The following is a 57,671-nucleotide window of genomic DNA, read 5'->3' as shown; positions in this document are numbered from 1 at the left end:
CCTGTAAATCTTTTTATTATTGTCTTATATTCATGGAATAGTTATATATAGGTTAATATATGTGTTTCCTAAAAAAACTCTACAAATAGCGGATGTTCATAAAATATTCATTTCTAAATGGTGCAGCGCACTGTGTGGTGAGCGGCGAAAAGCATGCTGTTGTATAATGGAGTAGAGGATATATTGTAATTGATTATGTTGTGTTTAAGGGTGGTGATCCGTTGTTAAAGGAATTTACAAAAGATTTTCGGAGCAGGATGATTTGGATGGGGGTGGCGTCCCTTTTTATGGCACTGGCCATCGTAGGGCAGAGCTATCTCGTGGTAACGATTATCCAGCAGCTGTTTTTGGATAATGCGGCATTTTCATCTATTCTTCCTGCTGTTTTTATATTGATTGGCATGCTTTTGGTACGAACGGTTTTTCAATATATGATAAAAGGCTCCGGCATAAAAATGGCTCAGACTGCGAAGGTTTCGATACGGGAAAAATTGCTCCGTCATTTTACCAGCCAGCCTATGATCGATGCAGATAAAGGACAGTCTGGCCGGAAGACAAGCTTATTTATGGATACGATCGATGAAATAGACGGCTATTTCAGTCAGTATCTCCCTCAGGTTATTCAATCTGTCGGCATTGTTCTGATTGTCTGGTTAGTTATTTTTATTCAAAATTGGACAAGCGGACTGATTATTCTTGTTTCCGCTCCCTTTATTCCTGTCTTTATGATGATTATTGGTATAAAAACAAAGGATAAATCAAAGGAACAGCTGTCTGAATTAGCAGCTTTTTCAGGAACGTTCCTGGATACATTACAGGGTCTGCCGACGGTGAAATTATTTGGCCGGTCTCAAGAGCAGAGAAATAAAATTGATCAGGATAGTACAAGCTTCCGGGATGCAACGATGGGTGTGCTGAAGGTTGCCTTTACAAACTCCTTAGCGCTGGAATTTATCGCTATGCTGAGTATCGGTCTGATTGCTTTAGAGATTGCAATCCGGATGATTATTTTTCAAAATCTCAGCTTTTTTACGGGCTTTTTTGTTTTACTTCTTGCGCCGGAGCTGTTCAGTCAATTGAAACAGCTGGGCTCCGCTTTTCATTCCGGACGCGCAAGTATGGGCGCAGCCTCACGGGTGGAGGATGTGCTTGATGAAGAGACGACTCCAGTTTCTTGGGGAACTGCTTCATTAAAAACCGATAAAGCACCCGAATTAAGGCTGGAACAGGCTTCCTTTCATTATGAAGAGGGAAACTTTCAATTAGCGCCGGCTTCGATGCGGATTTTACCGTATGAGCAGGTTGCCATTATTGGTAAAACCGGTGCAGGTAAGTCAACCTTGCTGCATGTATTAGCTGGTTTTCTGCCGGCGAAAGAAGGAAACTTTCTAATTGACGGTATTGCGCAAGAAAAGGTAGAAAAAGCAGATTGGTTCGGCCGGATTGGTTATTTATCGCAGCAGCCCTATGTGTTTTCTGGAACCGTACGGGATAATATATTACTCGGCTCTCAGGAAGAACAGCATGATAAAGTCATACAGGAGGTTGCGGAGCATGCAGGAATCTGGAAGTGGATTACTGCTTTACCAGACGGATTAGATACAATCATCGGAGAGGGAGGCAGAGGCTTATCGGGAGGAGAGAAGCAGCGGATTGCGATTGCCCGCACCCTTCTGAAAAAACCGCAAATTCTATTCTTTGATGAGCCGACAACCGGTCTCGATATCCAGACGGAGCATATTTTGCAAAAATCGTTAGATACCTTAAGAAACCAAACAACGATGATTACCGTTGCGCACCGCCTGCATACAATCCGTAACGCCGATAAAATCTTTCTGCTGGATCAGGGAGAAATAGCAGGAGAGGGGACACATGAACAACTTTACAAAAACAATGAAATGTATCGAAAAATGATCCATACACAGCAAGGAGGGCGGGAAGCATGAAGGATATCAGTCTAGTCTTAAAAATGATGTTGAAAGAAAAAAGGGATATTCTGATTTCTATCTTCTTTGGATTTTTAGCGGGGATTACCGCTGTCTCCTTATTTGCAGCAAGCGGTTATTTGATTTCACAAGCCGCTTTTGCACCGCCGATCTATACCTTGATGATTCTGGTAGCGAGTGTGAAGCTGCTGGGGATTACCTCAGCTGTCAGCAGATACGGGGAACGCTATTTTTCTCATCGCGGTACCTTTACGATTCTGAAAAATATCCGCCTGAAGGTTTATGATCAGATAGAGCCGCTGGCAAGCAGACTTTTGCAAAAATACAGAAGCGGGGATATTCTGGCACGGATCGTCGGTGATGTAGAGAGCTTACAGCATTTCTTTTTACGTGTGTTTTATCCGCCGGTGGTATTGGCAGCTGTTTTTACAGCTACGATTTTCTTTACGATGTATTTATCCATAGGGGTGGCTATGACAATGATTGGCGGTGTGATTATCGTACTGGTTGTTTTCCCATCCATCTTTTATCTGTTTCAGAAAAAGACAGCTGTAACGATGCGGGAAAAAAGAGGTGCATTGTCCTCGGAATTTACAGACTATCTGTACGGGTTCCGGGAATTGACAATCTTTCAACAGGCGGAAAGAAAAAAACAGCAGCTCGATAATAATATGAAGCAATACGAAGAAATAAAGGCGAAAGAAAATCGCCAGCTTGCTATCCGGGAAGCCGTTGTTATCTTCTTTTCTTTTTTCATTGCAGTAATTATTCTCGTGCAGGCAGGGTTTTATGTATCAGAGGGAAACCTTGCCGGAACACTGTTAGCGATGCTGTTTATGATTGCCATTACGGTGTTTGAGGATACGCCATCGATGGCAGTGCTTCCTGCGCATTTAGAAGAAAGCAAAGCTTCCTCTAAACGTCTCACCGAGGTTTGGGAAAAGGAGACGCAAACCGAAGAGGCTGTTCATGAAATTGAAACGGATGTACCGATTCAATTTGATTTTAAGGATGTTTCCATTCAATATCCCACTGAAAAGAAGCCGGCTGTGCGTCTCGCTGCTTTTCAAATCAAGCCGGGAACAAATATCGCCATTGTCGGGCCAAGCGGCTCAGGGAAATCGACGCTGATGCAGGCGATGCTCACTTTTGCTCCCATCCAATCCGGTCAACTTTTAGTAAATGGGGAAGAGCTTGATAAAATTGCTCCAGACAGTCTTTGGAGACAATTGAATGTATCCCTGCAGCATAATCATTTTTTCTACGGAAGTATTTATGAAAACCTGCGATTTGCGAATAAAGAGGCGGGGGAAGAAGCCTGCCAGGAAGCATTAGAAAAGGTTCAATTAAGCCATTTTTCATTAGAGGACCAAGTATTGGAAAAGGGAACGAACCTGTCTGGCGGAGAAAAACAGCGTCTGGCACTTGCCCGTCTGTTTTTACGGGATGCTTCTGTCTGGCTGCTGGATGAGCCAACCTCATCTTTAGATGCGATTACAGAGCAGGAAATAATGGAGGAAATAGAAAAGGCAACAAAATATCAGACGGTGGTAACCATCAGGCATCGTTTAACAGGCTTGGAAAAGATGGATCAGATTATTGTCATGAACCACGGAGAAGTCGTTGAACAAGGCACTTATATGGAGCTGATGCGGAAGAAAGACGGCTACTTTAAAGCGATGAAGGAGCTGGAAAATAGTCAACTGGTGTAACGGCAATAAACAGTCGTATCTAAAACGGATATTTTGTATTTTTCGCTTATATGGGGAACAAAAAAATGCCCTCAGCTAATCCGATTAAAAAATCGGTTAGCTGAGGGCATTTGTGCATTATCTATCCTTAGCTGCAGCGACAAATGCTAAAGCAATTGCTGCAATCAGGACGATGAAAGGAGCGATGAAAATCAGAAATTGGTTCAACATGTTATCACTTCTTTCCTTTAATATAGTTTTTATCAAACAGGAATAGCTTTAACAATAAATACAGAGACGGAACTAAAAGCGCCATACCTAAGATAAAGACAACGATAAGCGAGATGGCCATTGCCGGATTGGTAAACCCTTCATGAATGCTGATATGAGGGTATAAAAGGTATGGATAATGGGCTATCCCGTAACCGAAGAAAGCAAAGGCAAATTGTCCGGTAAGGAGCCAAAATGCTATTCCATAATTTCGGCGCTTCCAAATCAGGATGACGGTCAATATCCATAACACAAAGGAAACAGCAAACATCCACCAGAGACTTAAGAGATTTGCAAAATGAGCTTCGTTATGGAAGTAAAGCTCGACAATTATTCCTGAAGCGGCAATAATCAAAGGAATGGACCAGCCTAATGCGTACTTTCTCATTAAGTTTGTTGCATCCATATCGCCTGTTTCATTTGCATACCAGGTTAAGAACACTGCTGAGATATATAGCACAGCCACAATACTTAAAACAACAATGGACCAGGTTAACGGGCTGAAAAACAGGGCGCTGTAATCTAAGACCGGATTTCCATCCTCCATAAAGACAAAGCCGCCCTCCGAAATGGTCAGAACAATCGACAGGGAAGCCGGAATAAGCAACCCGGACAGCCCGTACATAATGGCATATCCTTTATGCCCCTGTTTTCCGTAGGATTCAAATGCATAATAAGAACCCCGTATCGCCAGTAAAATCAGTGCCAAGCTGCCCGGAATCAGTAAAATGGTTCCGAAATAGTAAGCAGACTGCGGGAAGAAGCCGACGATTCCGACAAAGAAGAAGACAAAGAATACATTGGTAACCTCCCAGACAGGGGACAGGTAACGCTGAATGATTTTCGAAAGAATATGCTGCTTTCCGGTAACGATGCTGTAGGCATTGAAAAAGCCAGCTCCGTAATCAATGGATCCAACAATGATATAACCAAATAAGAATAACCAGAGTACGGAAATACCGATAATTTCTAATATCATGATTCGTCACCACCTTGCATACGTTCTAAATCTTTTTCAACCGGGTTTTTCCGGAACATATACGTTAATACAACAACCGTTCCGACACCCAGAATAAGGTAAAGGATGGCAAATAACACAAACATCCAGCCGACATAATCACTTGTTGTAGCAGCTTCCTCAATGGTCATCAGCCCTCTTAAAATCCATGGCTGGCGCCCGACTTCCGCCATCCACCAGCCGGCTTCAATGGCTAAGAAGGAGAGCGGTCCGCCTGCGACGATCAGCCAGCGGTACCATGTTTTTTCAACGAACGCCCATTTTCTACGCATTCCAAACCAGTAAAGCAGAGATAAGGCAATCATAAACATCCCGATGGTGACCATCGTATCAAAGAAATAATGGATGACGAGCGGAGGCTGTTCTTCCGCCGGAAATTCCTCCAGACCGGTTACTTCTGAACTCGGGAAGCCATGTGCAAGAATACTCAAGGCATAAGGAATATGCAGGGCATAATTGGCTTCATTATTTTCATCTAACACGCCCCACATCACTAATGGCGCTTCCGTGCTTGTCTCAAAATGCCATTCTGCCGCAGCCAGCTTTTCGGGCTGATATTCTGCTAAGTATTTACCGGATAAATCACCGATCAAAGCTGTTGCGATTGCAAAGATTAAACCAATCTTCATAGCCATATGCAGGGACTTTTTATGATACTCCTGATTTTTCTTTTGAAGTAGCCGGAATGCCGCAATCGCAGCGAACATAAAGGCAATCGTCATATAGGCTGTAGACAGCACATGAGCAACCTTAGTCGGCATGGATACAGTAAACATGGCCAGAACCGGATTCGCATTAACCAAATCTCCGCCTATGATGTCAAAGCCTGCCGGGCTGTTCATAAATGAATTCACCACGGTGATAAAATAAGCTGACATACCGCCGCCTACAGCTACCGGAATCAATAAAAGCAAGTGTTTTTTCGGATTGTCAAAACGATCCCATGTATATAAATAAATTCCTAAGAAAATCGCTTCAAAGAAAAAGGCGAACACTTCCATAAATAATGGCATCGCGATAATATTTCCTGCTAATTCCATAAAGCTCGGCCACAGCAGAGATAATTGAAGTCCGATAATCGTACCTGTTACTACTCCGACAGCAACGGTAACAACAAATCCTTTCGCCCAGCGTCTGGCCATCAACAGGTAATGATTATCGTTATTTTTAATCCCGATCCACTGGGCAATCATAATCATTAAAGGAACACCGACACCGATTGTGGCATAAATAATATGAAATGATAATGTCAACAGCGTCAGCATTCGGCTGGCATACGCCGGATCCTCAAATAAGGTCATGGGTCAACCTCCTCTATTATGTGTTTTTTTACTCTATTTTTTTAACATTCCCTGTGTATGCAGTTTTAATCAGATTCTGTCAAAAATTCATATTGCTGAAGAAATTCCTCCTGATCATACGTTTTTTCAATAAAGGTCAGCTTGTTATGGTGATCGATGAGTACAATAGTGGATGCTCGGGTGCCATAATCAGGTGTTTCGATAAAGATGGAAGACAATGCTTTTTCTAAATCTGCACGAATCCCTGTCTGGGGCAGAAGTTCGCTGTCAGCTTGTGTCCTGTTTTGTAAGCTGTGTAATAAATCTTCTGTTTTCATTTCCGGGTGTGACTAATATAATCCGTCAGTTCCTTTTTAGAATGTTCGACTTTTGGCCAGGGGGTATTTAGCGTATCGTTGCTTAATCCATGAACCCCTGCTCTTATCTTAGAACCCTGATTATACACATTATTATAGTGATACAAAGTGTCCTTGTCACCGAAAAGAATGTTATATCCGGCGTAGTTATGACGATTTTTTGAAAGGTGCTCTAAAAACAATTCCCCGTCAAAATTCTGTAACAAAAAATCTACCGGGAGTTCTCCGCGGGAAAATGTCTTAGATGCTGGAAGAGAAGGGTCCCGATAATTGGTCACCGCAGCAAATTTCCCCTGCTTGGAAACGGCCAGCCAGGTTCCCAGCTGGAGCAAATCTCTGCCGGCCAGAATATCCGGCATGTCATCCCAAAAAGCTGCCGGGAGCGTTGGTCTATGAAAAAATTCATCCCGGTTACTGAGTAAAATGAATTTATATTTTGGATGTGCATGATAGGCAAAGGTGATTAAGTACATGGAATAGCTCCTCCTTTTTCTTTTAATATCGAATGAATAGCTTGTCTTCAGTATACTTTTCTGATATTTTAGAATCAATGTTATCGCATTCCCTGAAATAAAATGCATTTCTCTATTGACAACGAGAAAAAATCTGATAATAATTAATATCAATACATCGAACGTTATGGAAGGACTAGTAAGTAAGCCGTCACAATGACAGAGATGGAATCAGAGGATAGAAGCAAATTTTAATTGCATTTGTCCAATGCTGTGAGATTCCTCATTGTTGATTTACTGAACCTGCCTTTATCAGTCTTATGCAAAACATAAGCGTCTTCCGAACGTTATCTCGGAATAAGTGAAATACGGTTGTCCAGGCGGGCGCAGTTAAAGAATCGTATTTAAGTTGTGGTGGTACCGCGGAAGTAAACTCTTTCGTCCCTTCTGTTTATAAGGGATGGAGGAGTTTTTTTATTGCCTGGTTGAAATGTTTTTAGAAAGTGAGAGGTGGGATGACAATGGCAGCAAAACGTATTGTCGTTAAAATAGGAAGCAGCTCGTTAACTAATACGCATGGGGAAATTGACCAACAGCAGCTGGAGGATCATGTGCATGCCCTCGCGCTGCTTCATCAGAATAATATGGAAGTGATTTTGGTTTCCTCGGGAGCAATTGCTGCAGGGTTTAAGCAGCTGGGCTATTCTTCAAGACCTGTTACGCAAAAAGGAAAGCAGGCTGCAGCGGCAGTCGGTCAGGGTCTGCTGATTCAGACCTATATGGAAAAGCTAAAAGAATACAATATTACTGCTGCTCAAATCCTTTTGACCAGAAGTGATTTTTCTGATCAGGGGAGATATCGAAATGCTTATGCGACAATGGAAGAATTGCTGGAGCGGCGGGTCATCCCGATTATCAATGAAAATGATACGATTGCCATTGACGAGCTTACGTTTGGAGATAACGATATGCTTTCTGCATTAGTAGGCGGTTTAATTCATGCGGATCATTTAATTCTTTTAACTGATATCAATGGCATATATGATAAAAATCCCACTAGACATCCGGACGCAACACGCTATGACCATTTAATGAAGCTCAGCACAGAGCTGATTGCACAAACAGACGCGACTGGCTCCAAAGTAGGGACAGGCGGGATGAAGTCGAAGCTGATGGCTGCGAAAATGGCATCTTCCGTGGGCATTCCGGTATTTATTGGACGGGGTTACGGAAAAGAGAAGCTGGCAGCTATTTTAGACGGGAAGGGCGACGGCACCTATATCGACAGTGAAAGAAAAGCGCATTTACCGGCGAATAAACAATGGATTTCCCTGCATTCGGATTTAGATGGCCGGGTAGTTATAGATGAAGGGGCAGAAAAAGCCTTAATGTATCATGGCAGCAGTTTGCTTTCCCCAGGTATTACGGCGGTGGAGGGCTATTTTGTAAAAGGGGACGTTGTCGAGGTTTATGGAAAGTCCGCTTTATTAGGGAGAGGACAGGTGAAATGTTCCTCCGAAGAATTAGATGCCGTTATGAAATTGCGTGAATCAGATTATATTCACGCTGTACCGACAATTGAGGTGATCCACCGTGACAAGTGGGTATCATTTGAGACAATGAAAGGGGAATTATCATGAGTGAAGTAATCGAAAAAGGAAAGCTTGCTAAAAAAGCCAGTTATCAAATTGGAACATGCACGACAAAGGAAAAAAATGAAGCGTTATTAAAAATTGCCAATGGATTAAGAGAAAATGAAGAAGCGATTCTTGCAGCCAATCGTTTGGATATCCAGGCTGGAAAAGAGAAAGGCTTATCTGCGTCACTGCTTGACCGTGTGGAATTAAATCACCAGCGTATTGCTGACATTGCGGATGCGATTCTGCAAATTATTGATTTAACTGATCCAATCGGTGAAATACTTGAAACGATTGAAAAGGATAATGGCTTAAAGATTGTTAATACACGTGTCCCAATCGGCGTCGTCGGCATGATTTACGAAGCAAGACCAAATGTCACTGTTGATGCAGCAACACTTGCTGTTAAAACAGGGAATGCCATTATCTTGCGAGGCAGCTCATCTGCGATTCATTCTAATCTGGCAATCGTCAAGGTCATTCATGAAGCGCTGGAAGACAGTGCCGTGATTCCTGATGCGATTCAATTAATAGAAGATACAAGCAGAGAAACCGCCAATGAACTATTCCGATTAAATGCATATTTAGATGTGCTTATCCCGCGCGGAGGGAAAAATCTGATTGATACGGTTGTCAGAGAGTCGCGCGTTCCAGTAATCGAAACAGGGGCAGGAAACTGTCATGTTTTTGTAGATGAAACTGCAAATCCAGAGATGGCAAAAGAAATTACCTTAAATGCGAAACTGCAGCGCCCGTCTGTGTGTAATGCGATTGAGTCCCTCCTTATTCAATCCGATTGGTTTGATCAGCACGGAAATGAGTTAATTGCTTCTTTGATTGAACAAGGCGTTACAGTTCATGGTGATGCCCGTGTTGTAGAAAAGATACCTTTTGTACAAGAGGCGGCAGAGGGAGACTGGAGAACGGAGTATCTTGGTTTAGAAATCAGTGTGAAAATCGTAGCGGATGTGTATGAAGCAATTGATCATATTAATACGTATGGCACGAAACACTCAGAAGCAATTATTACAGAAACGGCAGCTTACGCTGAAATTTTCAAGCAAAAAGTAGATGCAACAACAGTGTACCATAATGCTTCTACGCGTTTTACGGATGGCTTTGAATTCGGGTTTGGTGCAGAAATCGGCATCAGCACACAAAAACTGCATGCGAGAGGGCCAATGGGCTTAAAAGCATTAACATCGAATAAATTTATTGTTTCCGGTGAAGGGCAAATTCGGGAATAAGAGATGAATGTAGAAGGGAGCGGTTTTCGCTCCCTTTCTTTTGTGAAGAACACTAAATTAAATATGCTAAAATGAACTGCTTTTATTTGAATTTCAATATTATTTTTCACAGACCACGGGAGACCAGAGCCCTTCTTTTTCCAATGTAACACTTTCTTCTTCATGCAAGTTCTCCATACACTTTTCAATAATCAACTCGTTCGCTTTATGATTGTTATTAATTTGTATAGCCAAAATACTCCCAATGGTAATAATCGTAGTGCAAACGATGATTGCAAAGATAATATTCAATGTATCTTTTTTCAATTTTATCTGCTCCTTTCACCTTATTTAGACTACCAGTAATTGGTTATTCTTTAAAGGCTGGACATCAAGTCATTGCCAATAGTCAGTATCTTTCAGTTTGCAAAAGCAGGAAATCGCGATAAAATAACAATATAAAGGATGCAGAAAAGAGAGGTTCGACATGCTGGAGCAAATAACAGATGACATTTACCGTCTTGTTGTCCGATTTAAAGGGGCTATGGGAGAGGTAAACAGTTATCTTATCAAAGGCGACAACGGTTATACCGTGATTGATACAGGGATTCATGCACCAGAAACAAAAGCTTTATGGGAGCGTGTTCTCGGTAAGTATAAAATTGAAAAGCTTGTGCTGACGCATACGCATGAGGATCATATCGGCTTAGCTCGCTGGTTTCAAGAAATATATGAAATTCCTGTGTATGTATCCAGGCGCGGTTATGAAGAAATGCATAAGGGAAGAGCTGCGAAAGCACGTAAAAATCGAATAAAACGTTTAATCAAAAAACATGGAGCTCCGCCGATTCCCTTAAAAATAAGAGATGAATCCCATATTTATAAATTTGAGCCGGATGGATTTTTTGAAGATAATGATGAAATAATACTTGGAAACCAGTCATACCAGACGATATGGACGCCTGGTCACGCACCTGATCATTACTGCTTCTATCAGCCGGAAACAGAAATCATGATTATCGGTGATCATGTATTAAACCATCTTTCCCCGGTAATCGGGTTGTGGATGGGGGAGGAGCACAATCCGCTGGAAGCTTATTTTGAAGCACTGGAGCTATTGAAGGGCTATCAGGTACGCCGGGCATTGCCGGGGCATGGGGATATCATTGAAGACTTAAATGAACGGATAACAGATATATTCCATCGTCATGAAAAACGGCTGCAGCAATTATTAGAGCTGATGGAAGAGGAAGAAATGACTGCTTTTAAATTAACAACAAAAGCGTATGGTCCGATGAAAAGTCTTGCCTTTGCCAGTCAATTTATGGCGACCTTGACACGATTGATTTATTTAGAGGAACAGTCGAAAATAAACGTACAGACCAAAAAAGGGAAGAACTATTACGAACTCCCGGCCAAAGATTTACAAGCTATTAGGAGCTGATAACAGATGAAGTTTGCAGCAATTGATTTTGAAACAGCCAATGAAAAAAGAAACAGTGCTTGTTCGATAGGAGTCGTCCGATTTGATGAGCAGGAGATTTTGGATGAATATTATTCCTTGATAAACCCGCTTAGCGATTTTCGCAGTATGAATATCCGGATTCACGGCATTAGAGAGGATGATGTGCAGGACGCACCGACTTTCGAAGACCTGTGGCCTGCTCTGTATGAAAAGCTGGAAGGGCATATCATTGTAGCACATAATGCCAGTTTTGACATGAGTGTGCTGCGTCAATCTCTATTAAAATATGATTTAAGACATCCTGATTTTGCTTCTTTATGCACTGTGAAAATCTCGCAGCGTGTATGGCCGCATTTAGAAAATCACCGCTTGCATACAGTAGCAGATTATCACGATATTCCATTAATCCATCACCATGCCCTAGAAGATGCAAAGGCTTCCGCATTCATTTTGATGAAGGCGTTGAAAGCTCAGCAGGATGGGGATGCGGAACACTTTTTAGAAAGATGGCTGGCGTCAAAAGCAAGTAAACGCCGAAGCTATCCCAAAGCAGGCTCTAAAAATAAGACAGGGCGGGGATCAACGAAGCTGTTTTTATAAAAAATAGAGTTTAATTTCACAGCAATTGATATCAGGTAATCAAAAAACGATGGTTACTTTTTAACTGTTTAAAAAGAAAAAATTAGGCTATCCTTATCATTGCTTTTTTTAGAAAAAAGGCGTATGATAAATTCTACAAGCTACATTGTTCGTATCAATAAAAGTTTTAACCTCTAATGTTGGAATAGGGAGTTTTACATCGAAATTGAAATGTCGAGCCGTCATAAAGGAATGGAAGACAGGAAGGTTTCTGCGGACACCCACTTTGCGAAGTGGTGGTTTAAAACTTTTTATTGCATGGTACGGCAAATGTGGCCTGTATACATAATTTATTATCCTATCCCGGAAGCGGCCTCGCTCCCGGGATTTTTTATAATTTTAAATAAGCTCTCTTTCATTAAGGTGAAAGAGAAAATTTGCATTGTCATTAGCGTCAGTTTGGAAAAATGGTTATCTTTTTCCGACTTGGAAACAATACAATTTAATGAATTGAACTGAAGTACAGAAAGGATGTATTGGAAATGACAAGTCGATTTGATGGTAAGGTAGCGATTGTAACAGGCGCAGCAAGCGGGATTGGAGAAGCAACTGCGGTAAAATTTGCTGAACAGGGTGCCAAGGTAGTACTCTCTGATATGTCCGAGAAAGGGAGACAGCTGTCAGATGAACTCAATCATAAGGGACTGAAGACAACTTTTATCCAAACGGATGTGACTAATGAAGTGGATATTCAAAAATTAATACAGGAAACAGTTGCCGCATATGACCGTCTAGACATCGTTTTTGCAAATGCAGGAATCGGGAACAGCACAATCCTGCATGAATTGTCTTTAAAGGATTGGCAGAAGGTAATCGACGTTAATTTAACAGGCGTATTTCTAACGAATAAATATGCGATTAAGCAAATGTTAAAACAAGAAAAGGGCGGCGCCATTGTAAATAACGATTCAATCCATGGCTTTGTCGGCAAAGCCGGGGTCAGCGCCTATGCTGCTGCAAAAGGCGGGGTGAAGCTGCTGACTCAGACAGCTACAGCAGAATATGCAGCAAAAGGAATCCGAATCAATAATGTCAATCCTGGCTATATTGATACGCCATTACTCAAAGATGCGCCAGATGAAGCAAAGCAAGATTTAATAAGACTTCATCCTATTGGAAGACTTGGGAAACCAGAGGAAGTAGCGAATGCCGTTCTATTCTTGGCAAGTGAGGAAGCTTCTTTCATTACAGGGGCAAGCTTGCTGGTTGACGGCGGATATACAAGTGTATAATTTGAATAAAAGTCTCCTGATACAGGGAGATTTTTTTCATTGGGGGGAGATTAGCAGCTTTTATCCAATAAGTAAAACAAATACAAATAGATTCAAAAATACGATTTTTACTTTTCGCCTCATCCTGCTATGCTTGATATAAGCTTTCAATCCAAAGGAGGAAGAGCAAACATGACATTTCAATTAGAAAAATTAGATCATATTCAGCTTTCTGCACCAAAGGGTTCGGAGGAAACAGCGAAAAAGTTCTACCGTGATATTTTAGGGTTTGCAGAAGAAGAAAAACCGGAGTCGCTAAAGGCAAATGGAGGGGTCTGGTTTAACAAGGGAGACATCGCGCTTCATATTGGAATCGAGGAACCATTTTCCCCTATGAAAAAAGCACATCCTGCTTTTAGTGTATCAGGAATCGACGCGTTGCAAACTTATTTAGAAAATGCCGGCTTTCCGACAAAAAGAGACAGTAAACTTCCGAATGCGCGAAGATTCTATATCAAGGACCCGTTTGGAAACAGGCTGGAATTTTTGGAATGGGAGAATAAATAAGAAAGGCATTTTTTAATCGGAATTATTAGAAAGATTTTAATTTTTCCCTTATGCTTGTTTTTGTGATTGTACGTGCTATACTATAGGCATTCTTTATTTTTTAACTCAACCCAAAAATGAATATTTTTCATATAATCGTGGGGATACGGCCTGCAAGTTTCTACCGGTTTACCGTAAATAAACTGACTATGGAAAAGTATTAAAAAGCTTGTATTATGTCTGAAAACAATGCACGCTTGCTTGATTATTCGACAAAAAGCTCGAAAATCTACTTTTTCCATGGTAGATTTTCGGGCTTTTTAATACTTTAGGAGGAATCATTCATGGATTTACTAAAAGAAAAAATTGTAACAGAAGGAAAAGTATTATCAGATAGCGTGTTAAAAGTAGATGCTTTTTTAAATCATCAAGTTGATCCTGTATTAATGCAGGAAATCGGGAAGGAATTCGCGAATCGATTCCGTGACAAAAAGATAACTAAAATTCTTACGTTGGAATCTTCAGGCATTGCTCCTGCGACGATGGCAGGGCTGGAGCTTGGTGTTCCGGTTATATTTGCAAGGAAACGTCAATCGTTGACGTTAACAGATAATCTCTTAACTGCTGAGGTTTATTCATTTACAAAACAGACGACAAGCAAGGTTTCTGTTTCCCATGATTTTATTAAAGAGGGCGACAACCTGCTGGTTATTGATGATTTCCTGGCTAATGGCCAGGCAGCACTTGGGTTAATAGATATTGCAGAGCAGGCAAAGGCGGATGTTGCCGGTATCGGCATCGTCATTGAAAAAGGCTTTCAAGAAGGTGGACAGGCACTTCGTGATAAAGGAATTAAAGTAGAATCGTTGGCTATTATTGACTCCTTAGAAAATAATCAGGTGGCTTTTAAAGAGGAGGCTCTCAGGCAATGAAAATGGCAGCATTAGGTTTCCAGCACCTATTAGCAATGTATGCAGGAGCAATTTTAGTTCCGCTGATTGTCGGGGATGCTCTCGGACTGAGTACAGAGCAATTAACGTACTTGGTAGCAATTGATATTTTAATGTGCGGCGTGGCGACACTGCTGCAAGTATTAAACAGCAAATTTATCGGTATCGGACTTCCGGTTGTCTTAGGGTGTACCTTTACCGCAGTTGCTCCTATGATTGCTATCGGCGGACAGTATGGCATCACGGCGATATACGGTGCGATTATTGTATCCGGGTTATTTGTAGTCGTCGTGAGCGGATTTTTTGGAAAGCTGGTCCGCTTTTTTCCGCCGGTCGTTACCGGTTCCGTTGTAACAATTATCGGAATTACCTTGATTCCTGTAGCCATTAATAATCTGGGCGGCGGAGAAGGAGCAGGAGATTTCGGATCAACTGCGCATATCGCGCTTGGATTTGGAACATTATTATTTATTATTTTAATGTACCGGTTTACAACAGGATTTTTAAAATCCATTTCCATCCTGATTGGTTTAGGTGCAGGAACGATTGCAGCTGCATTTATGGGAAGAGTTGATTTTTCAGCTGTTGCAGAGGCTTCTTATTTCCATATGGTTCATCCATTTTACTTTGGGATACCGACCTTTGAATGGTCGGCAATTATTACAATGATTTTAGTTGCGATGGTGTCACTGGTCGAATCAACAGGTGTTTATTTTGCATTAGGTGATATTACGGATAAAAAATTAAATGAAAAAGATTTATCCAGAGGATATCGTGCAGAAGGATTAGCGATTTTCCTTGGAGGAATCTTTAACGCATTTCAGTACACAGCCTTTTCTCAAAATGTCGGTTTGATGCAGATGACAGGTGTGAAAAAAAGACGTGTCATTGTGATTACCGGAGTGATGCTGGTTGTATTAGGATTTGTCCCTAAGATTGCTGCCGTGACAACGATTATTCCGACCTCTGTGCTGGGCGGAGCGATGTTAGCGATGTTTGGAATGGTTGTTGCACAAGGCATAAAAATGCTTGGTGCTGTAATATCCGAGTCGCCGGAGAATTCCATGATTATTGCTTGTTCAATTGGAATGGGTCTCGGTGTGACAGTCGTGCCGGAATTATTTGATGTACTTCCAAACTCATTGCAAATTTTAACCAGCAACGGCATTGTTGCAGGAAGTGTTACTGCGATTGTATTAAATATAATTTTCAATATGACACCGCGGCGTAAAAAAGAAAAGCAGGTTACTGGAACAAGAGAGCTTGCTGAAGAAGTATCTTAAATAAGCATTAAAACTGTCACTTCGGTGGCAGTTTTTTAATTGTTGTTTCAAAGATTACTGGAATTCAAGACCGGGTTACGCTAAAATCGAAGTATATATTTTCATGTATTTTAAGAATGTATAGAGAATTTAAGGAATAACGTATGTTGGACATGATATGAAGCGTATAAGGGATTCTAAGAAAGTAAAAATATGATTTCAACGCTCCTTTAATGAATGTCAAGTTTTCCTTGAAAAATGGAAGGAGGAGTCATCGGGATGACTGATTTATCAAACGGCACGCTCCTTATCTACGGTCTGGTTATATCAGCTGCATTGATGATTGGTATTATCCAATGGGTGAGAAGACGATTTGAAGTGTTGGCCGTTCTAGCTATTATTTTATCTCTGTTATTACCGCTTGCAGGCTTTCTATATAGCATTAATCGTCCAGAGGGTATGAATGAAATAGCATATATATGGCAGCAGGCCAGAGGAAGAAGCGGTATAGGAGTCTTTCTCTTATTAGGGCATCTGTATATCCTTTTTTGGGTCTTATTTGGTGCAGAATTTAAGCGGCTATATGAGTTTCTGTTCCCCAAAGTAAAAAGAATGATTCAATGGGTTAAAAACCGTGTTCGGAAACAGGACAAAAACAAAATGAAAGAGGAGATGTAATGACAACAGAAAGAGAGAAGATGCAGGCAGGGGAAATATATAATCCGGGAGATAGTGAATTAGTAAAGGACCGGCTGCATGTCAGAAAGATGATGCGTTATTATAACGGGCTGACAGAGGATGATACGGTAAGACGGACAAGCTGTCTGAAAGAAATATTTGGCTCAACAGAGGGATCTCTGTTTATTGAACCTGATTTTCATTGTGATTATGGTTATAACATTCATGTTGGGGAAAATTTTTATGCAAACTTTAACTGTGTTATGTTAGATGTTTGCCCGATACGAATTGGTGACAATTGCATGCTGGCCCCAGGTGTACATATTTATACAGCAACGCATCCAATCAATCCCGTAGAGCGTAACTCCGGAAAAGAATTTGGTAAGGCAGTAACCATAGGTGATAATGTATGGATTGGCGGCGGGGCAATCATTAATCCTGGTGTAACGATTGGAGATAATGCAGTGATTGCTTCAGGCTCTGTCGTAACAAAGGATGTTCCTGCAAACGTTGTTTACGGAGGAAATCCGGCTAAGTTTATTAAAAGTGTAGAATTGTAAAGATGTGTTTGTTAAACAATCTTTTAAAAACAGGGTTCAGGGGGAGGGCTATCATGGATAAGCTTCAATCATTTGCGCCGGTTATCGGTAATCAGCCTAGAGTGCTGATTGTCGGTTCCATGCCAAGTAAAAAGTCATTAAAAGAACAAGAATATTATGGAAATCCCAGAAATCATTTCTGGCCGATTATGTATCATATTTTAAATGAAAGAGCCGCAGATACGTATTCTGAAAAATTACATTTAATGAAAAAGCATCACTTGGCGTTATGGGATACTGTCGGCTATTGCTATCGGCAAGGAAGTCTGGATATGCATATTGAAGAAGAAGAGCCGAATGATATTGCAGGACTTTTAAAGGCATATCCTTCTATTCAGCTGATCGCTTGTAATGGAACAAAAGCATATCAAATGTTCCATAAGTTTATTGCTCCGGCGCTCCAGCAGGAAATCGATGTGATAAAGCTTCCTTCTACAAGCCCTGTTCCCGGAAAATATAATAAAACATTTGAAGAGAAGATAGAAGTCTGGCGTGTAGTTACTACCTATTTAGAGGATATAAGGTCGTAAATCCAGAGGGGGACAGGATGAAACAATTTTGGCTGCAATTTCTGTTTTTTTCAATATTATGGGTTGGATTACTCTTATTTAACAGTACATTTATCCCTTATCATTTCTTTTTATTTGCACTGAGTCTGGCTTTTTTCTTTCTCTTATCGTTTCGAACGAAGAATCTGTATCTTTTCTTAGGCAATACCATCATTATTCTATGCGCCGGTTTCTTTTTCTCGGAAAATGTTTTATTTTCTATCAGTTTAATATGGTTTTTGCTGGTGTTAGCTGCCAGGCAGGTAGAAACACTGGCATATTATACGCTGTCAGCTGCAGCAATAGCAGCGTGTATGTTCTTTTCTTTTTTTTCATCGATTTCCCTTGAATTATTTCTTGGAAGCATTTTTATTTTGACAATAAGCATTCTTCTGCATCAGCAATGGAGTCATAACCAGTATTATAAGCGTTTATACGAGGAGTTGAATGATTCCTACAGGCAGCTGAAACGGCAGCATGTGGATGCGGAGAAAAATGCAAAAACAGAGGAAAGAGCACGTATCGCCAGAGATATGCATGATTCTGTCGGACATCATTTGACTGCATTAATGATGCAGATAGAGATGCTGTCGATTCAATATCCAGAGCTGGAAGTTGAACAGATGAAGGAATTGGCAAACAGAAGTCTGCAGGAAACCAGGGATGCTGTCAAAGCTTTAAAAGTGGAGGAATCGGAAGGTATCGCAACGGTCGTCCAGCTGATTCGGAAGTTAGAAAGTGAAAGTCATTTGAATGTGCATTTCACGATGAAGAACGGGGTTTTATCTGTGCCGATTTCTAATGCTAAAAGTGTTGTTCTTTACCGGGTGATTCAGGAAGGGATTACCAATGCCATGCGTCATGCCAACAGCCGTGAGGTTTTTGTAACTTTAAGTAAATCTGCAGATCAGGCAATCCATTTTGAAATCAGTAATAAAATACATCAAGTAAAAGCATATGAACCAGGATTTGGACTGACAAATATGCAAAGTCGTGTGGAGGAATTCGATGGGAAATTAGAGATTCTTCAGTTACCTGATAAGTTTGTTTTATCAGGAAGGATTCCCAGCTGATATTGATGACGGAAGGAGATGATAATGTATGTTCCACGTGATGCTTGTGGAGGATCAGGAAATCGTACGTCAAGGGCTGCGTATGATCTTGGAGCAGGATGAGCAAATTCGGATAAGCTGTGAAGCAAGTAATGGCATCGAGGCGATGGAAAAGATGAGCGCGCATCGTGTTGACATTGTTTTTATGGACATCCGGATGCCGGATATGAACGGTATTGAGGCGACTAGAAAAATCAAAGAGCGGTGGCCGGATGTGCCTATTCTCATTCTGACGACCTTTAATGACGATGAATATGCACTGAAAGCACTGAATGAAGGAGCAAGCGGTTTTTTGTTGAAAACCTCTGACGGCAAAAAGCTTATTGAAGCAGTTTACAGCGTGATGAAAGGCGGCTTGGTGCTGCATGATGAGGTGACCGCGAAAGTAATGCCGAGATTGTTAAAGCAATCTAAAAAAACAAGCGCTGCAGCAAATATTGAGCTAACAGAAAGGGAAAGAGCAATTATTCAGAAGGTTGGACAGGGAAAAACGAATAAAGAAATCGCTGCTGAATTGTATCTTTCTATAGGAACGATAAAAAATCATATTTCTGTTATTCTGCAAAAGACTGATTTACGTGACCGGACGCAGCTTGCCATTTATGCGGTTACTCATGATATTTCGTAAATGAGGAAGTTTCAAGAACGAATGTCAAGAAATTGTACGAATTCCCTGCTGAAGTCCGCCGTTACATAATTTAAAATAGAAGTAACCTTAAATAAAAGTTTGGTGAAGAAGAGATGATTGCAATATTTTTAGATGAATTTCATTTTTCAACCCTGTGGAATGGCGGAATCTTTTTGTTTTGTGCATTTATGATTGTTTGTTATTTTTTTATGATTCCTTCCAAGGGAAAGAGCGGTATGCTTTATATTATCTCTTTTCTCTTCGGCATGGTTGTCTTATTTTTGTCTGTGGGAAGTCCATTAAATATTATTGGCAGGCTGACCCTGCAGGCACATATGTATCAAATTGTCGGTTTACTTTTTGTTGCGGCTCCCTTGCTTGTTATTGGATGGAGGCCAAAATCGTGGATCAGTGAAAAAATCAGCTGGATACAAAGCGCACTTGCTTATTTCCGGAAGCCTGCAGTAGCTATTACCCTGCTGACGGTCTTTTTTTACGGTTATCATCTGCCATTTATGTTTGATATTGCCCGTATAGAGCTGTACTGGAATCATTTCTTTATGATGTGTCTGTTTTTGGCTGCATTGAATTTCTGGGCTGCATTTTTCTATTATTGGCTGAATAATCGTGTCAGATGGTATGCAACGGCCGTTCAAATATCTGCATTCTTACCCTATTGCTTTTATGGTCTTTTAGCAGGTTCAGGCATTTATCAAACCTACAAGGATCCGGCTGTTTTTCTAGAGTCCTTACGCGTATGTATTCCGGTCGATTTGCAAATGCCGGATGAATTCTATATTGGTTTTCTGCCTTTTGACCCGGTTTATGAGCAGCAGATGGGAATTTTGATTTTTCTGTTCAGCATCGCACTCGTATTCGTTATTACGCTGGTTTGGTCTCAAAGGCAATTTAAAAATGAAAAAGGATGAATTACTTAATGACAGCAGAGCTGAAAATCAGTTCTGCTGTTTTTGTGTTAAGCAAGGAAAGAAGAAGTGTTGGATGAAAAAATGACTGGAGTCACTTTTTTTCCATCCGATTAGTGACGGAGGAAAGTGTTGCTTTGCTCGGGAAGACGATAAAATATAAGTAGATTTGACAGGAGGGGCTAACATGCTGGAATTAGTTGATATTTCAAAGCATTTTAAAAAAATAGAAGCAGTAAAGGCATTAAATATGTTTATTGAACAGGGAGAAATCGTCGGTCTGCTCGGTCCGAACGGAGCTGGTAAATCAACGGCTATTTCTATCCTTTCTACATTGATTGAGCCGACACAGGGAGACGTCCGGTTTTTGAAAAAGTCTGTCATTAAAAAGCCATCTCCATTACGGAAAGCCATTGGGGTTGTACCGCAGGAAATCGCACTTTATCCGCAGTTATCGGCGGAAGAAAACCTGCTTTTCTTTGGAAGAATTTATCGTTTGAAGGGCTCAACTTTAAAACAGCGGGTGAATGAGATTTTAGAGCAAATTGGTTTAACAGAGAAGCGAAAAGCGCTGGTAGAGTCTTTTTCCGGAGGGATGAAAAGACGGTTGAATATTGGGGTAGCTATGCTCCACAGCCCTCAAATTTTAATTATGGATGAACCGACTGTCGGCATCGACCCGCAATCCAGAAGCTATATTTTGGAGACTGTCAAACGTTTGAACAAAGAAAATCAAATGACGGTCGTCTATACAAGTCATTACATGGAAGAAGTAGATTATCTGTGTGACCGTATTTATATTATGGATCAGGGGAATTTAATTGCTTCTGGGACGAAGGAGGAAATCAAGCAGATTCTTTCTTCCGAAAATACGATTTCAATCCAGGCTGACCATTGGAGTGAAGCATTTATTGCCCGTTTGAAGGACCATGAATCGGTGACAAATGTGCATGTGGAAGAAAAAGAGATTACATTAATTACGCCAAAGGAAGTCAATTTGTTTTCTGAAATTATTTCGATGACGGATAAATATGATATTTCTTTACGCTCGCTGCATGTGAAGTCCCCAACGCTGGAGGATGTATTCCTGCACTTAACCGGAAGAGCATTACGTGATTAGAGGAGGATTGCTATGATATTTCAACTAGTTAAAAAACAATTGCTCCTGCTATGGCGTAATCCTGTCCAGATTTTTTTACTTCTGGGGTTGCCGATTATCCTTATTCTTATTTTAAGCTTTGCATTGGCAGGGTTTATGGAAAGCGGCAGTCCAAAGCTTGAATTAAAAGTAGCCTGGCTGGAGCATGAAGATGAAGCGGATCAGGTCGAGCGATTTATCAATGAAATGGAAGCAATTGGTGCGCCGGCAGAGGCGTTTGGTGACAGCGAAGACCTGCATATGATTACGATGCTCCGGGAGGATATTTTTCAAGGGGAAGATTTGCAGGAAATGATTGAATTAGAGGTTATACAGGAAGACGAAAAAGCAGATGTGCTGGCGGATGATTCCTTTTCCGGTTTAATCGAAGTACCAGAAAATTTCACCTATGATATGCTGCAGGCTATCTCAGGGCAGGACACTGCCAAACCAGATTTAACGCTGCATGTCAATCAGGAGGATGGAATCTATTCATCTGTCTTATCACAAATTTTGGAGCAATTTGATGAGAATCTGACTACGCAGGCCTTTCTGCAGCAAAATGATTTGGATGTAGATATGAATGAAATGCAGGCTGCCTCAAACGTTGGCGAGCAGACACAGATTGAACAGCTGGATCCGATTTCCTCTCGTGATTATTATACGGTTGCCATGGCAGTTTTTACCGGGTTATATGTTGCTTCTACCATTGGTTTCTTTGCAACCAGGGAAAGGCAGGATCAGGTGTTTGACCGTATTATTGTCGGTGATATGCCGAGATGGATGTACTTCTTCAGTATCCTAATTTCTGGTATGATCATTGCCTTTATTCAGCTATTGATTATTTTTGGTTTTTCTTATGTTGTTTTCCAAGTCACATTTCAGGATGTGCTGGCATTTTTGTTAACTACCTTTTCCTATGCTGTTGCAGTAGGTGGAATCACCGTACTATTAACGGCTATCAGCTATCGTTTTAAATCAGATGCGATTGTTGGCTTTTTCTCAGGGGTTGTTACTTCTATTTTGGCATTTATCGGAGGGAGCTTTTTCCCGATTGGAGAATTATCGGAAATGATTCAGCGTATCGGTAATATGACACCGAACGGCTCTGGATTAAGTGCTTATATTCAGTTACTCCAGGGAAGCGGCATAGAGGAAATTTCGAATTATCTTATTTACATGATTGGTTTTGGTGCTCTGATGATTATAGTTGCTGCGATAAGCTTTCCAAAAAGGGGGTCCACACGATGAAAGGCATATTATTAGCACGGATAAGGGAGTTTATTCGTAATCCATTTACTTTTCTCCTTTTTACAGGAATGTCGATTGTCTTTGCCTGGGTTATTTCTTCTTTAAATGTAGGGGAAGGAGGCGGTGGAATTCCAGTTCCTGTCTATGTGGAAGATGGAGCAAGTGATTACCAGCAATCTCTGGAGGAGCAGGAAGCCTTTCGTTTTTATGAAGTTGATAAAGAAGCATTGCAAGAAGAGTTAAGGGAAGGGGATGCAGATACGGGCGTTATCTTATCTGTGGATCGTTTTGATATTTTAGTAGGAGTAGAATCTCCGAATGCAGGTCTGATCCAACAGACGGTCCAGGAAGTATATACAACAGATATGCAAGAGGCATTAATCCGGGAGGCAGCAGACGCAGAAGGAATGGAAGCCGATCAAGTCGTTTCATCCTACCAGGAAGCTGCCTCGGAAGGTACATTTGATTTGTCGGTACACAGCTTTTCAGGAGAGGAATCCTGGCAATATGATGATAATGTACATCGTGTGGGCGGCTTTGCATTATTTTTCGCTATTTATACCATCGCGTATGGGGTAGTCAAAATCCTGACAGAAAAAAGAATGGGTGTCTGGGACCGGATGATTTTATCGCCAATTAAGAAATCAGAAATGTATATTGCGAACCTGTTTTACAGTTTTATAGAAGGCTATCTGCAAATTATAATTATTTTTAGTTTCTTCTATTTCTGGCGGGGAATTACCTTTAATGATCGAATGATTGAAATTTTACTGATGCTGATTCCATATGCTTTAGCTATTGTTGCTATGTCTATTTTGATTACAGCACTTGTTAAAAATGTGGAGCAGTTTAATGCAGCGATCAGTATTATTACAGTAAGTTTAGCCATGATTGGCGGCGCATTTTGGCCGTTAGAAATTGTCAGCAATCCTGTCCTGTTGTTTTTAGCGAATTTGAATCCAATCAAATATGGTTTAGATATTATTCAGGGAGCAGCAGTTTACGGCTATTCCTTTACAGAGCTCCTGCAGCCGATCAGTATTTTAACATTGATGACGGTCTTATTTACCGGACTAGGCATTCATTTAATGGAAAGACGACATATTTAATCAGACAGCATGTGTAAAACGTATAAGGCTTTGTGCGCTGGCAAAGCCTTATACGTTTATTTGTGTATGTACGATTAAATAAATTTCCTGACAATCTCCCATAACTTGGATTATATACTTTAGGGAATTTCTAGTATAATAGGTAGTTAGAATGTTAGATAGAAAAGAGGGTCAGGGTGTGAAGAAAAAGAAGAAATGGATTTGGATTATTTCAGGAGTTGTGCTGATACTCCTTATTATAAATTTTGCTGCTGCGATTTTCTTTTATAACCTCGCCATTGAAAGGAATGTAAAGGATTTTCTAAACGATAATGATGACCTGGAAGTGGAAGCAGAAACACTGGATATTTTATTAGAAGGTGATTGGCGGGACTGGTCGGATGAACAGCCGTTTGAAACTTGGCATCAGACTTCCTATGATAATCTTGATTTACAAGGATATTATCTGGAAGCAGAACACCCTACGAATAAAGTGGTTATCTTTGCCCATGGCTATTTGGGCCGCGGAAAAGATATGGCTTTATACGGACAGCATTATTATGAGGATTTAGGATACAACATTTTTACAGCGGATATGCGCGGACATGGAGAGAGTGAAGGAGATTATATCGGCTTTGGCTGGCACGACCGTTTAGATTTGCTAGATTGGATTGATAAAGTAATGGAACGTGTCGGAGAGGATGCTGAAATCGTGCTGCACGGTGTTTCTATGGGTGGTTCCTCTGTTTTAATGGCGAGCGGGGAGGAATTGCCGCCAAATGTGAAAGCTGTTGTCGCAGATGCTTCCTATACAGATGTCAATGAATTATTCTCTTACCAAATTGACCGGATGTTCCATTTGCCTTCCTTTCCGTTTATCCCGTCTACCAGTCTCGTAACACAGCTGCGCGCCGGTTACGGGCTAAAGGAAGCCTCTGCTTTAGATCAAGTTGCAAAAGCGGAAGTTCCGATTTTATATATTCATGGAAAAGAAGATGTCTTTGTGCCGACTGAGATGACAGAGGAGCTCTATGAAAATACCAAAAGTGAAAAGGAGCTTCTGCTTGTGGATGAGGCGAGCCACGGGGAGTCCTTTGTGAAAGATGAGGAATTATATAAGGAAACATTGGATGATTTTCTGGAACGGTTTGTGCGGGAAGTTGAATGAGGATGCAGGAGGACTGCATAAATTTTTTCTGTTAGAAACAAGAGAAAATAACAGGAATCTGAGTTGAGATACTACGAAACTTGATTTAAGGATGCTTCAAAAACTCCGATATACAAAGGTTTGGATACCATTTATATAAGATGTGTGATAAGAAAAAGACATTGATCATAAAGCCTGGTCAGTGTCTTTTTTTATTCATATATTATACAAGTAAACAATTAATTTGAAGAAATTTAATTAATATTTATAAATTCCCTTGCATAAACATACATAAAAATTTATAATAATGAATAATTCATTTTTCAGACAAGGGAGAGAGTATTTTTGAAGAAAGCAGCAATTATTGGCGGAACCGGGTATGGGGCGATCGAGCTTATCCGGCTTCTCCAATCACATAAAGAAATTGAGATTACTAAAATTATATCACAATCGCAGGCAGGCGAGGAGTTATCAGCTACTTATCCGCATTTATCCGGTATTATTACGAAAGAGATGGAAGCATTAAATACAGAAAAGCTAGAAAAAGAGATTGATATTTTATTCTTAGCAGCCCCAGCTGGTGTCGCTAAAAATATTATTCCTTCTTTCCAGAATACTTCTGTTCAATGTATCGATTTATCTGGCGACTTCCGGCTTACGTCAGAGGAATATAAGGAATGGTACGGAAAAGAGCCTGCTTCTGCTGATGTGCTGGAGAGAGCAGTATTTGGACTCAGCGATATTTTTACAGAGGAAATCAAATCAGCGTCGATTATTTCTAACCCGGGCTGTTTCCCGACTGCTGCTTTATCCGCATTAATCCCGCTTATTGATGGGAATAAAATTCAGACAGAAGGTATTCGCATCGATGCGAAAACAGGGATTTCCGGAGCTGGAAAAGGTTTAAGTGAAAAAACACATTTCTCTTCAGCAAATGAAAATGTTGTTCCATATAAAATTGGTCAGCATCAGCATATCCCGGAGATTGAACGTTATGCATCCCAATTTGCAGATAAGGATGTAAAGGTTTCCTTTACAACGTATTTGATTCCAATGACAAGAGGGCTGTTATGCACGATATATGCGGATCTGAAAAGCCAGGAAACCACCGCCTCCATTTTAGACTATCTACAGGAATACTATCAGGAGAAATCCTTTGTCCGTATTTTGCCAGAAGGTCATTTTCCGGCAACAAAAGGGGTAACGGGCAGTAATTACTGTGATATTGGAGCGTATGTAGACGAGCGGACAAACAGCATTGTGATAGCGTCGGCGATTGATAATTTAGTAAAAGGAGCGGCTGGCCAGGCAATTCATAATGCTAATCTGATGAACGGATGGGATGAGACAATGGGATTGGAGTTTATTCCAGTATTTCCATAATCTAAAAGGGAACAACTTTGAGGAGGAAAATCATAGGTGGAACATACATTATCGAAGTCATTTAAAATTTTAGAAAATGCACATATTGATCAGCCTAAAGGATTTACTGCAGGAGGCATACACGCAGGGCTGCGGAAATCTAAGCGTGATTTCGGCTGGCTTTATTCCGATGTACCAGCAAATGCCGCGGGAGTGTATACGCAGAATACATTTCAGGCAGCCCCGCTGGATGTAACACAGCAGGCACTAAAGCATTCCGGCCAGCTGCAGGCAGTCGTTGTCAATTCTGCTAATGCCAATTCGTATACAGGTGAACAAGGCTATCAGGATGCGTTAGAAATGCAGCAGCTTACAGCCGAAAAAATAGGAATTGACTCTTCCTTAGTGGCTGTTGCCTCCACGGGAGTCATTGGTGAGATGCTTCCAATGGATGTTATTAAAGGAGCCATTGCTCGTATTGGGGAGAGTGAAGCAGCTGTTGATTTTGAACATGCCATTTTAACAACGGATACGAAAACGAAGCATATTGCTGTCGAGGTTGAAATAGATGGAAAAGTCATCACCATTGCCGGCGCTGCGAAAGGGTCGGGTATGATTCACCCGAATATGGCAACCATGCTTTCCTTTATTACAACCGATGCAAACGTAGAAACGGAAAGTCTCCAGCAGGGATTAAGACAAATAACCGATCAGTCCTTTAATCGTATTACAGTGGACGGGGACAGCAGTACGAATGATATGGTACTTATCTTAGCAAACGGAATGCAGAATAATGAAACACTTCATCCACAGCATCCGGAATGGCATCAATTTATGGAAGCGTGGCAATTCGTCAGCCGGGAGCTTGCAAAAATGATAGCTAAGGACGGAGAGGGAGCAACCAAGCTGGTTGAAGTAAGTTTAGAAGGAGCTAGATCGGAGCAGGAAGCGGCGCAGATGGCGAAAGCAGTGATTGGCTCCAGTCTGGTAAAAACAGCAATTTATGGTGAAGATGCCAACTGGGGGAGAATCATCAGTGCTCTAGGTGCAAGCGGCGTAGCATTTGATAAACAGGGGCTATCGCTTGCGATTGGATCAGAGCAGATTATTAAGGAAGGGCAGCTGCTTGCCTTCCATGAACCGAATTGTGTAGAGGAATTGGTTAAAGATACGGTTCACCTTTTTATCGGGTTAACAGACGGCGTGGAGAAAGCAACTGTCTGGGGCTGTGATTTAACCTATGATTACGTACAGATCAACGCATCCTATCGAACGTGAGGTGTTCTAATGACAAAAGTAGTATTTAAAGTAGGCGGAAGTATTTTGCAGGAGCTGCCAAAGGCTTTTTATGAGCTGTTAATCGAGCTGAAAGAAAAAAAGATTTGTGAACCTGTTATTGTTCACGGCGGCGGTCCGGAAATCAATCAGGCGCTGGAGCAGATGAATATTGAAAGTACATTTGTCGATGGGCTTCGGGTTACTACGGAAGAAGTGTTAGAAGTTGCGCAAATGGTAATGAGCGGAACCATTAATAAACGGATTGTCAGTTCCTTTCAAAATCAAAATGGAAAAGCAATTGGTCTTAGCGGCGTAGACGGCAACCTGCTGCAGGCAAAACAAATTCAAAATGGGAAGCTTGGTTTTGTCGGAGAGGTTATCAAGGTGGAAACGTCCTGGATTGACATGATTCTGGATGCAGGCGGTATTCCTGTTATTTCCCCGATTGCAACAGGCGAGGGAGAAACCCGTTTCAATATTAACGGCGATACAGCGGCTGGTGCAGTAGCAGAGGCATTAGGCTGTAAACTTGTTCTGATCAGTAATATTCCGGGTGTGATGGAAACAATCGACCAAAAAGAAGTAATCCACCACCATTTAACCAAAAAAGATGTTGAAGCATTGATTGATTCCGGCGTCATTTATGGCGGCATGATTCCCAAGGTGCGTTCGGCGTTGGCAAGCTTGCAGGGCGGCGTAGAGGAATCGGTTATTTTAAATGGATTAGAACCAAATGATATTTTGAAATATTTAGACGGAGAAAAAGTAGGGACGATTTTAAGTGAAAAGGAGTTTGAGCATGTCTAATACAATGACAACATCAGCATTAATGAAAAATTATCAGCGTTTGCCGCTTACTATTGTAAAAGGAAAAGGAAGCTATGTATGGGATGACCAGGGTGTGAAACACCTGGACTATACATCCGGGATTGCAACATGCAGTTTAGGCCATGTGCCGGATTATGTACAGGGAAAGTTATCCGAGCAATTAGAGAACTTATGGCATGTTTCTAATTTGTATCAGATTCCCCAGCAGGAAGCATTGGCAGAAAAGTTAGTTTCGTTAAGCTGCTTTGATCAGGCCTTCTTCTGTAACAGCGGTGCTGAAGCAAATGAAGCAGCAATCAAATTGGCTAAAAAATATGCAAAGGACCAGCAGAAGCCGGAAAGAACAGAGATTGTTACTTTTTCAAACTCCTTTCACGGAAGAACCGGTTATACGATGGCTGCAACTGCACAGCCTAAAATCCATAAAGGCTTTACCCCATTAACACCTGGTTTTACTTATTTGCCGTTTAATCAGCCGGAAGCGCTGGAGCAAATAGACACTGATAAAACAGCGGGCGTCTTACTGGAGCTGGTCCAGGGAGAAGGCGGCGTTCATCCGGCGGACGCAGAATGGGTAAAAGCACTGTATGACTATTGTAAGCAGGCAGACATTCTGTTTATGGTCGATGAAATCCAGACTGGGGTCGGCAGGACGGGTACTTTGTTTGCCTATGAACAGTACGATATTGAGCCGGATGCTATCACTTTGGCTAAAGGATTAGGCTCTGGTTTTCCGATTGGAGCATTATTAGCAAAAAACAAAGCTGCGGACAGTTTTTCACCAGGAACCCATGGCAGCACCTTTGGGGGAAATCCGCTGGCGGCAACAGCTGGGCTGGCTACATTAGAGCAAATTGCAGACCCTGCTTTTTTACAAGATTTACAGGAAAAATGCACCCTGTTAGTTGAAGGGTTAATGAAGATTGCTGAAACCAATTCACTTATTAAAGGGGTAAGAGGAAAAGGATTTCTTATCGGGCTGGAAGTTGAAAATAAAGCAGGGGTCTGGGTGGAGAAATTAAGAGAAAAACAGGTTCTTGTATTAACAGCAGGAGAGCATGTCGTGCGTATTTTGCCTCCATTAACAACAGAGAAAGAAGAGTTATTCACTTTTATCGGAGTGATAACAGCTATTGCAGCAGACATAGAGGAGAAGGGAGAATAAGATATGCCAATACATCCAGGGATGAAGAAAGTACTTGTTTTAGGATCGGGGCCGATTGTTATCGGGCAGGCGGCAGAGTTTGATTATGCCGGGACGCAAGCCTGTCTTGCTTTAAAGGAAGAGGGGCTGGAGGTTGTGCTTATCAATAACAACCCTGCGACCATTATGACAGATGAAACCATCGCCGACCAAGTCTATTTAGAACCGTTAGAAGTAGAGGTTGTCGAAAAAATCATTGAAAAGGAAAAGCCGGATGGTTTAATTGGCACCTTGGGCGGACAGACAGGGTTAAATCTATCCTTAGAGCTTCATGAGAAAGGGATTCTGAAGAAACACGATGTAACCCTGCTCGGAACCTCCATTGCTTCCATACAAAAGGGAGAGGACAGAGAAAAATTCAGAGATTTAATGATTTCCATCAAGGAGCCCATTTCTGAATCACAAATTGTGACAAATATAGAGGATGGCCTGGCGTTTGCAGAGAAGATAGGCTATCCGGTTATTCTCCGTCCAGCTTATACTCTTGGCGGAGAAGGCGGAGGATTTGCAAATAATAAGGAAGAATTTTGCGAGCTGCTGGCAAAGGGGCTTCATCTAAGCCCGATTACGCAGGTGCTTGTTGAGCGCAGCATTAAAGGCTGGAAAGAGATGGAGTATGAAGTGATGCGCGATGAGAATGACGCCTGTCAAATTATTTGTGACATGGAAAATGTCGACGCTGTCGGTGTGCATACCGGCGATTCCATTGTAGTCGCTCCTGCTCAGACATTAACTGCTGAACAAAGTAAAATCCTGCGTGACGCATCGATAAAAATAATTCGTGCGCTGGAAGTGGTGGGTGGCTGTAACATTCAATTTGCCTTCCATCCGGAAACAAATGAATATTGTATTATCGAGGTAAATCCCCGCGTCAGCCGTTCTTCTGCGCTGGCTTCTAAAGCAACAGGCTATCCGATTGCCAGAGTGGCAGCAAAATGTGCAGTCGGCTATCATTTGGATGAACTAGTTGATCCGGTCAGCGGAGCGACCTATCTTCATTTTACACCGGATTTGGATTATACCGTTGTAAAAATCCCGCGTTTTCCATTTGATAAATTTTCCGAAGCAGATCGTACGCTTGGAACACAAATGAAAGCAACAGGAGAAGTCATGTCCTTAGATAAAACCTTCGAAGGCGCATTAAATAAAGCGGTCCGCTCTCTGGAAATGAATGTTCAATCCTTGCGGTGGCCATCCTTTGCAGAAAAGTCGGATGAAGCATTAATGGCGTTGCTTGAAGAGCCGAATGATTTACGTCTTTTCGCTATCGGTGAAGCCTTATGGCGTCAATTCACTGTAGATGAGATTGCAAAACGGACACTGATTCAGCCTTATTTCCTGGAGAAAATAGCAGCTATCATCCAATTGGAAAAGGAATTGGCAGCAACCGGCTGGGGAAATATAACGGAAGAGAAAATCTTGCAGGCAAAGCAGTATAGTATCAGTGATGTCCAATTAGCAAAGCTCCTCCATATTGAACCGGCTGTACTCCGTGAATTTTATAAAAATCATGGATTGTCACCTAATTATCGTTTTGTTGATACATGCCCGGGAACGTCGGGGAAACATTCTACCTATTTTTATTCAACCTGGTCAGGTTCCAATCAAGTGCAGACCGTATCGAATAAGAAAAAAGCGCTGGTTATCGGTTCTGGTCCTATCCGTATCGGGCAGGGAGTTGAATTTGACTATTGCTCTGTGCATGCTGTGCAGGCACTGCAAAAAGCCGGGTATGAGGCAATTATGATCAATAATAACCCGGAAACAGTGAGCACGGACTATACAGTAGCTGATCGCCTTTATTTTGAACCATTGGCTCTGGAGGATGTACTACGTGTCATGGAAAAAGAGAATATTCAAGACGTCCTCGTCCAATTTGGCGGACAGACAGCTATTAACCTTATGAATCAGTTAAAAGAAGCCGGTGTTTCTGTTTTAGGAACAGCGCCTGAAAATATGGATAAAATGGAAGACAGAGAGCAATTTTATACCTTCTTAGAGCAATTAGATATTGCTCACATCCATGGGGAAATTGTCCATAGTGTGGAGGAAGCGAAGGAAGCGGCTCATCAGCTCGGATATCCTGTTCTGATTCGTCCATCTTATGTGATTGGCGGTCAGTCGATGTTTGTCTGTTACAATAAAGAAGAATTACTCAGCAATGTACAAAGAGTACAGGTAGATACCTACGATCAATGCTGGCCATTATTAATGGATTCGTATATGCCTGGACTGGAATGTGAAGTCGATGTCGTGAGTGACGGCGAAAATGTGATTATTCCAGGAATCTTTGAACATATCGAAAAAGCAGGGGTGCATTCAGGAGACAGCACGAGCGTATTCCCGGCGATAACACTGACGGAACAGCAAAAGAAGCAAATCTATCAAATCTCTAAAAAGATTGCCAGAGAGCTTCCGATTATCGGGATGATGAATATCCAGTTTGTTCTTTACCAAGAAGAAGTGTATGTTCTGGAAGTAAATCCTAGATCCTCCCGCACAGTTCCGGCAGTCAGCAAGGTAACAGGGATTCCGCTGGTTGCTTTAGCTGTCAATGCACATTTAGGGGAGTCTTTGCAGGATTTTATGAAAGAATTCACTTCTTACCAGGAGCCGGAATATTATACGGTGAAAGCACCTGTCTTTTCTAAAAATAAATTAAAAGGTGTTGACCATATTTTAGGCCCGGAAATGAAATCAACCGGGGAAGCTATCGGGATGGATGTGACATTGGAAAAAGCAATTCGTAAGGCGGTGTTTCCTTCTCAGCACAAGCTGCATGATACAAAAAAATGGTTTGTATCGATAAGTGACCATCATAAGAAAGAAAGCATCCCGTTTATTCAGGAAATTGCCGGAAACACAGAAATAATCGCTACACAGGGAACGAGTGCTTATCTGGAGAAAAACCATATTCCTTCCGCAGCAGTAGATCGGGAATTAGCTAATCTCAAAAAGCTGTTTTTACAGGACCCGCCTGCTTATGTGATTAATGTGCCAAGCGTCGGCAGAGATAAAGAACGATTTGGCTTTCAGTTAAGAGAGCTTTGTACGCAGCTTAATATCCCGTATTTTACCAGTCTGGAAACGGCAAAGCTTGTTTGGCAAAACCAGCACTTGAAGAATGAAGATATTCAATCTTTACAGACGTATTTACAGACATTGCGAACGCAGAAGGATCAACACGAGCCAAAAATTGGCAGTGTATCATCATAGGATAATTAAAAATAGAGGCTGACAAAAATTGTCGCCTCTATTTTTAAAATGTATGTGGTTTTAAAGATATTTATCAAACCAGCGGCAGATATTTTCCAGCCGGGCAGCCCGAAGTGATGGATCGCCGCTTCGGCTTAATTCATGAGTAGCATTCGGGAAACGGACGAATTCCACTTCTTTATTTAAATGCTTTAATGTGATAAATAATTGTTCCCCTTGCTCAATCGGGCAGCGATAATCCTTTTCGCCGTGCAGTATAAGAAGCGGTGTCTCCACGTTTTCTGCATATTTCAACGGAGATATATCCCACAGTCCGGTTGGATCCTCTAATAAATTCACGCCGTGCTCCCACTTGGTAAAGAAGAAGCCGATATCACTGACTCCATAAAAGCTTAACCAATTGGAAATGGACCTTTGTGTCACGGCTGCTTTGAAACGGTTCGTATGACCGACAATCCAGTTCGTCATAAACCCGCCGTAGCTTCCGCCAGTCACGCCTAAGCGGTTTTCATCAATAAAGGAATACTGTTCTAAGCAATAATCGACCGCCTCCATCAGATCGCGATAATCTCCTTTGCCATAGTTCTCCCGCACCCCGTTAACAAATTCCTGTCCATATCCATGACTGCCGCGTGGATTGGTATAAAGGACAACATACCCTTTCGCTGCAAGCAGCTGGAGTTCATGGAAGAAGGTTTGCCCATACATAGCATGCGGACCGCCGTGCACCTCCAAAACAAATGGATACTTCTTTCCCTCCTGGAATCCGTAAGGGCGAAGCAGCCAGCCTTGAATTTTTAAGCCATCGCTTGATGTATAGGAGATTTCTTCTGGTTCGCATAAAGCTGCTTCATGAATAAAAGCTTTATTTACATCTGTCAGCTGCTTTAAGGTATTATCTGCATCCAGCTTATAAAAATTACAAGGATCTTTTGGTTTGCTGATTCCTAAAATAAAGCTGTCTGTCTCTGGATGATAAGAAAAGCCGAATACGTGATTATCATCGCTGTAACGTGTTTTTAAATTTCCTTCTAAATCTGTTTCATATAGATTGACAGCTCCAGCATCTGATCCAAGAAAATAAATGGATGCATTGTCATGTGACCAGACAGGACCAGTTTCTGAGCTGCCAAGACGCGTATCGCCAACCATGGTATCACCAGGCTGAATGCTCCAATCTCCAGAAAGCAATTTTCTTTCTTTGTTTTCTACATCGTACAGAAACAGCTTAATGAGCGTTGCGCCTGCATATTCAAACTCATGCCCGCAAGCAATAATTTTTTTACTGTCTCTGGAGAATCTGGCGTCAGAATAGCTGCCTTTACTGTTTGTTAATTTCGTTATTTCCTTTGACTGCAGATCCAGTAAATACAAATCAGAAATCAGGGAGGTATCCGCATCTTCCTCGAAATTAGCCGCAAAGATAAGGTGTTCGCCGTTCGGGGCAAGGTCAACCAAATGATGATCTGCCTCTTTGGTTGTGAGCTGATGAAATTTGTCTGCGTTTATATCATATTTGATGATTTGTACAGTGGATTGGTCATGGAAGCCTCTGGCATCCGACTTGTACTTTAAACGGTCGACAATAAGCGGTTTTGTTTGTGCTTCCTTTTGTTTTGCCTCTTTTTCTTCGTTGCTTAACTCTTTTAAGGCAGCAATATCATCATCTTTTTCCAGAAAGGAGCAGAATATAATCGACTTTCCATCGTTTGACCAGATAGGGGAGAAGACGCCGTTTGGAAAAGTAGTGATCTGTTTTGCTTCCCCGCCGTCCAAAGCCATTAGCCAAATCTGTGAAGCTCCGCTGCGGTTGGAAAGGAAGAAGGCTTTATCCTTATTCGGGCAAACACGGAACGTATGATTACGATGATTATCTGCAGTCCATTGCTTGTGAGAATCATCTTTCAAGTTATGTACATAAATCTGTGATTTATATTCTTTATCTTCATTCACAGAGGTGATGACATAACTATATTTATTTTTTGAAATAAACTCTGGTTCACTAAGAACCTTAATATTCTGAAAATCGGTTGTGGTAACGGGTCTTTTTTCTGTTGATGCAGACATGTAATTCCTCCTCAATTTTAAATGAATTTCGTTCTATATAATTTTAGTTTAAACTATTTCGGAATTCGAATCAATAAGGATTAACTGTACAGATTTGGTTAGCTATAGAGCTTATTTGTATATTTTTTAAATGTATATCAAGTAAAATATGGTAAAATAAAGAATCAATAGAGTGACACGAAAATGATTCGGAGGTTATGATGTTGGGTACACAGGAAGTTTATTTATACGTTTCAAAAGGGAAGAGTTTTTTAGCTCTTATTCTTTCTCTTACTTATTTTATATTGGGAATGGCGATATGTATCTATTCTTTTAAGGAAGGGAATGCTGACAAAGGATATGCTTATTATCAAACATCCATTAAAACGTGCGATTTTTATTCAATGGCAGGATATTAAAAGGTATCAAATATATAAACATCAACTTACCAGTTCGATAGAAATTTATTTAGCGGATAAAGAAGAATATAAAGCATTTCGAAAACGTTTATTTGCAGGAAAGCTATTAGCCAAGCGTTTACAAGTAGACGAGATTCCTCATATTGTAAAAGTAAATTTTTTATTAAGTCTAACCAAACGGAAGGATAGAGCAAAACTGCTGAAGGAACTGGACAGACGTGCGTTCGGATCAGTAACAGATGAGCGTATGTTTGAAATAGCAGAGCATAGACAGCGGTTTGGAGTAACGGCATCAGATACGGTACCGTCGAAGATGCTTTCTTATCAAGTGGAAAAAGAAGCAATGAAAGTAGAATAACCTAGTCAAATAAAACGGAAATCCTTCTTGAAAATTATAGCAGTCAGCCTAATAATAACGATTGTTATCTCCTTTCTTTTATATCAAATAATCGGGAAATAATTTTTCCAGTGAGTCCATGCCGGAAATGATTATTGGGTTTATTTTGTAAAAAGACTTGATATACATATTTTCTATATAAAAACAGCCGCCTTTAAAAAAGAGACGACTGTTTCTTATTACACATTTTTAATTAACTTATCAGTAATTTTAGCATCCTGCTCATACGCTCTTTGCAGGGTACGGGTAATTTTTCCGGGTTCACCATTTCCGACAACTACATTGTCGAGCTGGATAACAGGCAGTACCTCTGATGTACTGCTGGATAAAAACATTTCATCTGCATGCTGGATATCTTCAATTTGGAAAGCTTCTTCAATCAGCGGAATATTTTCAGCTTTTAAAAAGCGCTCCACGGCCATCCGTACACATCCATGCAAAATATTATTAGTAGCTGGATGCGTGTATACTTTTCCGTCTTTTACGAGATAGATATTGGAAGAGCTGCATTCTGTTACCACGCCATCTCGATGCAGAATGGCTTCATAGCAATTATTTTCTTTTGCTGTCTGCTTTGCTAAAACATTTGGCAGCAGATTTAAGCTTTTGATATAACAGTTTTCCCAACGGACATCACGCTGCGAGATGGTCTTTACGCCGTTCTCCAGAATCTTTTCATTTCTGGGCAGATCCTGGAGGTAAGCATAGATATTAGGTGTGACTTCATATGGAAAGGCATGATCCCGGGGAGCAGAGCCACGTGTGATTTGCATATACACCTTTCCATCATCTTTCATATTATTTTTTTCCATTAATTGATGTAATAGGTCTGTCATCTTTTCTTTATGATAAGGGATTTTGATTTTAATGGCTTCGGCAGAACGGTACAGGCGATCCACATGTTCTTTCAAGAGATAGTACTCTCCTTTATAAATCCGAATCACTTCATAAACGCCATCGCCAAACTGTAATCCTCTTTCTTCAAATGGGTAGCTGAGACTATCCTTATCCACAAATTCCGATTGGGTAAGAATGGTTGAATATACTGACATTTTAAAATTCTCCTCTCCGTGAAGCATAATAATAGTTTATTACGCGACCAGACGAATGTAAACAGATTATACGAGAAACATTTGGGCATTATAGAAGTATATGCACCGGTATTATAAATTATTCTTAGGTATATTTTTGTTAAATATTAATTTTCGGTTAAGTTTTCATGAAAAAAATTAAATTTATTGTTGATTTTTATCGAATACGTTGCTATAATAAATTTTGTCGTTGGAAAACAAAACAAATCATGCGGGTGTAGTTTAGTGGTAAAACCTCAGCCTTCCAAGCTGATGATGAGGGTTCGATTCCCTTCACCCGCTCCATACATATGTGATAACGCAGTGTTTCGTACTTAGTCTACGAAGTGTTGCGTTTTTATTTTGTAAAATATTTGTTTCCTCACCTATAAGAGGAAGTTCAAAAAATCCAATAAAAATGACACGTCGGGAAAAGGATCTTCTACTAAGAACGCCCACGTCGTGTGGGCAACGCAGAAGCCACCGCATCCTGCGGAAGTGCGTTGACGAGCTATTTCCAATGGGACTGGGACTGCGATTACTCGCCCCACCAAAACCGTTCCTCACGTATTATAAAGCATAGAAGAACTTCTGTTAAAACCGTCCACGTCCTGTGGACAACACAGAAGTCACCACATCCTGTGGAAGTCCGTTTGGAAATAGCTCGTCGCCTTGAACTTCTTGGTCCTATTTATCGGACTTTTTGAACTTGCACTTTAAGTATAGTACCCTGTTTATAAAGAATAAAACAGAATGGAGGAGCTAGGATGAAGCGTCTTAAAAATAATTTATTACAAATTGACCGAAAAAGCTACAAAGCATATAAACAAATTGCGGGAAGCTACACGTATCCGAGGTATACACTTTATATCGACTATGTTCAAGGAGATCCGTTTGCCAGCCCTTCTAAAATAAGAATCGGGATTCCAGAGAAAGAACGGCATATAGCTGCTGAGTGGCTGGAAACAAAATCTCGACAGACAGCAGTAGAGGATGCTTTTGCGAGAGTGATTGATAAAGCAGTGTATCAAAATAAAACATTTATTAAAGGTTCTGGCAAAAGCGGCATGATTGCTTTTGATGGACCGGGCCAGGAGATATTAGAGCGGACAGCAGTACGTATTTCCGAGCAGGGATTAACGGTTTGCCTGTCTGCAGGTCTGCCGGCTAATGGGCGATCCATTAATGGAAAGGAAGCAATCAAGTTATTCGATGAGGTAATTCCTTCTATCATCGAGCATTCTATCTTCCGTATTCAGGATAAAACGATTCAACAGGCCGTTCAATTAGCTGATCAGCAAGATGCTATATGGCAAGCAATGCAAGAAAATAACTGGGTGAGCTTTATTGCCAATGGATCTATATTGCCGAGAAAAAGCGGCGTAAGTGATTTACCTGCCAAAGGTGCGGTTGCTTTTCAAAGTCCGCAGGAGGATGAGGTAGAATTAAAGCTTCCTCATGGCAAAACAATAACAGGAATGGCGGTCAAGCAGGGAGTCACCTTGATTACCGGAGGCGGTTATCACGGGAAGAGTACACTGCTTCAAGCGATCGAACGCGGCGTTTATCCTCATTGCGAGGGAGATGGCCGGGAATTTATCTGTACAGACCCGAGTGCTGTCAAAATTCGGGCAGAAGATGGAAGGGAAATCTCATCGGTGAATATTTCTCCATTTATTTCTAACCTTCCGCATGGAAAAGATACAACTGCTTTTTCAACAAGTAATGCAAGCGGAAGTACTTCTCAGGCGGCAAACGTGATGGAAGCTTTAGAGATTGGAGCAGACACCCTGCTGATTGACGAGGATACCAGCGCAACCAATTTTATGATTCGCGACAGCCGCATGCAAAAACTGATTGATCATAAAAATGAACCAATCACCCCGTTTATACATCGTATCAGACAATTAGTCGATGAAGCAGATAAATCAGTTATTTTAGTAACTGGCGGCTCAGGAGAATATTTTGCCGTGGCAGATACGGTTATTCTTATGGAGGAATATAAGCCAAAGAATGTCACACAAAGAGCACAGGAAATTATAAAAGAAGATCCTATTGCCGATAGTAAGGTAGAGCAGACGAATTTCAAGAACGTAGAAAAGCGGCATCTGTCTGCTTCTACATTTCCGAAGCAGACAGATAAAAGGTTTAAAATCCAGGCTAAAGGCCAATTTCAAATTCTATTTGGAAAAGAACCCATTTCTTTTGCTTATACGGAACAGCTGGTAGATGCTTCGCAAACAAGAATGATTGCAGAGATTATCCAATATCTTTACCGAAATGAAAAGAAGCATTTTTCTTCGTTTGCAGCATTGATCGATCAGATTGATAAAAAAATGGATCAAGGATTGGAAACTTTGACGAAAAGCAACGGGAAACATCCAGGAGATTTAGCCAGACCAAGGAAAAATGAAATTGCTGCGGTATTGAACCGGATGCGAAGAGCAAGATTTTTCATGGATGCATAACTGAAATCCCGGTCCGGATGTTTAAAGCGAGTTAATCAGGATAAAAAATAATAGAAGGGAGGCGGTATGGTGAAAGTAGAAGAGCTGAAAAAGGATATCCAGGCCTACGCGAAAACAATCGGTATCGATAAAATTGGTTTTGCAACGGCTGATATTTTTACAGAAATGAAAGAACGGTTAAGACGTCAGCAAGAACTAAAATACCAATCTGGTTTTGAAAAAGGGAGTATTGAGGAAAGAACGGAGCCCAGGCGGTTACTGCCGGAAGCGAAGTCTATCATCTCCATTGCCGTCGCCTATCCTTCGAGAATGGAAACAACACCGAGAGGGACAAAAGGAGACAGACGCGGCATTTTTGCCCGTGCTTCATGGGGGATTGACTACCATGTTGCCTTGCGGGAACGGCTGGATAAGCTGGGAGAGTATATAAAAGATAAAGTGCCGGATGCTGTTATCAAGTCAATGGTAGATACTGGGGAATTAAGCGACCGGGCTGTAGCTGAACGAGCCGGCATTGGCTTCAGCGGAAAAAATACCTCCATTATTACCAAGGAATATGGCTCGTTTGTTTATCTGGGAGAAATGCTGACTAATATTCCGTTTATCCCTGACTCGCCGGTAGAGGACGGCTGTGGTGATTGTACAATTTGTTTAGATGCCTGTCCTACAGGTGCTATTGTACAAGGAGGACAATTGAATGCGCAGCGCTGTATTGCGTTTTTAACCCAGACAAAGGATTTTCTGCCGGAGGAATTCCGTAATAAGATAGGAAATCGTTTATACGGATGTGATACGTGTCAGCAGGTATGTCCCTGGAACCGGGATAAAGATTCTCATTTCCACCAGGAATTAGAGCCAGAGCCAGAATTGGTTAAACCAAGACTTAAACCAATGCTTCATTTATCAAATCGGGAGTTTAAAGAAAAGTTCGGGCATATGTCCGGCTTTTGGAGAGGGAAAAAGCCGATTCAGCGTAATGTTATTTTAGCGTTGGGCCATTATAAAGAAGCATCCGCGGAAACTGATTTAATAGCTGTTATGGAAAACGATCCGCGGCCGGTTATTCGTGGTACTGCTGCCTGGTCATTAGGGAAGATAGGAACAGATGCTGCGAGAGAAGCGCTCTCTAAATCCCTGGAAAAAGAGAATCATGAACAAGTACAATTTGAAATGGAAAATGCGCTGTCGGCCATGACAGTAAAGTAGAAGAAATACTCACGGCCATTCCAGCGGTTTCTAAGACCTAATTCGCCTCCTTTATGCATAAGCTGTGATGAGGAGGCGATTTTTTATGGGCGATATTACAACATATTGGCAGCAATTTTTCAAGGGCAGCAAGGAGGGCCAAGATTGGTGGCGTAAGAAGCAGAGACTTTGTAAGAAGCGAAAGGCGCAAATTGTGAAGATAAAAGGAAAAGGCCTCGTCTTCAGCAAACAGTCCTATGACACAACCAGAAGCACGCGATATGCGGTACACTTGGTATATTTAATGAAGCAGGGCGATTTTTTTTATACGGAAGAGCAGGTCGTCCCTTATCAGCTTGTGAAACAATCGGATAGAGAAATCAGACATCAATCGATTGAAAAGCCTCCAGCGGAAAACGGCAGTAATCAGCCCCCTGTATTAAAACAAGGAAACCTCAAGGATAATAATCGTGAAATAGAATATAACCGGCTGGGAGCAGTGAAATATGCAGAGCGCTGGTGGAACAGCTATAATCCGGAATATCGTCGCTTTGAAGATGATTGCACGAATTACATTTCCCAATGTCTGCGGGCGGGAGGAGGCCCGATGTGGGGGGAGCCGGTCCGGGAGCGGGGCTGGTGGTATGGAAAAGATTCTTGGAGCTTCAGCTGGTCTGTGGCGCATTCGTTCAGATGGTATTTAAGCGGTTCAGAACGCGGAATCAGGGGAATCGAGATGCAAACACCGGAAGAATTAAATCCCGGAGATGTGATTTGCTATGATTTTGAAGGCGACGGTACATGGAATCATACAACGATTGTAGTAGCTAAAGATGCTGATAATATGCCGCTTGTCAATGCGCATACCGATAACAGCCGCAACCGTTATTGGTCTTATGAGGACTCGGCTGCCTGGACTCCGGAAATTGAATATAAGTTTTTTCGGATTGAGATAAGTTAGTGTATAATTGATTTTGGGATAGAAAGAAGAGAACCAGCTTTTAGGGATATCCACTTTTAGAATTTGCAATTGAAGGAGAATGAATGGTGAGTTTGCATGTAGTATTATTTGAACCAGAAATCCCGGCAAATACGGGGAATATCGGGAGAACATGTTTAGCGACCGGGACGACGTTACACCTTATCCGTCCGCTTGGCTTTTCAACAGACAGTAAAATGGTGCGTCGCGCCGGTTTGGATTACTGGGAGCATGTTGATGTTAAAGAATATGATTCCATCGATGAATTATATCAAACCTATCCGGCAGGGAGCTTTTACTATATAGAGAACTTTGGAACCAAATATTATACTGATTTTGATTTTTCCTCCGTGGAGCTGGATCAATTTTTTGTATTTGGAAAAGAGTCTACAGGGATCCCGCGGGAACTGCTGACAGATAAAGAAGATAAATGCCTGCGAATTCATATGAATGACGAGGTTCGTTCATTAAATCTGTCCAATACAGCTTCCATTATTATCTATGAAGCGTTAAGACAGCAGGGGTTTCCTGATTTACATTAAAAAAGATGTCTCCGCAAAATGGAGGCATCTTTTTTTGATTGTACATAAAGTGATTTCTATAAAGTTATTTTAAATCTTAAGTACGCTGATCTTCTTTTGGTACTCCCGGTTTTGCTTCGTAGCCAGCTGAAAAACAGGAAACAATAAATGTAACAGCAACTCCTAAAATCAATGCTAATTTCATGATAAGATTCCTCCTTTTATGTAGTGATGGTATCCAATTTAACATCATAAAGAAATGCGTTGTATTTTCATTTGGGTTATGGATACGCTTTTATCTTGCAGCAGCTGTATGTAAACATATCTCTTCTGTTATAGAAATTGTTGAAAGAAGAATGAAGAACTGCCTGCAAGCCTGAAGCATGTAACTGCCAATCTGCAGAAATCGGGATGCTCTGACAGAATGAAGTTTTGTTTACTAATTTGTCCTTATTATAACGGAAAAATCACTGGTTGTGAACTATTCCTATATTAATTTTAATTAAATGTATTTTTACCGGAAAATATGTGTTCAAAAGTCACTGAATTAATTGTTAGAAAAATATAAAAAAGGGACTGTTTTGATATATTTTTATGGAAGAATAGAAAATGTCGAATTATCCCAATAAATCGGTTCTGATTCCTTGTAACCTCCTTAAAAATCATGTATATTAGTTGGTGTAAAGAAATCAATAGGATTATTAATAATTTGAACCGTTTTCACGAACGGATTAGTTAATTCAATGGGGGTATCAGTCGTGCCAGGAAATGAAGAGTCTGCAGAAAAATTTTGGGGACAGTTTCACGGACCAAATGCGGGGTATTTAGAACAACAGTATGAATTGTACAAAGAAGATCCAGAACAAGTGGAATCTTCTATTAAAGCATTGTTTGATGCATATGGAGCGCCTGCTTGGATGACAGGGGCAGAAGTAGTCTTTCCTATCAGTGAACAAACAGCTTCCAATGGGAATATATCAGAAGATTTTGATGTGACGAAATTAACCTCAGCAATCAAACTTGTTGAGGCTATTCGGCGTTACGGTCATACAGATGCGGATATTTATTCTGTTGGCGGCTATAAAAGTGCTCCGTCCGTAATGCTTGATTTAAAGCATTACAATTTAACAGAAGAAGATTTGAAAAAAATCCCGGCCTCCTGGATCTGGGAACGGGAAAAAGAAGATGTTCAAACAGGTTTGGATGTTATTAACCTGCTGAAGAAATACTATACAGGAACTATTACGTTTGAGTATGACCATGTCAATAATGATGAAGAGCGGACCTGGCTGTTTGATTTGATTGAAGAAGGAAATGCAAGATTTGATCCTGATCAAGAGGACAGAAAGGATATTTTAAAGCGTTTATATGAAGTAGAGGGTTTTGAAAAATTCCTTCATAAAACATTTGTCGGCCAAAAGCGTTTTTCCATCGAAGGCTTAGAGTCAATGGTTCCGATGATCGACTATCTCGTAAAATATGCAAACGAAGATAACATTGAACATGTAATGATGGGAATGGCGCACCGCGGACGTTTAGCTGTGCTTGCGAATGTATTGAAAAAGCCATATGATAAGATTTTTTCCGAGTTTAATTATACAAGAGACAAGGAATTGATGCCGTCAGAAGGTTCTAAAGCAATTAACTATGGCTGGACCGGAGACGTAAAATATCATTTTGGAGCAGAAAAAGAAGTTATCCATGGAAGTAAAGTAAACACAAAAATTACACTTGCGCATAATCCGTCACACCTTGAATTTGTCAACCCGGTTGTGGAAGGATTTGCCCGTGCGGCACAGGATGAACGTGATGTAAGCGGTTATCCTGTTAGAGATACGAATAAAGCAATGCCGCTGATTATTCATGGGGATGCAGCCTTTATCGGGGAAGGTGTCGTTGCAGAAACGCTTAATTTAAGCGGATTGCCGGGGTATACAACAGGCGGAACTGTTCACCTGATTGCGAATAACCAGCTTGGTTATACAACAGACCGCGTAGACGGACGCTCTACACGCTATGCAAGTGATTTGGCTAAAGGTTTTGAAATTCCGATTATCCGGGTCAGTGCAGATGATCCGATTTCTTGTATTTCTGCAGTGAAAATAGCTTGTGAGTATCGTAAAAAATTCCATAAAGATGTTTTAATTGATTTAGTAGGTTATCGCCGTTATGGACATAATGAAATGGATGAGCCGAGAACGACACAGCCGCAATTGTACAGTGAAATCGATAATCATCCATCGGTATCTACCTTGTTCGCACGTGCGATGGAAGAAAGAAACCTATTGGAATCCGGCGGATTTGACGAAATTAAAAACGAGATTGATACAAAACTGTCTGATATTTACAAGGGCATGACAGAAACGGAAATAGGTGAGCCGCAGCCGAAGTCTATGCCGGAAGTATTATCTAATAGATTAGATCAATTTGAAACTGCAGTAGATTTAGAGACTTTAAAGGGAATCAATAAAGAACTTCTAAAACGTCCGGAAGGTTTTGAAGGCTTTAAGAAAACCGAAAGAATTCTGAAGCGCAGAGAAGATGCATTAGAAGAAGGAAACAAAGCTGACTGGGGAACCGGGGAAGCGTTAGCATTTGCCTCTATATTAAAAGATGGCACACCAATTCGATTAACAGGTCAGGATACAGAAAGAGGAACCTTTGCGCATCGCCATGTTGTCCTGCATGATGTGAATACAGGTGAAAAATATAGTCCGATGCATGGATTGTCAGATGTCAAAGCCTCCTTTGATGTTCGCAACAGTCCGCTATCAGAAACAGGAGTTTTAGGCTTTGAATATGGCTATAGTGTGTATTCTCCAAGCACACTTGTTATCTGGGAAGCACAATTCGGTGATTTTGCCAATGCGGGTCAGGTGATTATTGACCAATTTATTGCTTCAGCGAGAGCGAAATGGGATGAAAAATCAAATATGGTATTGCTGCTTCCTCATGGGTATGAAGGACAAGGGCCAGAGCATTCCAGTGCCCGCTTAGAACGTTATTTACAGATGGCTGCAGAGAATAACTGGATCGTAGCGAATGTTACTTCCTCAGCGCAGTTATTCCATCTGCTTCGTCGTCAGGCAGCAATGCGTTCCCGTCCAGAGGCACGTCCTTTGATTCTGATGACACCGAAAAGCAGTCTTATCAGAGATTATAAGATGGCTTCCAGTGCGGAAGAGTTTACGACCGGTGGATTTAAAACGTTGCGTGAACAACCATACTTTGATACAGATCCGAAAAAAGCGACACGTCTGTTATTGGGAAGCGGTAAAATAATGATTGATATTGAAGGGGAAATGGAAGAAGCAGAAGCGAACTGCGATTGGATTCGCGCCTTACGTGTAGAGCAAATCTATCCGTTCCCTAAAAAAGCAATTCAAGAAGAAATCCAAAAACTTCCTAACTTAAAAGAAATCGTCTGGGTGCAAGAAGAGCCAAAAAATATGGGTTCATGGGATTTTGTAGATGATTATTTAAGAGAGCTTCTTGAAGAGGATCAGGAATTACACGTTATCAGCAGACCGAAGCGTGCAGCACCAGCTGGAGGCATACCTACTGTGCATAAAACAGCGCATCAATATATTATTGACCAGGCATTGAACGAATTTGAAGGAGGAAAATAAAGTGCAAGAAATTAAAATACCTGAATTAGCGGAATCTATTACAGAAGGAACAATAGCAGAATGGCTTGTAAAAGAAGGCGATAAAGTAGAGAAAGGCGATGCAATTGTAGAGTTAGAGACGGATAAAGTAAACGTGGAAGTCAACTCAGAATTTTCTGGTGTTATCGCTGAAATTACCAGTAATGAGGGCGAGGATGTTTCTGTAGGAGATATCATCGGCAAATTAGATGAAAATGGCGAAGCGGGTGCATCTTCCGGCAAGGAAGAAAGTAAGACAGAAGAAGCTGATAAAAATGAAGAAGCTCCTAAAGAAGAGCCTAAACAGGAAGCTTCTGAGAAAAATAAGCAGGAAGCTGCACCTGAACAAAGTAATGGTGATGTGATTGCTTCTCCTGCAGCAAGAAAACGCGCTCGCGAACTGGGTATTGACTTAAGTGAAGTACAAACACGTGATCCGCTTGGCAGAGTTCGTCCAGACGATGTGAATGCTCATAATAATGCTCCTAAAAAAGAGTCTGCGCCATCGAAGCCGGCGAAAAAAGAAGAGCCTAAATCAGAGAAAACAGAGTTTGATAAGCCGGTAGAACGTGTTAAAATGACACGCCGCCGCCAAACAATTGCTAAAAACCTTGTAGAAGTACAGCATAATACAGCTATGTTAACTACATTTAATGAAGTAGATATGACTTCTGTAATGGAGCTTCGTAAGCAGCGAAAAGATAAATTCCTAGAGAAAAATGGTGTCAAGCTAGGGTTTATGTCTTTCTTTGCTAAAGCTGTAGTAGGAGCATTAAAAGAATTCCCGCTTCTGAATGCAGAAATCCAAGGCAATGAATTAGTCATTAAAAAATTCTATGATATCGGTATTGCCGTTTCTACAGATGATGGTCTTGTTGTTCCGGTTGTTCGTGACGCAGATCGCAAGGACTTTGCAGGAATTGAGCAGGATATCGTTGATTTAGGTACGAAAGCACGTGACAATAAATTGTCCTTAAATGACTTGCAAGGCGGTTCCTTTACAATTACAAATGGCGGTACATTTGGTTCTATGATGTCTACACCAATTTTAAATGCGCCGCAGGTTGGTATTTTGGGAATGCATAACATCATTAAGCGCCCAATCGCTATGCCGGATGATTCCATTGAAGTGCGTCCGATGATGTATATTGCATTATCCTATGATCACCGTATTGTAGATGGAAAAGAAGCCGTTCAATTCTTAGTTCGAATCAAGGAAATGCTTGAAGATCCATATGATTTATTGCTAGAAGGTTAAAAATGTAAAAGTCTTGATATGAGCTGATATGCTCGTATCAAGACTTTTTTTATAAGAGTAAGAAAGGGCTCTCGTTCTGAGGTCGGGGTTGGGACTGGGACTGGGAATGCGATTACTCGTTCCATCGAAAAGAGTCGCATCGGAAATCTTTTTGGCAAGAACACCGAAGTTTTAAAAATCAAGTGGTGTTCTTGTTTTTTTCTTATATGTCAAGAAAGTAAAATTAGCCTCTTCAGTAAATATCTAATTCAAACTCTGCTGAATCATAAAGAAACCAAAATAGTTCCGAATTTCGACAGGTGCAGACAAATTGAAGTTGTATTTTCTTAAGCAATTAGGAAATATTATATATGATTTATTTAACATGACACAAATAGAGTATTTATCCTAAATATTACAATTTATTTCTAATTTTTTTAATTATTAATTCTCTTTTCCAAGCATTGAAATTATTTTCAATTACTAATATGATAGTAATTGAATGGGAGTTCTTAATTAAATAATTACATTTATTTTTTTAGGGATTGCAATGTTTTGTATTGTTTTAATATGTAGATTTGAAACTTTTCCTGTAAATTTTTTATTATATATGATAAAGCGTTTACAGGAAATAATGTGGAGGAGGCGGTAATATGGACATTTTGTTGGGGATTTTGGCAGTTATCATTACACTCGGCCTAGCATTTTTAATGTCGAATGATAAGAAAAGAATCAACTTCTATGCCATTGGTATTATGTTAGTTATACAATTGCTTATTACATGGTTTATGTTTTCCACGCCAATTGGTGAAGACATTATCAGGTGGATTTCAAACTTATTCAATAAGTTAATTGAGTTCGGACAAGAAGGTATTGGATTTGTGTTAGGTGGATTTGAGTTGGCAGAGGGCGGCGTATTCTTCTTCAATGTGCTTCTCTTAATTATCTTTTTTGCAACCATTCTCTCCGTTCTTACTTATTTAAAAGTTCTTCCAATAATTATTAAGTATATTGGAGCTGTTATTTCCAAAATAACAGGGTTACCTCGAATTGAATCATTTAATGGTGTAAATAGTGTTTTCTTCGGTCAATCTGAGGCATTGATTGCAATACGCTCGCAATTTCACCATTTAAATGAAAATCGTTTATTTATTGTCTGTGCCTCGGCAATGAGTTCTGTATCAGCTTCTATCGTGGGATCGTATATTCAAATGCTGCCTCCAGAATATGTTTTGGTTGCTTTGCCGTTGAATATGTTCAGCTGCTTGATGATCGCTTCAATCATTGCCCCTGTAAACGTTCCAAAGGAAGAAGACAAAGTGGATATTTCGGACGTCAGTCAGGATAAAAGTATTTTCGAAGCAATGGGAAATGGTGCATTAGAAGGCGGGAAAATTGCACTGATTGTTGCTGCAATGTTAATTGCTTTTATTGCCTCATTAGAACTGGTTAACTGGATTATCCAAGCTGTTTTCGCTGGAATTACCCTGCAGGAAATTCTTGGTTATATTATTTCTCCACTAGGCGTACTAATGGGAATTGCGCCAGGTGAAGTTGTTCAAGCTGGATCGATTATGGGTACAAAAATTGTAACAAATGAATTTGTAGCAATGCTGGAATTACAACCATTGCTGGATCAGCTTTCTGAAAAAACAGTTGGTATTGTAACAGTATTCTTAACAAGCTTTGCTAACTTCTCTTCTATCGGTATTATCGCAGGTACTGTAAAAGGGATTGATAATGCCAAAGCTGTCATTGTTTCTAAATTTGGAATGAAGCTTTTGGCAGGGTCTATGCTGGTATCTATTCTTTCAGCAACCATCGTTGGACTATTCTTGTAGGAATAACATCAAAGCACCATGAATCAATCAAAATGATTCATGGTGCTTTTTATAATTCTTATTAAAACATTTTCAACCGCGCTTTGCTTTACGCTGAATGTGTAATAGTCGGAGCAGCAGAGCAATTGCGCCTGCACTTAAACCGACAATAATTCCAATCCAGTAGCCAAAGGCATCAAAATTGGTATAGTTGGCAAATAAAAATCCAACCGGCAAGCCGATAAGCCAATAAGAAATTAATGCGAGAATAAGGGTGACGTTCACATCCTTATATCCTCTTAAAGCTCCTTGGATAGGAGCGCCGATGGCATCTGCAAGCTGATAAAATATCGCAAACAGAATAAATTGTTTTGTTAAGGCAATCACTTCTGGGTTATTATGGTATAGCGCTGCAACGGCATCATCGAATACAAACAAAATAATGCCGATAAATAGAGCAATAATCATCCCGCCTGTAATTCCAAGATACGTATAGGTTCGTGCATCCTGAAAACGTTTCGCTCCTATTTCAAACCCGACTGCAATAGTAAGCGCCATTCCGACGCTTAACGGCAGCATGTATAATAATCCGGCAAAGTTCATTGCTGCCTGGTGGGCGGCAATTGTATTTGTATCATACACACTCATCATCATCGTTACCACAGAAAAAATACTTGTTTCAAAAAACATTGCCATTCCGATTGGCAGACCAATTTTTAATTGACTGAGCCAATAGGAAATCTGTGGTTTAAAGCGTACCTGAAAGACTTGATACGATGTAAATGGAGCAACCTTATGTATCATATATAAAGAAATGATACTGACTATCCAATAGGTAATACTCGTTGCAATTCCAGCGCCGATGCCGCCAAATGCCGGTATTCCCAGTTTGCCAAAAATAAAGATATAGTTCAAAAAGGCATTGATTGGCAGAGAAATTAAAATAATAATCATAGAAGCTCTCGTCTGTCCAAGCCCATCCATAAAGCTTCGGACCGTGTGAAAAATAAATAATGGCATAATACCCGCAGCAAGAAAAATTAAATAATATTTCGCCACATGATGTACATCCGGTTCCAGGCTCATCAGCTGTAATACAGGTTCTAAAACAAAAAAACCGGCAATGAGAATAATGAAGGATAAACCGACAGATAAATAAATACCCTGCTGAATAACCTGCGGAATATCTTTTTTCTCTTTGGCGCCAATAAGTTGAGAGATAATTGGAGTTATTGCGAGAACAATCCCATTTACAGCTGTTAAAATTGGTATCCAAAGGCTGGATCCGATTGCAACCCCTGCTAAATCAACGGCGCTGGCTTGGCCGGACATGACCGTATCAAAAAAATTCATCAGATTCATACTGACTTGGGTCACAAGGATTGGCAGCATAATGATAATAAAAAGTTTGATTTTTTGTCTTCGATTCGTTGTTTCGTACATCATTCATCTTCCTGACATTTCGTAATTCGGTTTTTCATTACATTTAATAGGTGCATTGCCCATTATACGCTGATATAATAATCTGGGAAAGGATGAATTGATCCATGGAAAAAAGAAATAAAAAACGTATTTTATTTACTGGCGGCGGAACTGCCGGCCATGTCATTGTTAATTTAGCACTTATACCATATTATCAGGAGCAGGGTTATGAAGTAGATTATATCGGTTCTTATGAAGGAATCGAACGGAACTTGATTGAAAAATTAGAAGGCGTGACCTATCATCCGGTATCTACCGGGAAACTGCGCCGCTATATGTCCAAAGAAAACTTTAAAGATCCGTTTAAGGTATTAAAGGGAACGATGCAGGCTTTCCGTATTTTAGGAAAAAGAAAGCCATCTGTTGTTTTTTCAAAAGGCGGATTTGTCTCTGTCCCGGTAGTTGCAGCAGCAAAATTAAGAGGCATCCCCTCAGTGATTCACGAATCTGATTTCACACCGGGACTTGCAAATAAGCTTTCTATTCCATTTACCAAAAAAGTATTGGCGACATTCCCGGAGACCATGCAATATCTTCCGGAGAAGAAGGCTGCTTATGTTGGAGCGGTGATTCGGGATGAATTATTTACAGGTGATAAAAAGGCAGGGTTAGCATTTGCCCAGCTTTCAGGAGAAAAACCCGTGCTTTTGGTTATGGGGGGAAGCGGCGGATCGGAAAAAATTAATTCAACGATCCGTGAGGCGTTGGATGATTTACTGACGCATTTTGAAATTATTCATATTTGCGGAAGCGGAAAAGTAGATTCAGCTCTTCATGTTCCAGGATATGCGCAATTTGAATACGTACATGAGGAACTAAAAGATATTTTCGCGGCTACGGATTTTGTTGTATCCCGTGCCGGCTCCAATGCGATTTTTGAATTTTTAGCTTTGCGAAAGCCGATGCTGTTAATCCCGCTTTCTCGCGGGGCAAGCAGGGGAGATCAGATTATTAATGCAAATTCTTTTAAAGAAAAGAAATATGCGAAGGTTGTTGAAGAGGAGACGTTAACAACAGAAAAACTGATTCAAGAAGCGGCTGCACTAAAAAAAGCTGCGCCAGTCATGCTGGATGAAATGAAAAAATATAAGAGTGAAGAATCAAGAGATAAAGTTATTGAAATTATTCAATCGATTCAAAAGAAATAAGCTAATAGCATTTTTAATGTTTAAAAAGGGCCTGCTTCATAAAATGAGCGGGCCCTTTCTTTGTATTATTTTAGTCTTCTCTGGAAACGACGTCTAATTTTCCAGTTTCCGGGTCAATAACAAGCCCGTGAACCTTCACTTCCTTAGGAAGAAGCGGGTGATTGCGAATAATTCCTACACTTTGAGTCACAGAGTCCTCAATTTTCTCGAAACCATGGAATTCTTTATGAAGGTTAATACCAGAATGCTCCAGGGTATGTAACGTGTCTTCCGATATACCGCGGTCAAGCATAGTTTGTTGTAGCGCTTCTGTATCTACATTGGACATTCCGCAGCCATGATGACCGATAACAACAACTTCCTCTGCTTTTAAGCTGTAAATAGCCACTAATAAGCTTTTCATAATACTGTCAAATGGCTTCCGGATAATAGCTCCGGCATTTTTCACCATTTTCACATCACCGTTCCGGATATTCAGTGCTCTGGGAAGCAGTTCCACTAAACGTGTGTCCATGCAAGTAAAAATAACCATGCGTTTATTCGGGAACTTGTCCGTTGTATAAGCTTCGTAATCTTTGCTGTCTACAAATTTTTCGTTGAAATCTAAAAGTTGATCTAAATTCATATCTTTCATCTCCCTTAAATAAAAATAATAGCACGGAATTTATTATATGAAAATAAATAGGGTGAAAAAAATCGTGAGAAACATATAAAAAAATGCTTTCAAATAATATAATTTTATTAAAATTAAAAAAACAATTGACTTGGGAATTGTAGGAATATATAATAAAAAGGCATTCAATTTTCAAATAAATAAAAAAGGAGGGAATCACAAAATGATGAATTTACAGTATCAAATCAACCAATCAAATCAAATACAACAGAATACAATTTTGTGGCCTCCAGTAAACGGGTTTGCTTTCTCTTAATTTTTTAAGGGAGAAGTGTTTGTATGGCCGCAGGTTTCCGTGTGGCCGGCTGATAATGGAATAAGCAGGATGATGATTATAAGCGTATGCCGACAGATGGCGTGCGCTTTTTTTGATGCATTTTTCAACCAGAAAATGGGGTGTGAATAAGGAGAGGCGACCTGGCTGCCGTTTACTATGTGGAATTGACGTGTTTTCTTAATAATTGAAGCAGGGAGGAAACTTCCAGGTCGTTTTACGGGGAGGATTTCAACAGAAAATGAATTTAGAATGCAAAACTTGGTATAGAAAGCAGGTGAAAGGATGTTTGCCGTATTTAAGAAATTAAGCTGGTTTTTTGCGCATTACTGGAAACGATATACGTTCGCTATTATCGCTTTAATTTTGGCAAGTGCAGTTGGATTGATTCCTCCAAAATTAGTCGGATATATTATCGACCATATCCAATTTGAAACATTGACGGTACAAATTCTGACGGCAGTTATTACAGGTTACATTGTACTGCTGATTGTCCATTATATTATTTCATTTTTATGGGATTATACGCTTTTTGGCGGAGCGGTTATTTTAGAACGATGGATGCGAAGCAAGCTGATGGATCATTTTTTATCGATGTCTCCGACGTTTTTTGGGAAATACCGTACAGGAGATTTAATGGCAAGATCGACCAATGATTTAAAAGCAATCAGTCTGACAGCTGGTTTTGGTGTCCTGACATTGGTTGATTCCAGTATATTTATGCTGATGATTATTGCGGTAATGGGGCTGACCATCAGCTGGCCACTGACTTTTGCAGCTTTGCTTCCATTACCCATTATGGCTGTTATGATGAATTTTTACGGAAGCGCGATACATCGTCGTTTTACCAAGGCACAGGATGCTTTTGGGGAAATGAATAACAGTGTTTTAGAATCCATTCGCGGTGTTCGTGCAATTCGTGCTTTTGTCCAGGAAGAACAGGAAAAAACACGGTTTGAGAATATGACAAAAGATGTGTATGACAAAAATATGGAAGTTGCCCAAATCGATGCGTTATTTGAACCGACAATGAAAATTCTGGTCGGCTTGTCTTACACAATCGGAATTGGCTACGGAGCAATGCTTGTCTTTGAAAACAGGTTAACTTTAGGAGATTTAGTGACTTTTAATGTCTACTTGGGGATGCTGATTTGGCCAATGTTCGCAGTTGGTGAGCTAATCAATATCCTCCAGCGGGGAAATGCCTCCTTAGACCGGGTGAACAAGACATTATCCTACCCGCCTGATGTGCGGGATGTCAGGGAGCTGAAGCAAGTTGAAGCGGTGAAAGAGCTTCAATTTCATAACGTATCCTTTGCCTATCCAAATACGGCAGAGAAGGCTTTAAAAGCAGTTTCTTTTAAGGTGCGGGTTGGAGATACGATTGGAGTTGTCGGGAAAACAGGAGCAGGGAAAACAACGCTGTTTAAATTGTTGCTGAGACAGTATCCAGATGTACAAGGAAAGATAGTGATTTCTGGAGAGGAAATAGAAAGTCTCCCGTTAAAGCAGCTTCGTGAATGGATAGGGTATGTTCCTCAGGATCAAATGATGTTCTCCAAATCCATTCGGGAAAATATTCAATTTGGCAAAGAAGCCGCGACCGATGAAGAAATATTCCGGGCACTTGAGCTGGCGTATTTCGCAGGTGACATTCTGCAGCTGCCTGAAGGGTTAGATACCCAGGTCGGTGAAAGCGGAATTACATTATCCGGAGGTCAAAAGCAGCGTGTGGCTTTGGCACGTGCCTTTATTAAAAATCCAGAGATTCTTATTTTAGATGATTCGCTATCAGCAGTTGACGGTAAAACAGAGGCAGCTATTATTGCTCATCTGAAAGAGGAACGAAAAAATAAAACAACATTTATAGCTGCGCATCGCCTCTCTGCTGTAACGCATGCAGACCATATCATCGTTTTAGAGGATGGCGAAATAGCGGAGGAGGGTACCCATGAGCAATTGATGAAGGAAAAAGGATGGTATTACAAGCAATATGTTCAGCAGCAGATGGGAGACTAGGGAGGTGGAAAGATGAAGAGTACGGAAAGGCGGTTATTTCAATACGCCTTAAAATATAAAAAAGGGATTATTTTAGGTCTTGTCTGTTTAATGATAGCAGTTGCTTTGGAATTAGCTGGACCATTGATTGCTAAACGGGTCATTGATAATCATATTCTCGGTGTCGAAGGATATTGGGAAGCTGTAGAAACAGCAGATGATACAACAGCTCCTTATAACGAACAGCTGTTAAAACGATCGGACCGCGTGGAAAACGAAGATACCCCCACAGGGGCTACCTACACCTTATTACAAATCGGAATTTCTTATTATGTTTTTGAAGGTGAGCTTCCTCTGACAGGAGAACGGGAGATGAATAATGGAGAGCTGACGATTACCTTGAATAATGATATTGTTCGAGCGGAAGGGGAACAGTTATCTGTTCAAGAAGCATATCCGTTCTTCGAGCCGGAGAAGACACCAATCATCGGTTTGCTGGTATTATATATGGTTTTATTAATTATTGCAGGTGTTTTTCAATTTTATCAAACCTTTTTATTACAAAAGTCTGCAAATCAGATTGTCAAGCGGATGCGGACAGATTTATTTGCGCATACGGAGCGGCTGCCGATTAATTATTATATCGACCAGCCGGCGGGAACCATTGTTGCAAGAATCACCAATGATACGGAAGCGATTCGCGATTTATATGAGCGCGTCCTGTCGATTGTAGTCGCCAGCCTGGTTTATATGGCAGGAATCTTTGTTGCCTTATTTATTTTGGATCCGCAGCTCGCAGCGCTTTGCTTGCTTGTGATTCCATTATTATATGGCTGGATGCGTTTTTATAAGTATTTTGGCGGTAAATATAATCAGGTGATCCGAAAAACGATTAGTCAAATTAACGGTAACATCAACGAAGCAATTCAAGGTATGCCGATTATTCAAGCTTTCAACAGAGAAAAGGCGATGAAAGCGGATTTTGAAGAATTAAATCATCGCAATTATACATTCCAAAAGAAATTAATCCGCTTAAGCGCACTGACCTCTTATAATTTAGTGACTGTATTTCGTAACATCACCTTTGTCGGGTTTATCTGGTATTTTGGAGCTTCTTCTTTTGATATGGCAAGTATGATATCAATTGGTGTTCTGTATGCTTTTGTCGATTATATTAACCGCTTGTTTGAGCCAGTAACAGATATCGTGAATCAGCTTCCATTAATTGAACAGGCAAGAGTAGCAGGCAGCCGTGTATTTGAGCTGTTAGACCAGCCTGCGGAAGAAACGGATAACCGGGCAATCGATAAATACAGAGGAACGATTTCTTTTGACCATGTATCCTTTGCTTATCAAAAGGACGATTATATCTTGAAAGATATTTCCTTTCATGTAGGCGCGGGGCAAACCACTGCTTTTGTAGGGCATACAGGCTCTGGCAAAAGCTCGATTATGAATTTATTATTTCGTTTTTATGATCCGCAAAAAGGAAGAATTACCATCGACGGGATGGATACATTATCCTTGTCCAGACAGCAGGTTCGCAGTCATATGGGAATCGTGCTTCAAGATCCATTTCTATTTTCGGGTACGATTTTGAGCAATGTCACGATGCAGGATGAAAAAATAACGAGAGAAACAGCGATTGCTGCCTTGAAAGCAGTCGGGGCAGACCGGTTCATTGAAAAGCTTCCAAACGGTTATGATGAAGAAGTGACGGAAAACGGATCTACCTATTCATTAGGAGAACGGCAATTAATTTCCTTTGCACGGGCACTTGCCTTTGACCCATCGATTCTTATCTTAGATGAAGCTACAGCAAATATCGATACGGAAACAGAGCTGCTGATTCAGCATGCACTGGAGGTACTGAAGCAAGGAAGAACGACACTTGTTATCGCTCACCGCTTGTCTACTATCCAGCAGGCTGATCAAATTATTGTTCTGGATAAAGGAAGACTTATCGAACAGGGGAATCATGATACTCTGATTGCAGAACGTGGAACGTATTATCAAATGTATCAAATGCAGCAAGGTTCTTTGAAGGTAAGTGTTTAAGTATAATAATTAGTTAATATAAGTAACTCAACTTTCGCACCTAAGAATAAGCAAATATATCTTGCTATTCCAGGGTGAACATGTTCTTCATTACCATACAGCATGAAAAACATGTTCTATCGGTTCAAACTTCTGTTTGGTAAGTTGTTTTTCACGTATAGAATACCTACTAGCGGAGGCGGACCGTTTTGACTCCTGAGGGATCAGCACCATCTGAAGATCCACTTTTGCCAAGTGCTCTTCTTGGCAAAAGTTAGCTGAAGAGCGTGCCCCTAGGCAGACTAATGTCGCAACGTTCTGGGGTTGCGATTACTCACCCCATCGAAAACATTTGTACGTCGGAAAGCAAAATGGTCCGCCGCAGTGGTGCTTTACACTTCACCTTTTATTTTTTGTCAAGGGAGTTATCGAAGGCACGATCAACCCCTGTTTCTATAGAAATGAAGTTAGTTTTTAATGTGCGAAAGTTGAGTAAGGAAGAAGAAAGCGTATCTCCGCGTAAACTGCAGGGGAGATACGCTGTTTTAATAGAAAAGCAGGGCTCCTTCTATTAAAATAAAATGAAAGTGATCCACTAAGCAGAGAAAGGAGGCCGGACGTTGAACGAAGAAGAGGAAAATGACAAGTTCAAAAAATCAATGGACGAAGATTTAATAGAAGATATTGATGAGGAAGAAATGCAGGAGCTGGTTACGCAAGCAAAAGCAGAAGCGTGGGAAAGAGCCCGCGCAGAAGAAGAGCCTAAACCGAAGCGCCGTTTTCCAAAAGTATTAGCCATCCTGATAGCCTTTGCGATGACGTTTTATGTACTTTCCTTATTCCCGAAAGTAATTTCGGTTCCTGCTGTAGATTTCCTTCAAGCGTCCAGCCGGTTATCGCAGGAGGAACAGATAGCAGCATCCAAGGAAGCTGTCGTGGTTATTGAAACAAATGATGGAAGAGGCACCGGTTTTGCTGTCTCCGATGATGGCACAATTTTAACAAATTATCATGTGATTGAGGATGAGCAGACGATAACGGTTGCTTTTCCGGAAGAAGGCCTATTTCAAGGAGAAGTAGTGGAAGAAATGCCGGAGATAGATTTAGCAGTTGTGGAAGTTGAGGGGAATGGCCTTCCTTATTTAACATTAGATGAAACAGCACCCGTCGAATATGAAGACGATATCCGTTTTATAGGCAACCCTTTATTTTTTAACGGAATTGCCAATGAGGGCACGATATTAGGTCCGCTGCAGCTTTCCGGCTGGGAAAAGGAAGTCATGATGATCCAGGCCCC

47 protein-coding genes, 1 tRNA gene, 1 other RNA gene and 1 riboswitch (1 of these 50 only partly in view) are annotated in these 57,671 nt (G+C 40.8%); of the genes, 39 read left to right on the top strand and 10 right to left on the bottom strand.

Annotated elements, in window-relative coordinates:
- Positions 1 to 221 precede the first annotated feature (221 nt).
- On the top strand, positions 222 to 1,946 hold the full coding sequence (gene cydD, locus ACW0TQ_RS17345; protein ID WP_052485054.1) for a thiol reductant ABC exporter subunit CydD: 1,725 nt from the start codon (positions 222 to 224) through the stop codon (positions 1,944 to 1,946).
- Entirely contained in the window at positions 1,943 to 3,658 is a 1,716-nt protein-coding gene (gene cydC, locus ACW0TQ_RS17340) for a thiol reductant ABC exporter subunit CydC (RefSeq protein WP_212929122.1), read from the top strand. The genes cydD and cydC overlap by 4 nt, the downstream gene beginning before the upstream one ends.
- A 117-nt stretch (positions 3,659 to 3,775) precedes the next feature.
- On the opposite strand, the gene cydS is transcribed toward cydC, so the two are convergent.
- The 5 genes from cydS to ACW0TQ_RS17315 all read right to left on the bottom strand — a co-directional run bounded on the left by cydS (position 3,776) and on the right by ACW0TQ_RS17315 (position 7,055).
- The gene (gene cydS, locus ACW0TQ_RS17335; RefSeq protein WP_374705745.1) at positions 3,776 to 3,868 is read right to left on the bottom strand and encodes a cytochrome bd oxidase small subunit CydS family protein; all 93 of its coding nucleotides are present in this window, start codon (positions 3,866 to 3,868) and stop codon (positions 3,776 to 3,778) included.
- A gap of 4 nt (positions 3,869 to 3,872) precedes the next feature.
- Positions 3,873 to 4,886: a cytochrome d ubiquinol oxidase subunit II gene (locus ACW0TQ_RS17330; RefSeq protein WP_193062024.1), complete on the bottom strand. Its 1,014-nt coding sequence runs from the start codon at positions 4,884 to 4,886 to the stop codon at positions 3,873 to 3,875.
- A complete protein-coding gene (locus tag ACW0TQ_RS17325; protein ID WP_042533707.1) occupies positions 4,883 to 6,226 on the bottom strand; it encodes a cytochrome ubiquinol oxidase subunit I in 1,344 nt (447 codons plus the stop codon). Before ACW0TQ_RS17325 ends, ACW0TQ_RS17330 begins: the two co-directional genes overlap by 4 nt.
- Before the next feature lie 65 nt (positions 6,227 to 6,291).
- Positions 6,292 to 6,543 carry an NRDE family protein gene (locus tag ACW0TQ_RS17320; RefSeq protein WP_455725874.1) on the bottom strand — a complete coding sequence of 84 codons (252 nt, stop codon included), beginning with the start codon at positions 6,541 to 6,543 and terminating at the stop codon, positions 6,292 to 6,294.
- Positions 6,540 to 7,055 carry an NRDE family protein gene (locus ACW0TQ_RS17315; protein WP_455725873.1) on the bottom strand — a complete coding sequence of 172 codons (516 nt, stop codon included), beginning with the start codon at positions 7,053 to 7,055 and terminating at the stop codon, positions 6,540 to 6,542. Before ACW0TQ_RS17315 ends, ACW0TQ_RS17320 begins: the two co-directional genes overlap by 4 nt.
- A gap of 500 nt (positions 7,056 to 7,555) precedes the next feature.
- Here ACW0TQ_RS17315 and proB point away from each other — a divergent pair, with 500 nt between their 5' ends.
- Both proB and ACW0TQ_RS17305 read left to right on the top strand, forming a co-directional pair.
- Positions 7,556 to 8,674 carry a glutamate 5-kinase gene (gene proB / locus ACW0TQ_RS17310; protein WP_042533711.1) on the top strand — a complete coding sequence of 373 codons (1,119 nt, stop codon included), beginning with the start codon at positions 7,556 to 7,558 and terminating at the stop codon, positions 8,672 to 8,674.
- Complete coding sequence (locus ACW0TQ_RS17305; RefSeq protein ID WP_455725872.1) at positions 8,671 to 9,918, top strand: glutamate-5-semialdehyde dehydrogenase; 1,248 nt, start codon at positions 8,671 to 8,673, stop codon at positions 9,916 to 9,918. The genes proB and ACW0TQ_RS17305 overlap by 4 nt, the downstream gene beginning before the upstream one ends.
- A 99-nt stretch (positions 9,919 to 10,017) precedes the next feature.
- Here the strand turns inward: ACW0TQ_RS17305 and ACW0TQ_RS17300 are convergent, their stop codons facing one another.
- Positions 10,018 to 10,224, bottom strand: a complete 207-nt coding sequence (locus ACW0TQ_RS17300) for a hypothetical protein (protein WP_212929126.1) — start codon at positions 10,222 to 10,224, stop codon at positions 10,018 to 10,020.
- Positions 10,225 to 10,384: 160 nt separating this feature from the next.
- Between ACW0TQ_RS17300 and ACW0TQ_RS17295 the strand changes: the two genes are divergently transcribed.
- The 22 genes from ACW0TQ_RS17295 (at position 10,385) to carB (ending at position 32,973) form a co-directional block, all read left to right on the top strand.
- Positions 10,385 to 11,341: an MBL fold metallo-hydrolase gene (locus ACW0TQ_RS17295; RefSeq protein ID WP_212929127.1), complete on the top strand. Its 957-nt coding sequence runs from the start codon at positions 10,385 to 10,387 to the stop codon at positions 11,339 to 11,341.
- A gap of 6 nt (positions 11,342 to 11,347) precedes the next feature.
- On the top strand, positions 11,348 to 11,962 hold the full coding sequence (locus ACW0TQ_RS17290) for a 3'-5' exonuclease (RefSeq protein WP_455725871.1): 615 nt from the start codon (positions 11,348 to 11,350) through the stop codon (positions 11,960 to 11,962).
- Positions 11,963 to 12,096: 134 nt separating this feature from the next.
- Positions 12,097 to 12,284: non-coding RNA, 6S RNA (ssrS, locus tag ACW0TQ_RS17285), on the top strand.
- 199 nt (positions 12,285 to 12,483) lie between these two features.
- Positions 12,484 to 13,233: an SDR family NAD(P)-dependent oxidoreductase gene (locus tag ACW0TQ_RS17280; protein WP_455725870.1), complete on the top strand. Its 750-nt coding sequence runs from the start codon at positions 12,484 to 12,486 to the stop codon at positions 13,231 to 13,233.
- A 171-nt stretch (positions 13,234 to 13,404) separates the two neighbouring features.
- Positions 13,405 to 13,779: a VOC family protein gene (locus ACW0TQ_RS17275; protein ID WP_042533722.1), complete on the top strand. Its 375-nt coding sequence runs from the start codon at positions 13,405 to 13,407 to the stop codon at positions 13,777 to 13,779.
- A 107-nt stretch (positions 13,780 to 13,886) separates the two neighbouring features.
- Positions 13,887 to 13,988, top strand: a riboswitch (purine riboswitch).
- Between the two features lie 114 nt (positions 13,989 to 14,102).
- Positions 14,103 to 14,690 (top strand): xanthine phosphoribosyltransferase, encoded by a 588-nt coding sequence (locus ACW0TQ_RS17270; protein ID WP_042533723.1) that lies wholly within the window; start codon positions 14,103 to 14,105, stop codon positions 14,688 to 14,690.
- The gene (locus ACW0TQ_RS17265; RefSeq protein WP_455725869.1) at positions 14,687 to 15,991 is read left to right on the top strand and encodes a nucleobase:cation symporter-2 family protein; all 1,305 of its coding nucleotides are present in this window, start codon (positions 14,687 to 14,689) and stop codon (positions 15,989 to 15,991) included. The genes ACW0TQ_RS17270 and ACW0TQ_RS17265 overlap by 4 nt, the downstream gene beginning before the upstream one ends.
- A gap of 258 nt (positions 15,992 to 16,249) precedes the next feature.
- Entirely contained in the window at positions 16,250 to 16,648 is a 399-nt protein-coding gene (locus ACW0TQ_RS17260) for a hypothetical protein (RefSeq protein WP_042533726.1), read from the top strand.
- Positions 16,648 to 17,208, top strand: a complete 561-nt coding sequence (locus tag ACW0TQ_RS17255; protein ID WP_042533727.1) for a maltose acetyltransferase domain-containing protein — start codon at positions 16,648 to 16,650, stop codon at positions 17,206 to 17,208. The genes ACW0TQ_RS17260 and ACW0TQ_RS17255 overlap by 1 nt, the downstream gene beginning before the upstream one ends.
- A gap of 53 nt (positions 17,209 to 17,261) precedes the next feature.
- Entirely contained in the window at positions 17,262 to 17,777 is a 516-nt protein-coding gene (locus tag ACW0TQ_RS17250; protein WP_193062028.1) for a DNA-deoxyinosine glycosylase, read from the top strand.
- A gap of 17 nt (positions 17,778 to 17,794) precedes the next feature.
- A complete protein-coding gene (locus ACW0TQ_RS17245; protein ID WP_455725868.1) occupies positions 17,795 to 18,868 on the top strand; it encodes a sensor histidine kinase in 1,074 nt (357 codons plus the stop codon).
- Between the two features lie 28 nt (positions 18,869 to 18,896).
- Positions 18,897 to 19,535 (top strand): response regulator transcription factor, encoded by a 639-nt coding sequence (locus ACW0TQ_RS17240; RefSeq protein WP_193062030.1) that lies wholly within the window; start codon positions 18,897 to 18,899, stop codon positions 19,533 to 19,535.
- Between the two features lie 113 nt (positions 19,536 to 19,648).
- The gene (locus ACW0TQ_RS17235; protein ID WP_256706208.1) at positions 19,649 to 20,464 is read left to right on the top strand and encodes a cytochrome c oxidase assembly protein; all 816 of its coding nucleotides are present in this window, start codon (positions 19,649 to 19,651) and stop codon (positions 20,462 to 20,464) included.
- A 184-nt stretch (positions 20,465 to 20,648) separates the two neighbouring features.
- On the top strand, positions 20,649 to 21,581 hold the full coding sequence (locus ACW0TQ_RS17230) for an ABC transporter ATP-binding protein (protein WP_042533733.1): 933 nt from the start codon (positions 20,649 to 20,651) through the stop codon (positions 21,579 to 21,581).
- A 12-nt stretch (positions 21,582 to 21,593) separates the two neighbouring features.
- Positions 21,594 to 22,850: an ABC transporter permease gene (locus ACW0TQ_RS17225; protein WP_256706209.1), complete on the top strand. Its 1,257-nt coding sequence runs from the start codon at positions 21,594 to 21,596 to the stop codon at positions 22,848 to 22,850.
- Entirely contained in the window at positions 22,847 to 23,959 is a 1,113-nt protein-coding gene (locus ACW0TQ_RS17220; RefSeq protein WP_193062034.1) for an ABC transporter permease, read from the top strand. Before ACW0TQ_RS17225 ends, ACW0TQ_RS17220 begins: the two co-directional genes overlap by 4 nt.
- Before the next feature lie 178 nt (positions 23,960 to 24,137).
- Positions 24,138 to 25,106, top strand: a complete 969-nt coding sequence (locus tag ACW0TQ_RS17215) for an alpha/beta hydrolase (protein ID WP_455725867.1) — start codon at positions 24,138 to 24,140, stop codon at positions 25,104 to 25,106.
- A 324-nt stretch (positions 25,107 to 25,430) separates the two neighbouring features.
- Entirely contained in the window at positions 25,431 to 26,468 is a 1,038-nt protein-coding gene (gene argC, locus ACW0TQ_RS17210) for an N-acetyl-gamma-glutamyl-phosphate reductase (protein WP_455725866.1), read from the top strand.
- Between the two features lie 36 nt (positions 26,469 to 26,504).
- Positions 26,505 to 27,725: a bifunctional ornithine acetyltransferase/N-acetylglutamate synthase gene (gene argJ, locus ACW0TQ_RS17205; protein ID WP_455725865.1), complete on the top strand. Its 1,221-nt coding sequence runs from the start codon at positions 26,505 to 26,507 to the stop codon at positions 27,723 to 27,725.
- Between the two features lie 9 nt (positions 27,726 to 27,734).
- Entirely contained in the window at positions 27,735 to 28,532 is a 798-nt protein-coding gene (gene argB, locus ACW0TQ_RS17200; RefSeq protein ID WP_455725864.1) for an acetylglutamate kinase, read from the top strand.
- Positions 28,525 to 29,718, top strand: a complete 1,194-nt coding sequence (locus ACW0TQ_RS17195; protein WP_455725863.1) for an aspartate aminotransferase family protein — start codon at positions 28,525 to 28,527, stop codon at positions 29,716 to 29,718. The genes argB and ACW0TQ_RS17195 overlap by 8 nt, the downstream gene beginning before the upstream one ends.
- A gap of 3 nt (positions 29,719 to 29,721) precedes the next feature.
- Positions 29,722 to 32,973: a carbamoyl-phosphate synthase (glutamine-hydrolyzing) large subunit gene (carB, locus tag ACW0TQ_RS17190; protein ID WP_455725862.1), complete on the top strand. Its 3,252-nt coding sequence runs from the start codon at positions 29,722 to 29,724 to the stop codon at positions 32,971 to 32,973.
- 60 nt (positions 32,974 to 33,033) lie between these two features.
- Here the strand turns inward: carB and ACW0TQ_RS17185 are convergent, their stop codons facing one another.
- Entirely contained in the window at positions 33,034 to 35,040 is a 2,007-nt protein-coding gene (locus tag ACW0TQ_RS17185; RefSeq protein ID WP_455725861.1) for a S9 family peptidase, read from the bottom strand.
- Positions 35,041 to 35,364: 324 nt separating this feature from the next.
- On the opposite strand from ACW0TQ_RS17185, the gene ACW0TQ_RS17180 reads away from it, so the two are divergent.
- Positions 35,365 to 35,796 (top strand): hypothetical protein, encoded by a 432-nt coding sequence (locus ACW0TQ_RS17180; protein WP_455725860.1) that lies wholly within the window; start codon positions 35,365 to 35,367, stop codon positions 35,794 to 35,796.
- 218 nt (positions 35,797 to 36,014) lie between these two features.
- On the opposite strand, the gene dat is transcribed toward ACW0TQ_RS17180, so the two are convergent.
- Positions 36,015 to 36,887: a D-amino-acid transaminase gene (gene dat / locus ACW0TQ_RS17175; RefSeq protein ID WP_339238033.1), complete on the bottom strand. Its 873-nt coding sequence runs from the start codon at positions 36,885 to 36,887 to the stop codon at positions 36,015 to 36,017.
- 250 nt (positions 36,888 to 37,137) lie between these two features.
- On the opposite strand from dat, the gene ACW0TQ_RS17170 reads away from it, so the two are divergent.
- From ACW0TQ_RS17170 to ACW0TQ_RS17135, 8 genes are all read left to right on the top strand, one after another.
- Positions 37,138 to 37,211, top strand: a tRNA-Gly gene (locus tag ACW0TQ_RS17170).
- Positions 37,212 to 37,672: 461 nt separating this feature from the next.
- The gene (locus ACW0TQ_RS17165; protein WP_455725859.1) at positions 37,673 to 39,373 is read left to right on the top strand and encodes an ABC-ATPase domain-containing protein; all 1,701 of its coding nucleotides are present in this window, start codon (positions 37,673 to 37,675) and stop codon (positions 39,371 to 39,373) included.
- Positions 39,374 to 39,442: 69 nt separating this feature from the next.
- Entirely contained in the window at positions 39,443 to 40,579 is a 1,137-nt protein-coding gene (queG, locus tag ACW0TQ_RS17160; RefSeq protein WP_455725904.1) for a tRNA epoxyqueuosine(34) reductase QueG, read from the top strand.
- Positions 40,580 to 40,664: 85 nt separating this feature from the next.
- Positions 40,665 to 41,519, top strand: coding sequence for an amidase domain-containing protein (locus ACW0TQ_RS17155; RefSeq protein ID WP_256706217.1), 855 nt, complete (start codon positions 40,665 to 40,667; stop codon positions 41,517 to 41,519).
- A gap of 86 nt (positions 41,520 to 41,605) precedes the next feature.
- Entirely contained in the window at positions 41,606 to 42,079 is a 474-nt protein-coding gene (locus ACW0TQ_RS17150; protein WP_042533758.1) for a tRNA (cytidine(34)-2'-O)-methyltransferase, read from the top strand.
- Positions 42,080 to 42,816: 737 nt separating this feature from the next.
- Complete coding sequence (locus ACW0TQ_RS17145) at positions 42,817 to 45,687, top strand: 2-oxoglutarate dehydrogenase E1 component (protein ID WP_139089118.1); 2,871 nt, start codon at positions 42,817 to 42,819, stop codon at positions 45,685 to 45,687.
- A 1-nt stretch (position 45,688) separates the two neighbouring features.
- On the top strand, positions 45,689 to 46,963 hold the full coding sequence (gene odhB, locus ACW0TQ_RS17140; protein WP_332093655.1) for a 2-oxoglutarate dehydrogenase complex dihydrolipoyllysine-residue succinyltransferase: 1,275 nt from the start codon (positions 45,689 to 45,691) through the stop codon (positions 46,961 to 46,963).
- Between the two features lie 632 nt (positions 46,964 to 47,595).
- Positions 47,596 to 48,783 carry a NupC/NupG family nucleoside CNT transporter gene (locus ACW0TQ_RS17135; RefSeq protein WP_193062047.1) on the top strand — a complete coding sequence of 396 codons (1,188 nt, stop codon included), beginning with the start codon at positions 47,596 to 47,598 and terminating at the stop codon, positions 48,781 to 48,783.
- 72 nt (positions 48,784 to 48,855) lie between these two features.
- On the opposite strand, the gene ACW0TQ_RS17130 is transcribed toward ACW0TQ_RS17135, so the two are convergent.
- The gene (locus ACW0TQ_RS17130; RefSeq protein WP_193062361.1) at positions 48,856 to 50,205 is read right to left on the bottom strand and encodes an MATE family efflux transporter; all 1,350 of its coding nucleotides are present in this window, start codon (positions 50,203 to 50,205) and stop codon (positions 48,856 to 48,858) included.
- 104 nt (positions 50,206 to 50,309) lie between these two features.
- Here ACW0TQ_RS17130 and ACW0TQ_RS17125 point away from each other — a divergent pair, with 104 nt between their 5' ends.
- Positions 50,310 to 51,392, top strand: a complete 1,083-nt coding sequence (locus ACW0TQ_RS17125) for an undecaprenyldiphospho-muramoylpentapeptide beta-N-acetylglucosaminyltransferase (RefSeq protein ID WP_042533768.1) — start codon at positions 50,310 to 50,312, stop codon at positions 51,390 to 51,392.
- A gap of 70 nt (positions 51,393 to 51,462) precedes the next feature.
- Here the strand turns inward: ACW0TQ_RS17125 and ACW0TQ_RS17120 are convergent, their stop codons facing one another.
- The gene (locus tag ACW0TQ_RS17120) at positions 51,463 to 52,017 is read right to left on the bottom strand and encodes a beta-class carbonic anhydrase (RefSeq protein ID WP_042533770.1); all 555 of its coding nucleotides are present in this window, start codon (positions 52,015 to 52,017) and stop codon (positions 51,463 to 51,465) included.
- A gap of 607 nt (positions 52,018 to 52,624) precedes the next feature.
- Here ACW0TQ_RS17120 and ACW0TQ_RS17115 point away from each other — a divergent pair.
- From ACW0TQ_RS17115 to ACW0TQ_RS17105, 3 genes are all read left to right on the top strand, one after another.
- Positions 52,625 to 54,358 (top strand): ABC transporter transmembrane domain-containing protein, encoded by a 1,734-nt coding sequence (locus ACW0TQ_RS17115; protein WP_368901625.1) that lies wholly within the window; start codon positions 52,625 to 52,627, stop codon positions 54,356 to 54,358.
- Between the two features lie 12 nt (positions 54,359 to 54,370).
- On the top strand, positions 54,371 to 56,395 hold the full coding sequence (locus ACW0TQ_RS17110; RefSeq protein WP_455725858.1) for an ABC transporter ATP-binding protein: 2,025 nt from the start codon (positions 54,371 to 54,373) through the stop codon (positions 56,393 to 56,395).
- A 599-nt stretch (positions 56,396 to 56,994) separates the two neighbouring features.
- Positions 56,995 to 57,671 carry the 5' portion of a S1 family peptidase gene (locus ACW0TQ_RS17105; protein WP_455725857.1) on the top strand. Its footprint extends 139 nt past the window's final position, so the window shows 677 of its 816 coding nt (coding positions 1-677); the start codon lies at positions 56,995 to 56,997; its stop codon lies off the right edge, out of view.

The organism is Oceanobacillus sp. M60 (genome assembly GCF_053839645.1).
Note: the sequence above shows the minus strand (reverse complement) of the source record. Positions and strands in the feature narration are given on the sequence as shown.

Bases quoted from the DNA above. Each gene is read 5' to 3' on its own strand.
- ACW0TQ_RS17330 (WP_193062024.1), bottom strand. From the start codon at position 4,886: ATGATATTAGAAATTATCGGTATTTCCGTACTCTGGTTATTCTTATTT.
- ACW0TQ_RS17125 (WP_042533768.1), top strand. From the start codon at position 50,310: ATGGAAAAAAGAAATAAAAAACGTATTTTATTTACTGGCGGCGGAACT.
- ACW0TQ_RS17255 (WP_042533727.1), top strand. From the start codon at position 16,648: ATGACAACAGAAAGAGAGAAGATGCAGGCAGGGGAAATATATAATCCG.
- ACW0TQ_RS17195 (WP_455725863.1), top strand. From the start codon at position 28,525: ATGTCTAATACAATGACAACATCAGCATTAATGAAAAATTATCAGCGT.
- ACW0TQ_RS17315 (WP_455725873.1), bottom strand. From the start codon at position 7,055: ATGTACTTAATCACCTTTGCCTATCATGCACATCCAAAATATAAATTC.
- ACW0TQ_RS17270 (WP_042533723.1), top strand. From the start codon at position 14,103: ATGGATTTACTAAAAGAAAAAATTGTAACAGAAGGAAAAGTATTATCA.
- ACW0TQ_RS17250 (WP_193062028.1), top strand. From the start codon at position 17,262: ATGGATAAGCTTCAATCATTTGCGCCGGTTATCGGTAATCAGCCTAGA.
- ACW0TQ_RS17225 (WP_256706209.1), top strand. From the start codon at position 21,594: ATGATATTTCAACTAGTTAAAAAACAATTGCTCCTGCTATGGCGTAAT.
- ACW0TQ_RS17180 (WP_455725860.1), top strand. From the start codon at position 35,365: ATGCTGACAAAGGATATGCTTATTATCAAACATCCATTAAAACGTGCG.
- ACW0TQ_RS17165 (WP_455725859.1), top strand. From the start codon at position 37,673: ATGAAGCGTCTTAAAAATAATTTATTACAAATTGACCGAAAAAGCTAC.
- argB (WP_455725864.1), top strand. From the start codon at position 27,735: ATGACAAAAGTAGTATTTAAAGTAGGCGGAAGTATTTTGCAGGAGCTG.
- ACW0TQ_RS17120 (WP_042533770.1), bottom strand. From the start codon at position 52,017: ATGAATTTAGATCAACTTTTAGATTTCAACGAAAAATTTGTAGACAGC.
- ACW0TQ_RS17280 (WP_455725870.1), top strand. From the start codon at position 12,484: ATGACAAGTCGATTTGATGGTAAGGTAGCGATTGTAACAGGCGCAGCA.
- ACW0TQ_RS17320 (WP_455725874.1), bottom strand. From the start codon at position 6,543: ATGAAAACAGAAGATTTATTACACAGCTTACAAAACAGGACACAAGCT.
- ACW0TQ_RS17325 (WP_042533707.1), bottom strand. From the start codon at position 6,226: ATGACCTTATTTGAGGATCCGGCGTATGCCAGCCGAATGCTGACGCTG.
- ACW0TQ_RS17220 (WP_193062034.1), top strand. From the start codon at position 22,847: ATGAAAGGCATATTATTAGCACGGATAAGGGAGTTTATTCGTAATCCA.
- ACW0TQ_RS17295 (WP_212929127.1), top strand. From the start codon at position 10,385: ATGCTGGAGCAAATAACAGATGACATTTACCGTCTTGTTGTCCGATTT.
- ACW0TQ_RS17260 (WP_042533726.1), top strand. From the start codon at position 16,250: ATGACTGATTTATCAAACGGCACGCTCCTTATCTACGGTCTGGTTATA.
- dat (WP_339238033.1), bottom strand. From the start codon at position 36,887: ATGTCAGTATATTCAACCATTCTTACCCAATCGGAATTTGTGGATAAG.
- carB (WP_455725862.1), top strand. From the start codon at position 29,722: ATGCCAATACATCCAGGGATGAAGAAAGTACTTGTTTTAGGATCGGGG.
- ACW0TQ_RS17240 (WP_193062030.1), top strand. From the start codon at position 18,897: ATGTTCCACGTGATGCTTGTGGAGGATCAGGAAATCGTACGTCAAGGG.
- cydS (WP_374705745.1), bottom strand. From the start codon at position 3,868: ATGTTGAACCAATTTCTGATTTTCATCGCTCCTTTCATCGTCCTGATT.
- ACW0TQ_RS17305 (WP_455725872.1), top strand. From the start codon at position 8,671: ATGAGTGAAGTAATCGAAAAAGGAAAGCTTGCTAAAAAAGCCAGTTAT.
- cydC (WP_212929122.1), top strand. From the start codon at position 1,943: ATGAAGGATATCAGTCTAGTCTTAAAAATGATGTTGAAAGAAAAAAGG.
- proB (WP_042533711.1), top strand. From the start codon at position 7,556: ATGGCAGCAAAACGTATTGTCGTTAAAATAGGAAGCAGCTCGTTAACT.
- ACW0TQ_RS17235 (WP_256706208.1), top strand. From the start codon at position 19,649: ATGATTGCAATATTTTTAGATGAATTTCATTTTTCAACCCTGTGGAAT.
- ACW0TQ_RS17115 (WP_368901625.1), top strand. From the start codon at position 52,625: ATGTTTGCCGTATTTAAGAAATTAAGCTGGTTTTTTGCGCATTACTGG.
- ACW0TQ_RS17110 (WP_455725858.1), top strand. From the start codon at position 54,371: ATGAAGAGTACGGAAAGGCGGTTATTTCAATACGCCTTAAAATATAAA.
- ACW0TQ_RS17230 (WP_042533733.1), top strand. From the start codon at position 20,649: ATGCTGGAATTAGTTGATATTTCAAAGCATTTTAAAAAAATAGAAGCA.
- ACW0TQ_RS17275 (WP_042533722.1), top strand. From the start codon at position 13,405: ATGACATTTCAATTAGAAAAATTAGATCATATTCAGCTTTCTGCACCA.
- ACW0TQ_RS17155 (WP_256706217.1), top strand. From the start codon at position 40,665: ATGGGCGATATTACAACATATTGGCAGCAATTTTTCAAGGGCAGCAAG.
- ACW0TQ_RS17265 (WP_455725869.1), top strand. From the start codon at position 14,687: ATGAAAATGGCAGCATTAGGTTTCCAGCACCTATTAGCAATGTATGCA.
- ACW0TQ_RS17290 (WP_455725871.1), top strand. From the start codon at position 11,348: ATGAAGTTTGCAGCAATTGATTTTGAAACAGCCAATGAAAAAAGAAAC.
- ACW0TQ_RS17130 (WP_193062361.1), bottom strand. From the start codon at position 50,205: ATGTACGAAACAACGAATCGAAGACAAAAAATCAAACTTTTTATTATC.
- ACW0TQ_RS17135 (WP_193062047.1), top strand. From the start codon at position 47,596: ATGGACATTTTGTTGGGGATTTTGGCAGTTATCATTACACTCGGCCTA.
- ACW0TQ_RS17245 (WP_455725868.1), top strand. From the start codon at position 17,795: ATGAAACAATTTTGGCTGCAATTTCTGTTTTTTTCAATATTATGGGTT.
- ACW0TQ_RS17185 (WP_455725861.1), bottom strand. From the start codon at position 35,040: ATGTCTGCATCAACAGAAAAAAGACCCGTTACCACAACCGATTTTCAG.